General features: G+C 37.7%; 50 protein-coding genes, 1 tRNA gene and 1 other RNA gene. 21 read left to right on the plus strand and 31 right to left on the minus strand.

Annotated elements, in window-relative coordinates; all coding sequences use genetic code 11:
* Nucleotides 1-146: 146 nt before the first annotated feature.
* The gene (locus IQ215_RS08940) at nucleotides 147-1,004 is read right to left on the minus strand and encodes a carbohydrate ABC transporter permease (RefSeq protein WP_193800973.1); all 858 of its coding nucleotides are present in this window, start codon (nucleotides 1,002-1,004) and stop codon (nucleotides 147-149) included.
* Nucleotides 1,005-1,196: 192 nt separating this feature from the next.
* Complete coding sequence (locus IQ215_RS08945) at nucleotides 1,197-2,666, minus strand: TldD/PmbA family protein (RefSeq protein WP_193800974.1); 1,470 nt, start codon at nucleotides 2,664-2,666, stop codon at nucleotides 1,197-1,199.
* A gap of 258 nt (nucleotides 2,667-2,924) precedes the next feature.
* Between IQ215_RS08945 and rpmG the strand changes: the two genes are divergently transcribed.
* Complete coding sequence (gene rpmG / locus IQ215_RS08950) at nucleotides 2,925-3,119, plus strand: 50S ribosomal protein L33 (RefSeq protein ID WP_015222340.1); 195 nt, start codon at nucleotides 2,925-2,927, stop codon at nucleotides 3,117-3,119.
* Nucleotides 3,120-3,175: 56 nt separating this feature from the next.
* Complete coding sequence (rpsR, locus tag IQ215_RS08955) at nucleotides 3,176-3,391, plus strand: 30S ribosomal protein S18 (protein WP_015222339.1); 216 nt, start codon at nucleotides 3,176-3,178, stop codon at nucleotides 3,389-3,391.
* Between the two features lie 18 nt (nucleotides 3,392-3,409).
* On the opposite strand, the gene rimI is transcribed toward rpsR, so the two are convergent.
* The 10 genes from rimI to IQ215_RS09005 form a co-directional block, all read right to left on the minus strand.
* Entirely contained in the window at nucleotides 3,410-3,874 is a 465-nt protein-coding gene (gene rimI / locus IQ215_RS08960; protein ID WP_193800975.1) for a ribosomal protein S18-alanine N-acetyltransferase, read from the minus strand.
* Nucleotides 3,875-3,971: 97 nt separating this feature from the next.
* Entirely contained in the window at nucleotides 3,972-4,868 is an 897-nt protein-coding gene (locus IQ215_RS08965) for an ABC transporter ATP-binding protein (protein ID WP_193800976.1), read from the minus strand.
* Nucleotides 4,869-5,130: 262 nt separating this feature from the next.
* Nucleotides 5,131-5,481 (minus strand): DUF1257 domain-containing protein, encoded by a 351-nt coding sequence (locus IQ215_RS08970; protein WP_015222334.1) that lies wholly within the window; start codon nucleotides 5,479-5,481, stop codon nucleotides 5,131-5,133.
* Between the two features lie 146 nt (nucleotides 5,482-5,627).
* On the minus strand, nucleotides 5,628-7,151 hold the full coding sequence (ycf46, locus tag IQ215_RS08975; RefSeq protein ID WP_193800977.1) for a stress-responsive protein Ycf46: 1,524 nt from the start codon (nucleotides 7,149-7,151) through the stop codon (nucleotides 5,628-5,630).
* A 41-nt stretch (nucleotides 7,152-7,192) separates the two neighbouring features.
* The gene (locus tag IQ215_RS08980) at nucleotides 7,193-7,534 is read right to left on the minus strand and encodes a CopG family transcriptional regulator (protein WP_193800978.1); all 342 of its coding nucleotides are present in this window, start codon (nucleotides 7,532-7,534) and stop codon (nucleotides 7,193-7,195) included.
* A 182-nt stretch (nucleotides 7,535-7,716) separates the two neighbouring features.
* Nucleotides 7,717-8,163, minus strand: a complete 447-nt coding sequence (tsaE, locus tag IQ215_RS08985) for a tRNA (adenosine(37)-N6)-threonylcarbamoyltransferase complex ATPase subunit type 1 TsaE (protein WP_193800979.1) — start codon at nucleotides 8,161-8,163, stop codon at nucleotides 7,717-7,719.
* 46 nt (nucleotides 8,164-8,209) lie between these two features.
* On the minus strand, nucleotides 8,210-9,793 hold the full coding sequence (locus IQ215_RS08990; protein WP_193800980.1) for a cation:proton antiporter: 1,584 nt from the start codon (nucleotides 9,791-9,793) through the stop codon (nucleotides 8,210-8,212).
* A gap of 306 nt (nucleotides 9,794-10,099) precedes the next feature.
* The gene (locus IQ215_RS08995) at nucleotides 10,100-11,320 is read right to left on the minus strand and encodes an NAD(P)/FAD-dependent oxidoreductase (protein ID WP_193800981.1); all 1,221 of its coding nucleotides are present in this window, start codon (nucleotides 11,318-11,320) and stop codon (nucleotides 10,100-10,102) included.
* Between the two features lie 102 nt (nucleotides 11,321-11,422).
* Entirely contained in the window at nucleotides 11,423-12,055 is a 633-nt protein-coding gene (gene hisIE / locus IQ215_RS09000; RefSeq protein WP_431355529.1) for a bifunctional phosphoribosyl-AMP cyclohydrolase/phosphoribosyl-ATP diphosphatase HisIE, read from the minus strand.
* Between the two features lie 138 nt (nucleotides 12,056-12,193).
* A complete protein-coding gene (locus tag IQ215_RS09005; RefSeq protein WP_193800983.1) occupies nucleotides 12,194-13,675 on the minus strand; it encodes a tetratricopeptide repeat protein in 1,482 nt (493 codons plus the stop codon).
* A gap of 241 nt (nucleotides 13,676-13,916) precedes the next feature.
* Here IQ215_RS09005 and IQ215_RS09010 point away from each other — a divergent pair, with 241 nt between their 5' ends.
* The gene (locus tag IQ215_RS09010; RefSeq protein ID WP_193800984.1) at nucleotides 13,917-15,437 is read left to right on the plus strand and encodes a serine/threonine-protein kinase; all 1,521 of its coding nucleotides are present in this window, start codon (nucleotides 13,917-13,919) and stop codon (nucleotides 15,435-15,437) included.
* A gap of 6 nt (nucleotides 15,438-15,443) precedes the next feature.
* Here IQ215_RS09010 and IQ215_RS09015 read toward each other — a convergent pair whose 3' ends face one another.
* From IQ215_RS09015 to tig, 3 genes are all read right to left on the minus strand, one after another.
* On the minus strand, nucleotides 15,444-16,040 hold the full coding sequence (locus IQ215_RS09015; RefSeq protein ID WP_193800985.1) for an alpha-ketoglutarate-dependent dioxygenase AlkB family protein: 597 nt from the start codon (nucleotides 16,038-16,040) through the stop codon (nucleotides 15,444-15,446).
* Between the two features lie 59 nt (nucleotides 16,041-16,099).
* A complete protein-coding gene (gene queF / locus IQ215_RS09020; protein ID WP_193800986.1) occupies nucleotides 16,100-16,495 on the minus strand; it encodes a preQ(1) synthase in 396 nt (131 codons plus the stop codon).
* 106 nt (nucleotides 16,496-16,601) lie between these two features.
* Nucleotides 16,602-17,981, minus strand: a complete 1,380-nt coding sequence (tig, locus tag IQ215_RS09025; RefSeq protein WP_193800987.1) for a trigger factor — start codon at nucleotides 17,979-17,981, stop codon at nucleotides 16,602-16,604.
* A gap of 263 nt (nucleotides 17,982-18,244) precedes the next feature.
* Here tig and IQ215_RS09030 point away from each other — a divergent pair, with 263 nt between their 5' ends.
* Nucleotides 18,245-18,814: a DUF3611 family protein gene (locus tag IQ215_RS09030; RefSeq protein ID WP_193800988.1), complete on the plus strand. Its 570-nt coding sequence runs from the start codon at nucleotides 18,245-18,247 to the stop codon at nucleotides 18,812-18,814.
* Nucleotides 18,815-19,066: 252 nt separating this feature from the next.
* On the opposite strand, the gene IQ215_RS09035 is transcribed toward IQ215_RS09030, so the two are convergent.
* Nucleotides 19,067-19,957: an alpha/beta fold hydrolase gene (locus IQ215_RS09035; protein WP_193800989.1), complete on the minus strand. Its 891-nt coding sequence runs from the start codon at nucleotides 19,955-19,957 to the stop codon at nucleotides 19,067-19,069.
* A gap of 286 nt (nucleotides 19,958-20,243) precedes the next feature.
* Between IQ215_RS09035 and IQ215_RS09040 the strand changes: the two genes are divergently transcribed.
* Nucleotides 20,244-20,924, plus strand: coding sequence for an ATP-dependent Zn protease (locus IQ215_RS09040; protein ID WP_193800990.1), 681 nt, complete (start codon nucleotides 20,244-20,246; stop codon nucleotides 20,922-20,924).
* A gap of 147 nt (nucleotides 20,925-21,071) precedes the next feature.
* On the opposite strand, the gene fni is transcribed toward IQ215_RS09040, so the two are convergent.
* The gene (fni, locus tag IQ215_RS09045; RefSeq protein WP_193800991.1) at nucleotides 21,072-22,103 is read right to left on the minus strand and encodes a type 2 isopentenyl-diphosphate Delta-isomerase; all 1,032 of its coding nucleotides are present in this window, start codon (nucleotides 22,101-22,103) and stop codon (nucleotides 21,072-21,074) included.
* Nucleotides 22,104-22,121: 18 nt separating this feature from the next.
* A complete protein-coding gene (surE, locus tag IQ215_RS09050; protein ID WP_193800992.1) occupies nucleotides 22,122-22,799 on the minus strand; it encodes a 5'/3'-nucleotidase SurE in 678 nt (225 codons plus the stop codon).
* Between the two features lie 314 nt (nucleotides 22,800-23,113).
* On the opposite strand from surE, the gene IQ215_RS09055 reads away from it, so the two are divergent.
* The 3 genes from IQ215_RS09055 (at nucleotide 23,114) to IQ215_RS09065 (ending at nucleotide 26,106) form a co-directional block, all read left to right on the plus strand.
* The gene (locus IQ215_RS09055; RefSeq protein WP_193800993.1) at nucleotides 23,114-24,460 is read left to right on the plus strand and encodes an IctB family putative bicarbonate transporter; all 1,347 of its coding nucleotides are present in this window, start codon (nucleotides 23,114-23,116) and stop codon (nucleotides 24,458-24,460) included.
* Nucleotides 24,461-24,539: 79 nt separating this feature from the next.
* Nucleotides 24,540-25,220, plus strand: a complete 681-nt coding sequence (locus tag IQ215_RS09060; RefSeq protein ID WP_193800994.1) for a diacylglycerol/polyprenol kinase family protein — start codon at nucleotides 24,540-24,542, stop codon at nucleotides 25,218-25,220.
* Between the two features lie 16 nt (nucleotides 25,221-25,236).
* Nucleotides 25,237-26,106: an aldose epimerase gene (locus IQ215_RS09065; protein WP_193800995.1), complete on the plus strand. Its 870-nt coding sequence runs from the start codon at nucleotides 25,237-25,239 to the stop codon at nucleotides 26,104-26,106.
* 20 nt (nucleotides 26,107-26,126) lie between these two features.
* Here IQ215_RS09065 and IQ215_RS09070 read toward each other — a convergent pair.
* Nucleotides 26,127-26,198: transfer RNA gene (locus IQ215_RS09070), tRNA-Lys, on the minus strand.
* A 202-nt stretch (nucleotides 26,199-26,400) separates the two neighbouring features.
* On the opposite strand from IQ215_RS09070, the gene IQ215_RS09075 reads away from it, so the two are divergent.
* Nucleotides 26,401-27,528, plus strand: coding sequence for a glycosyltransferase (locus tag IQ215_RS09075; RefSeq protein WP_193800996.1), 1,128 nt, complete (start codon nucleotides 26,401-26,403; stop codon nucleotides 27,526-27,528).
* Between the two features lie 193 nt (nucleotides 27,529-27,721).
* On the opposite strand, the gene IQ215_RS09080 is transcribed toward IQ215_RS09075, so the two are convergent.
* Entirely contained in the window at nucleotides 27,722-29,188 is a 1,467-nt protein-coding gene (locus IQ215_RS09080; protein WP_193800997.1) for a glycosyl hydrolase family 57, read from the minus strand.
* 204 nt (nucleotides 29,189-29,392) lie between these two features.
* Here IQ215_RS09080 and cobU point away from each other — a divergent pair, with 204 nt between their 5' ends.
* The 3 genes from cobU (at nucleotide 29,393) to IQ215_RS09095 (ending at nucleotide 33,949) form a co-directional block, all read left to right on the plus strand.
* Complete coding sequence (gene cobU, locus IQ215_RS09085) at nucleotides 29,393-29,938, plus strand: bifunctional adenosylcobinamide kinase/adenosylcobinamide-phosphate guanylyltransferase (RefSeq protein ID WP_193800998.1); 546 nt, start codon at nucleotides 29,393-29,395, stop codon at nucleotides 29,936-29,938.
* Nucleotides 29,939-30,076: 138 nt separating this feature from the next.
* Nucleotides 30,077-30,259: non-coding RNA, 6S RNA (ssrS, locus tag IQ215_RS09090), on the plus strand.
* Between the two features lie 51 nt (nucleotides 30,260-30,310).
* A complete protein-coding gene (locus tag IQ215_RS09095; RefSeq protein WP_193800999.1) occupies nucleotides 30,311-33,949 on the plus strand; it encodes a hydantoinase B/oxoprolinase family protein in 3,639 nt (1,212 codons plus the stop codon).
* A 182-nt stretch (nucleotides 33,950-34,131) separates the two neighbouring features.
* Here IQ215_RS09095 and IQ215_RS09100 read toward each other — a convergent pair whose 3' ends face one another.
* Both IQ215_RS09100 and IQ215_RS09105 read right to left on the minus strand, forming a co-directional pair.
* Entirely contained in the window at nucleotides 34,132-34,767 is a 636-nt protein-coding gene (locus IQ215_RS09100; RefSeq protein ID WP_193801000.1) for an L-threonylcarbamoyladenylate synthase, read from the minus strand.
* Between the two features lie 93 nt (nucleotides 34,768-34,860).
* The gene (locus IQ215_RS09105; RefSeq protein ID WP_193801001.1) at nucleotides 34,861-35,535 is read right to left on the minus strand and encodes a DUF4079 domain-containing protein; all 675 of its coding nucleotides are present in this window, start codon (nucleotides 35,533-35,535) and stop codon (nucleotides 34,861-34,863) included.
* Nucleotides 35,536-35,710: 175 nt separating this feature from the next.
* Here IQ215_RS09105 and dusB point away from each other — a divergent pair, with 175 nt between their 5' ends.
* Nucleotides 35,711-36,721, plus strand: a complete 1,011-nt coding sequence (gene dusB, locus IQ215_RS09110) for a tRNA dihydrouridine synthase DusB (protein ID WP_193801023.1) — start codon at nucleotides 35,711-35,713, stop codon at nucleotides 36,719-36,721.
* A gap of 213 nt (nucleotides 36,722-36,934) precedes the next feature.
* Here dusB and IQ215_RS09115 read toward each other — a convergent pair whose 3' ends face one another.
* The 4 genes from IQ215_RS09115 to IQ215_RS09130 form a co-directional block, all read right to left on the minus strand.
* Nucleotides 36,935-37,279, minus strand: coding sequence for a rhodanese-like domain-containing protein (locus tag IQ215_RS09115; RefSeq protein WP_015223741.1), 345 nt, complete (start codon nucleotides 37,277-37,279; stop codon nucleotides 36,935-36,937).
* A 73-nt stretch (nucleotides 37,280-37,352) separates the two neighbouring features.
* Nucleotides 37,353-38,462, minus strand: a complete 1,110-nt coding sequence (gene thrC / locus IQ215_RS09120; RefSeq protein ID WP_193801002.1) for a threonine synthase — start codon at nucleotides 38,460-38,462, stop codon at nucleotides 37,353-37,355.
* Nucleotides 38,463-38,809: 347 nt separating this feature from the next.
* Entirely contained in the window at nucleotides 38,810-41,950 is a 3,141-nt protein-coding gene (locus IQ215_RS09125; protein WP_193801003.1) for an efflux RND transporter permease subunit, read from the minus strand.
* 113 nt (nucleotides 41,951-42,063) lie between these two features.
* Nucleotides 42,064-43,623, minus strand: coding sequence for an efflux RND transporter periplasmic adaptor subunit (locus IQ215_RS09130; RefSeq protein WP_193801004.1), 1,560 nt, complete (start codon nucleotides 43,621-43,623; stop codon nucleotides 42,064-42,066).
* Nucleotides 43,624-43,724: 101 nt separating this feature from the next.
* Between IQ215_RS09130 and IQ215_RS09135 the strand changes: the two genes are divergently transcribed.
* Nucleotides 43,725-44,228, plus strand: a complete 504-nt coding sequence (locus IQ215_RS09135) for a PadR family transcriptional regulator (RefSeq protein WP_193801005.1) — start codon at nucleotides 43,725-43,727, stop codon at nucleotides 44,226-44,228.
* A 173-nt stretch (nucleotides 44,229-44,401) separates the two neighbouring features.
* Nucleotides 44,402-46,066, plus strand: coding sequence for a chaperonin GroEL (gene groL, locus IQ215_RS09140; RefSeq protein ID WP_193801006.1), 1,665 nt, complete (start codon nucleotides 44,402-44,404; stop codon nucleotides 46,064-46,066).
* Between the two features lie 343 nt (nucleotides 46,067-46,409).
* Here the strand turns inward: groL and IQ215_RS09145 are convergent, their stop codons facing one another.
* Complete coding sequence (locus IQ215_RS09145) at nucleotides 46,410-47,735, minus strand: recombinase family protein (protein WP_193801007.1); 1,326 nt, start codon at nucleotides 47,733-47,735, stop codon at nucleotides 46,410-46,412.
* 186 nt (nucleotides 47,736-47,921) lie between these two features.
* On the opposite strand from IQ215_RS09145, the gene IQ215_RS09150 reads away from it, so the two are divergent.
* Complete coding sequence (locus tag IQ215_RS09150) at nucleotides 47,922-48,623, plus strand: DUF4033 domain-containing protein (RefSeq protein ID WP_193801008.1); 702 nt, start codon at nucleotides 47,922-47,924, stop codon at nucleotides 48,621-48,623.
* A gap of 668 nt (nucleotides 48,624-49,291) precedes the next feature.
* Entirely contained in the window at nucleotides 49,292-50,410 is a 1,119-nt protein-coding gene (locus tag IQ215_RS09155) for a glycosyltransferase family 4 protein (RefSeq protein ID WP_193801009.1), read from the plus strand.
* A gap of 71 nt (nucleotides 50,411-50,481) precedes the next feature.
* Here IQ215_RS09155 and IQ215_RS09160 read toward each other — a convergent pair whose 3' ends face one another.
* The 3 genes from IQ215_RS09160 to petC all read right to left on the minus strand — a co-directional run bounded on the left by IQ215_RS09160 (nucleotide 50,482) and on the right by petC (nucleotide 53,082).
* Nucleotides 50,482-51,165, minus strand: coding sequence for a hypothetical protein (locus IQ215_RS09160; protein WP_193801010.1), 684 nt, complete (start codon nucleotides 51,163-51,165; stop codon nucleotides 50,482-50,484).
* A gap of 328 nt (nucleotides 51,166-51,493) precedes the next feature.
* Entirely contained in the window at nucleotides 51,494-52,474 is a 981-nt protein-coding gene (gene petA, locus IQ215_RS09165) for a cytochrome f (protein WP_193801011.1), read from the minus strand.
* 68 nt (nucleotides 52,475-52,542) lie between these two features.
* A complete protein-coding gene (gene petC / locus IQ215_RS09170) occupies nucleotides 52,543-53,082 on the minus strand; it encodes a cytochrome b6-f complex iron-sulfur subunit (RefSeq protein WP_193801012.1) in 540 nt (179 codons plus the stop codon).
* A 438-nt stretch (nucleotides 53,083-53,520) separates the two neighbouring features.
* On the opposite strand from petC, the gene IQ215_RS09175 reads away from it, so the two are divergent.
* Nucleotides 53,521-53,829 carry a DUF3067 family protein gene (locus IQ215_RS09175; protein WP_193801013.1) on the plus strand — a complete coding sequence of 103 codons (309 nt, stop codon included), beginning with the start codon at nucleotides 53,521-53,523 and terminating at the stop codon, nucleotides 53,827-53,829.
* Nucleotides 53,830-54,015: 186 nt separating this feature from the next.
* A complete protein-coding gene (locus tag IQ215_RS09180; protein WP_193801014.1) occupies nucleotides 54,016-54,648 on the plus strand; it encodes a CPP1-like family protein in 633 nt (210 codons plus the stop codon).
* A 73-nt stretch (nucleotides 54,649-54,721) separates the two neighbouring features.
* On the opposite strand, the gene IQ215_RS09185 is transcribed toward IQ215_RS09180, so the two are convergent.
* Nucleotides 54,722-55,051, minus strand: a complete 330-nt coding sequence (locus IQ215_RS09185) for a hypothetical protein (RefSeq protein ID WP_193801015.1) — start codon at nucleotides 55,049-55,051, stop codon at nucleotides 54,722-54,724.
* Nucleotides 55,052-55,352: 301 nt separating this feature from the next.
* On the opposite strand from IQ215_RS09185, the gene psb27 reads away from it, so the two are divergent.
* Entirely contained in the window at nucleotides 55,353-55,757 is a 405-nt protein-coding gene (psb27, locus tag IQ215_RS09190; RefSeq protein ID WP_193801016.1) for a photosystem II protein Psb27, read from the plus strand.
* A gap of 796 nt (nucleotides 55,758-56,553) precedes the next feature.
* The gene (gene fbp / locus IQ215_RS09195; protein ID WP_193801017.1) at nucleotides 56,554-57,594 is read left to right on the plus strand and encodes a class 1 fructose-bisphosphatase; all 1,041 of its coding nucleotides are present in this window, start codon (nucleotides 56,554-56,556) and stop codon (nucleotides 57,592-57,594) included.
* The last annotated feature ends 77 nt before the right edge of the window (nucleotides 57,595-57,671 follow it).

A 57,671-nucleotide genomic window follows, 5' to 3' on the forward strand; every position in this document is an offset into this window, starting at 1 on the left:
TACTAATATAACTAACTCTCCTCAAAATGGCAACTTTTTCTCGAAACTTTTTTTCAACTTCTGTCACAACTGTTACATATTAAGGCTTTTGACCTTTCAATCTTTTTTTCTTTTCGCTGGGCATCGCCCACTTTACGGGTTTAAATTTATTCTTTGGTGATAAGAATTTGGATATAAACGAGGAGAAAGGCTATTAATAATAAGATGCTGGTGGCTGCTGCGGCATAACCGAAGTTAAATTGTCTAAATGCTTGTTGATATATATAGTAAGCGAGGATATTGGTGCTGTTGGCTGGGCCGCCGTTAGTCATAACGTATATTTGTTCAAAAGAGCGGAAGGTAAAGATGGAGGTGGTGATGATACAAAAAATTAGGGTTGGTTTTAATCCTGGGATGGTTATATATAAAAATTTTCCCAATGAATCTGCACCGTCTAGTTCGGCGGCTTCGTATCGTGATTTGGGGATGGCTTGTAATCCTGCTAGGAATACGACGAGGTTGAAGCCGATTTGTCGCCATGTACTGAATAAAATAATAATGGGCATTGCCCAGAGGGGACTATTGAGCCAAGAGATGGGGGTAATGTTTATTTGTTGAAGTAGTTGGTTAACTGGACCGTTGTTTTGGAATAGCCAACGAAATCCTAAGCCCATGGCAACGAGGGAGGTTATGGAGGGAATAAAGTAGCTGGTACGAAAGAAACTTCTAAGGATAATTTTTTGGTTGAGGAGAACGGCGAGAAGTAGGGGGATGATAATACTGGGGATGATGCTGGTGATGGAGAAGTAGATGGTATTGATGATAATTTGGGCGAAGTCGGAGTCAATGATTAGTCGTCGATAGTTATTGATTCCAATCCATTGGGTGGAGGTTAGGTTTCCATTGGTGAAGCTGAGATAGATTAGGTAGAGGATGGGGATAAAGAGAAAGATGGTGAGAAGAGTTAGGGCAGGGCTAAGGAATAACCATGGGGTGATTTTTGCTTTTAGTTTGTTAAGGCTCATGGTGTTGTTAAGGGTTACAATTCTCCCAAAATTTTGCGATTTGGGGGGCTTAATCGTTAGTAAATCCCCCCTAGCACCCCTTAATAAGGGGGGATTTCCTATGGTAGTGATTTATCCGAAATTAATATAGGAGGATAAAAGTTTTTATATTAAAAGGGCTAAAGCCCTTACTACGGAACTTATTATCAGTTTTTATCTTCCGCCTACGGTGATGGAGTCAACTTTGATATGGGGTTGTCCTACGGTTACATAGACGCTACCGCTTACGGAACCACAGAATCCTGCTGCTAGTCCTAAGTCTTGGGATGACATGGAGATTTTTTTCATGATTTCTTTGGCTTCTCCGATGAGGGTTGCTCCTTTTAGGGGTTTAGTTATTTTGCCGTTTTCGACTAGGTAGGCTTCGTCAACTCCGAAGTTAAATTCTCCTGTGGGGCCGACGCTTCCTCCGCCCATTTTTTTGCAATAGATTCCTTTATCAATGGAGGAGAAAAGGTTATCTAGGGTATATTCTCCGGGGGCAATATAGGTGTTGCGCATACGGGAGGCGGCAGCATAACTATAGTTACTTCTTCTGCCGCTACCTGTGCGGGGATGTCCTGTGCGTATGGATCCTGCTCTGTCGGCTATGAAGTTTTTGAGGATGCCGTTTTCGATGAGTAGGGTGCGCTGGGTGGGCATTCCTTCGTCGTCCATGTCGATGGTACCAAAGGCTTTGTCGGATAGTCCTTCATCCCATGCGGTGAGGTTTTCATGGGCTATTTTTTCTCCTTTTTTATCGATGAATGGGGTACTTTTTCTCTCGATTTGGGTGGTTTCGAGGAGGTGTCCACAGGCTTCGTGGAAGATTACTCCGCCGAATTGGTTTGCCATGATAATGGGATATTGTCCTGATTCGACGTAGTCGGCGTAGAGCATTTTTCCTGCGGATTCGGCTACTTCTTCGGCTACGTTTTGATAGTTCCACTGGCGGAGAAAGTCGGGGTTACTGGTGTCTCCGTCTCTTTTGCCTATGGAGGAGCGATTTTGTCCATCGGCGCATAGCAGGTTATAGCCTACGGATTGGGTTAGTCTGATGTCTCGGGCGAAAGTTCCGTCGGTGGAGGCGACTAATATTTCTTGCCAGTCTCTGAAGTAGGCGGCACGGCGCGATCGCACTTTAGAGGCTTTTTTTTCGATAAATTGATTGGCACTTAATAGGATGTCGCCCATTTCTTGCATATTACTGCATTGACTTAACCATGTGTCTTTATTTTTGAGGGTGGCGTAGTCTCTGAAGAGTTCGAGATTAATTTCGGGTATGAAGGCTGAACCTTGGGGAATGTTTAAACCAAGGATGGAGAGGGCTTTTTCTAGGGCTTGTTTTAATCCATTAAAGGTTAAATCGTTGGTACTAACGTAACAGTCTGCTTTTCCTCTAAATACTCTTACCCCTGCCCCTGTGGCTAGTCTGGGAGTAATGCTGGTGATGGTGTCGTCTTCGGCTAAACAGTTAATGTAGTTGGATTTTTCGAGGAAAAATTCTACAAAATCGGCTCCTGCGGCTCTACCCATGCCTAGTAGGGTGGAGAGGGGTTGTTGCCATGAGATGTCGAAGCGATCGCCCTTGGGCTGATATGATAGGTTAGGTATTTCTTTGGAAATCAATAGTGTTGGTGACATAGATTACGTTAACTGACTTTGTTAAATACCATTATATAGTTAGGAGTTATGTAAACTGTGGAGTTATGGAAGCAGGGAACAGGGAATGGGGAACAGGGAATAGTTAAATTTATTACACTGTCCATTTTGAAAATTTTAATTATCAATTGTCCATTGTTAATTGTCAATTATCCTCCCCCCTTGTCAAAAGAGTAAGGTATATAAGATAATAGTAGATTGTGTATAAAATTACTGTTATAGTAACTATAAGCTAAAACCATGGCAAGTAAAAAAGGCGTTCGCATTATCATTACATTAGAGTGTACGGAATGTCGTACCAATCCTGACAAACGCTCTAAGGGTGTATCTCGTTACACCACTATGAAAAATAGACGTAATACCACTGGCAGAATGGAACTTAAAAAATTCTGTACTCACTGCAACAAGCACACTATCCACAAGGAAATTAAATAGTTTAGTTTCCAGTTTTAATTTGAATAAATAAATAGTAAGTATTTAAAGATTAGATTATGGCTTATTTTCGCAAAAGATTATCTCCTATTCCTCCTAGTCAAGAGATTGATTACAAGGATTTAGAACTTTTACACAAGTTTGTAACTGAAAGAGGTAAAATGTTACCTCGTCGTATCACTGGATTGACTGCCCACCAACAAAGAGAGTTAACTAGAGCGGTTAAAAAGGCTCGTTTGTTGGCTTTATTGCCTTTTATCAACGTGGAAGGTTAATCTTTTGGGTGTTGGGTGTTAGGTTAATTTTTTCCAAAAGATTAGGGCATCTGCCCCAGTGGCTTGATAGTATTTTTTTCTTCTTCCTGCTAGGGCAAAACCAAATTTTTCGTAAAGTGCGATCGCACTTTGATTATGTTCACTAACTTCGAGAGTTGCTCTTTCTAACCCTTTTTCTTTTGCTTGTTTTAGTAATTTTTCTAATAACATTTTGCCTAATCCTTGTCTTTGAAAATCAGGATGAATGGCTAAAATGGTCACATGGGCTTCTTCTACAATTGCCCAAAAACAGCCTAAACCGATTATTTTTTCTTCATTTTTTATATCGGTAGTAATAATTAATAGGGTACTATTAGGGCTCTCTATTTCTCTTTTATAACCTTCTAAACTCCACAATCCACCGAAACAAATTTGATCTAATTCGATAACTTCTGATAAGTGTTTTTCGGTTAAGGGTTGCAGTTTTATAGTTGTTAATGACATAAATAACCTCGTTTAGGGATAATAATTTCGATATGGTAGGGGACGTAGCATGCTACGTCCGTACAGGCTTATGGTTGCAGGTTTAATTTTTTTATCCCTATTCCACATTTTGAGTAACTTCAAGATAAATATGATCAAGATTGACAGGTTGACGGGTAATAGAAGTTAAATTGATGTGATCAAAATACTTGATTAACTCCTCTAAGGGTAAAGTTTCAGGTAATAAAAAAGCTAAGTCTCCCCCATAGTAACGATGTTGAAAACCCTTTTCTTGAGCTTTGAGAATTGCCTTTTCCTCCTCATCAGTTTTAATGATAATAATTTCTTGGGCAGGAACTTTTTTCCTTAACTCTTCTAATGTCCCCTCCGCAATGATTTCACCGTTTTTGATAATCCCGATGCGATCGCACAGTTTTTGAGCTTCATCCAATAGGTGAGTAGTTAAAAGAATAGTCATTCCCTCTTCTCTCAAACTGGTGATTAACTGCCAAATTTCATACCTCGCCTCAATATCTAATCCCGTGGTGGGTTCGTCTAAAATCAATAACTTAGGATTATGAATCAACGCCACCGCAATATTAACCCTCCGTTGCATACCACCACTAAGGGTATCCACCGCATTATCTTTGCGATCTAATAAATTAACCCCTTGCAAACAGTGATTAATAGCCGATTTTAACTTAGTCCTTTTTAAACCGTAAATCTTGCCAAAAAAAGATAAATTTTCCGCACAACTGAGGCTCGGGTATAACAAATTTTCTTGAGGAGCTACACCCAATGAATACTTACTTTTAGCCGACAAATTTTCCCCATTAATATTTACAAGACCATCATCATAATTCAACAAACCGCAGATAATATTAATAGTAGTTGTTTTCCCCGCACCATTTGCCCCCAGTAAACCGTATATTTCCCCTTGTTTAATGTTGAGGTTTAAATCTTGTAAAACTGCTCGTTTTCCATAAAACTTAGTTAAATTTTTGATTTGCAACATTATCGATCCGAGAAAATAAACAATTCCATCATAATATCAGTTATGGCTACAGGGAATGGGGAATAGGCAATGGGCAATAAAATAATTGTCAATTGTCCATTGTCAATTGTTAATTCTTCACACCCTTATCCCGAATTGAGGTTAATTTATAATTATAAACTGTTCCCCGTTCCCTATTCCCTCAAAAAAAAAGAGCTAGTGGATCAAAGTCCAACTAGCCCAAATGATTGAGAATACACTTTATTAGGTAAATGACTGGGGATTACTGAAGAACCAACTTCACGTTAGCATTCTGTAAACCACGTTGTTTAACCTCTTCAAGGGTTTTATTAACGGCATATTTTTGATTAATGGAGTTAATTAACTCAGTTTGGTTATGTTTCTTAGCAACGCCCCAAAGATCTGCAATTAAATCAAAACTACCATCAGCATTACGAGACCAACCCAAATCGTACTCGCCTTCTAACACAGCGACGATGTCGGCACGAAGACGCTGACCATTGTAGCCACGTACATCTGCATCAGTTTTTACGTTGATACCGAGATCCCGTAAAGAATTGGTGAGGATTTCCGCAGAAGAGATTTTGGTGCGTAGGGTGCTAAAATGAGACATGGATGTTTCCTCCTAAGAGATTAAAGACAACTGTTTAAAAATTTGATAAGATATGCACTTTGAGTGCTTTTGTTAAAACTGCTAGTGAATCACTAGCCTTTCTCGGAAGTTCGGGGGACTACTCCTCCCCCACCCGATGAAAGCCTTTAAAATTCCAGTCGCTGATATTCAGCAACGGAAGCTGAAGCAGGTCTGGCTCTTTTTCTAGCCCAGTCTCGTAGTGCTGTTACCTGTTCAGTCATGGTGCGAGATAGGGGCAAAGTACATTTCATGGCGGCGATAATGTCTAGTTGGGTAAACTCTCGCTCTTGGGCGAAAGCCTCATACATAGCGGCAATGATTGCTTGTTCTATCTCGGCTCCAGAAAAACCTTCTGATACATTTGCTAGTTGTGCGAGATCAAATCTTTCAATCTCATTTCTACGGTTGGTTAAATGTATCTTAAATATTGCTTCACGTTCTTGAGCATTGGGTAAGTCAACGAAAAAGATCTCATCAAATCTACCTTTACGCAAAAACTCACTGGGTAATCTTTCGATACGGTTGGCGGTTGCCATTACAAAGACGGGGGAGTTTTTTTCTTGCATCCAAGTGAGGAATGAACCAAAGATACGGCTAGATGTGCCACCATCGGAGTCGGCAGACCCACCACTACCGGCAAAGGCTTTATCTAGTTCGTCGATAAAGAGGATTGCAGGGGAAATGGATTCAGCGGTTTTAAGGGCATTACGAAGATTGGCTTCAGATTTGCCTACGGTGGAACCATCATAAACTCTGCCCATGTCCAACCTGAGTAGGGGTAAGCCCCACAATCTTGAGGTTGTTTTGGCGATTAAGGATTTACCGCAACCGGGTACACCTAATATAAGCATTCCTTTTGGTTGGGGAAGTCCATACTCTCTAGCTCTTTCGCTGAAGGCATCAGAACGCTGAGTTAACCAGTGTTTCAGCTCTTCTAGCCCTCCCACTGCGTCAATGGTTTTGTCTTCCTCTACATAGTCAAGGATACCGTTACGGCGAATTAGCTGTTTTTTCTCGGAGAGGACGATTTCGACTTCTTCCTCGGTGAGTTGTCCTGCTTTTACTTGGGCTTTTCGATAAACTTTTTGGGCTTCATCGATGGTTAGTCCAAGGGCGGCACGAACTAATTTTTCTTTGACTTGGGGGAGAAGTTTCTTCTGGCGAGATTGCTGTAGAGCTTTATCTAATACGGTTTCTAGCTCGGAGGATTGGGGTAAGGGGAAATCCAACACCACAATGTCTTTTTCGAGTTCGATGGGTATTTTATGATAAGGCGACATCAAAATTATGGCTTTGTTTGTGCCTTTAAAGCTATAGATAGCATCTCTTAACCATCGGGTAACGGGGGGAGAGTCTAGGTAAGGGTGTAAATCTTTGAATATATAGATCCCGTCATCCTTTTGTCTGACTACCCATTCGATGGCCGCTTCTGGTGAAACTGTGTTATGTTGTACTCCCTGACGACCTTGGCTATTGTATTCTACAATGCCATGAGTTACTGTCCACACGAATACTCGGCTTTTTTGCTCTTTCGTTTCTTGATCTCTGGCGATACGGGCGATCGCACTTTCGGCTCTTTCTTCTTCAGAAGTCACTAGATAGATCAAAGGATATTGAGCTTTGATGAGAATATTTAACTCTTCTTTCATTATGCCGACCTCGATTTAGTTTCTCAGTGTACTCAAATCTTCTAGCAGGGAATTAACTCTTCTTGGTCTGATGAATCTTCTAACTGAACACTATCACCGATTAAGGGAAATTCCTCATCCACAACAGTAGGTTGATTTTTCAAGGAGACCATTTCACCATCACGCATCAACATGGGAGTGTCACATTCTGGACATACATGAATTTGGTGAGTCTTGCCATAACCTGCTTCAACTTCTTCCACGGTTTCCGGGTGTTTTAGATAAAAGTTAACGGCTTTTTCGACTAAGGCTGACATGGAGTCAGTGTCGATAGCTGCTTTTACTTTTAACTGTCGGTGCAGGTTTGGTGGTAAATATAGAGTAACTTTTTGCTTTTCTTGCATATTGGCTTATTTGATATGCCCAAGTGCTATGTGAACTACTTTAACTATTTTTTTTTATACTGTCAAGGCGTCATCCCATTTTGACAGCATAATTGTTACATTTCGTAACAATGTGAGGTAATTGGGGTAGAGTTGTTCTAAATTTTTGAACCTGATACCTAACACCTCAAACCAAGAACTAATTATCTTTTTTGCGTAACATCAGTTATTATTTTTGCTTGTCTAGTATCATCATCATTAATACTTAGTTCTATTTGTAAATAATGGGAAGGTAAATGGGGTAATAATTCTGACCATTCGATGGCGGTGATGCCTGGTTCAACTTCTATGCCTTCCCAATAGGTTTGTAGGTGTAGTTGTTTAATTTCTTCTGGTTGAAGGCGATATAAATCGATGTGATAGAGGGGTAAACGTCCTTCTAAATATTCATTGATTAAAGTAAAAGTGGGAGAGGCGATCGCACCTTGGATGCCCAAACCAACCGCTAAGCCTTGAATAAAAGTAGTTTTACCAGCTCCCAAATTCCCTCGTAATAAGATAACCGTATTAGGACTTAAATCATCAGCTAGTGTTTGCCCTAACTTTCGGGTTTCTTGTTCATTTGCTAATAGAATTGTTTTTTCACCCATTTAGATTATCTAGAAATACTAAGATATTATTGTCAAATTTTCTTAGTTAATTGTCAATAATCATCACAGGAATAAGACTATTTTCCAAAACATAACGAGAAATAGAACCAACGAATATATTATCAACATTCCTTTTACCCATGACAATTTCTGATACTCCATAATCTTGGGCAATGGTTAAAATTTGTTGTGCGGTTGAACCTTCCCTAACTAAAAATTGATGGTCAATGTCAGCTAAAACTTTACGGGTGACTAACTTTAAGGCATTTACATCGGAAGATTTATCATCGGGGATGACGTGTAAAACAATGACCTGTGCATCACTTCTTCTCGCCATGGCGGCGGTTTTAGTTAATACTGCCTGAGTTTGGGTAGAATCATCAATGGCACTTAAAATAGTGATATTACCCTCAATGATTACCTTGGTGGCATCAACTTCCCCCCTTTGTAACAAACGAGGAGCAAAAGTGGGAATAGCCCATGCTCCTAAAGGGGCGGTAACTAAAATAGATAAAGAGGCGATCGCCAATATTTCTTCCCCACCATCAATGCCCAAACTCAAAGGAATAGCCCCCACTGCCGCTTGTACCGTAGCTTTAGCGCTATTGGCAGGAAGTAAAAATAGTTTTTCTTTACCACTCCAATTACTTCCCCATGTCGATAAATACCAGCCTAACATCCTTCCTACCAAAGTACCAACCAAAATTATTAGTAAGCCAATTCCTAGGGTATTTCCTAAGACATTTAATTGAATATTTGCGCCTAATAATACAAATAAAAAAATCTGAGCTACCCGCCAAAGAACATCAAAACCCTGTCTTAATCTTCTTGCCAAAGGAGAAGCAAATTCAATTAAGAAAAAACCGCAACTCATTACCGCTAAATAACCTGAAAAGAAAGGATATTCATGGGAAAACAGCACTAATAAAAGAGACAAACTAGCAGTAATTAAAGTATCATAAACACCTCCTTGAGAAACCTTTTGTTTTACTAATATCCATATTAATATTTTAGCCAATAACCAGCCAAAAAATATTCCCACAATAATTTGTGATATTAATTGTAAAAATAACCATGGTAATGCTTCAAAATTTAAAGCATTTTCCCCTGATAAAAAAGTAATTAATAAACTAAAAATTAACAATAATAATACATCAGATAATGCACTACCCGTCAAAATAGCATCAGGAATTCCTTTTTTAACCCCCCAGCCCAAACTTTTAAGACGTAACATCCCTGGAACAATAACCGCAGGAGATTCCGCCGCCAAAATACATCCTAAGAGTAACCCTGTTAATATATCAAAGTTCAATAAATATATGCTTAAAAAAGTGATAATTACCATCTCACAAATAGCAGGTAAAAATCCTAATTTCAGAGCAACTTGACCCTGTTTTTGTAATTTTTGACGATCTAGCCCTAAACCTGCTTTCATTAAGATAATCATTACGGCAAGAGTTCTAAAATTATCCGCTGATTTTAAGGTAGATGGGCTTAATATATCCATCCCTTGAGAACCTAACATAATTCCGATTAAAATCATACCCACAAGGGCAGGAATTTTAAACTTATCAATAATTATTCCTCCAAAAAATCCACACACCAAAATTAAGACAAAATCTACAAGCATTTCTTTTTTTACTATATTATTCCCTTCAAATCTATTGAAGATTATCCCAATTCTGTATTTAAATTTAGGTTTTAATTATTTTTTTATCAATATTTTTTTGAGATAAAATTCCATTATCATGTTAGGATATAAAAGAGGTTTTAAACCGATAGATAGAGGAAAAATAGGCAAAAGCAAAATTAGTTTTAAGTAAAAACTTCTGTGGTGTTTGACGCTACAACATATTGCTACTGATTAGGTGAAGAGAGAGTAAGATCAAGTTAATCTAAAAGGATTTTTGGTGGGCAATGCCCACCTTACAAACAACTATTTTAAGAGAAAACGCCAACTATCAGCCTCAAAAGGTTCTCCTTTAAGCATTCTATTCCAATAAATCCATGGTAAGGCATATCTTTTTACTAGCCACATACTAGCCCTTTCCTTCGTAGGATCAAGGGGAAAACTAGGGGTAGGCTCTTTGGTATAATCGAATTCTGCCATGATGGTTTTACCATAACCTGTGACGAGGGGGCAACAGGCATAACCTGCGTATTTATCGATGGGTTTTTGTTGTGCCATCAATGCCAGAATATTATTTACTACCACAGGGGCTTCTTTACGAATAGCGGCGGCGGTTTTGGAGGTAGGAATGGAGGAAGCGTCTCCGAGGGCAAATATGTTGGGGTATTGGTTATGTTGACAGGTGAATTTATCTACATCTACCCATCCTCCTTCATTGCCGATCGCACTGGAGCTAATAAAATCAGGAGCTTTCATGGCAGGAGATACGTGGATCATATCATATTTAATGGTGACATTTTCACCATCATTAACCGCAAAAACGGCTTCTTGGGTGTCGGGTTTTAACTCAATTAAATTATGACCATATTTAACCTCAATACCTTTACGTTGAACGATTTCTTCTAGGGGTTTACAATAAGCTGGTACACCAAACATTTTTCCTGTGGCATTGGCATAAATAATTTTGGTTTTATCCCTAACGCCATTTTTGGCAAAGGTTTCCTCGGCCATATACATAATCTTTTGGGGTGCGCCAGGACATTTTATCGCCCCAGCGGGGAAAGTAAAAATAGCTGTACCCCCTTTGAAGTTATTAATGGTTTCCCAAGTATAGTCAACTACCTCTTTAACATAGTTTGAGGTAACATTATTTTTACCGACGGTATCTCGAAAACCAGTGATACTATCCCATTTTATTTGTACCCCTGGGCATACCACTAAATAATCATAGTTAATAATTTGACCTGTTTTTGTGGTAACTTGGTTTTGATTGGGGTCAACATTTTCAGCAAAATCTTTGATCCAGGTTACGCCACGGGGTATTAGTTTATCTTCATGTTTAACGGTATCTTCAAATTGATATACTCCACCACCTACTAATGTCCAAGCTGGTTGATAATAATGGTTTTCTGATGGTTCAAGGATAGCAATACGAAGGTTATTATTTTTTTTCATCAACTGAGAAGCGACGGTAACTCCTGCCGCACCTCCGCCGATGATTAATATTTGAAATGATTTATTACTCATAAAAAATAAAAAGGTTATTAGGGCAACTTTGCTAAGTCATATATAGTTTAAAAGGTTCTTTTGTGAAGATGTTTATTTCTTTATATTTCTTTGGGAATTTAATTATTTTTTTCTTTCGTCTAGTTTTTTATATACTTCCCTGATGTCAACGTTATGATGGGCTAGGGCTACGAGGGTATGATATAACAAGTCACTCACTTCCCCTGCGATTTCGGTGGGGTTGTCGTCTTTAAATGCCATAACGACTTCGGCGGTTTCTTCCCCGATTTTTTTGAGAATTTTATTATCTCCCCCTTGGAATAGGCTACAGGTGTATGATTTCTCGGTTGGATTATTTTTGCGATCGCAAATTACTTTATATAATTCCGTTAGGGTATCGGCAGGGGGAGCAGATTTGCTATGATCTATTTGGTGGAAACAACTTCTTTCCCCTGTATGACAGGCAATGTCCCCTATTTGTTCGATGGTGAGTAGTAAAGCGTCACTGTCACAATCATAACGAATGGCTTTTACTTTTTGAATATGTCCTGAGGTGGCCCCTTTGTGCCATAATTCTTGACGGGAGCGACTCCAATACCATGCTTCTCCTGTATCGAGGGTTTTTTGGAGGGATTCTTTGTTCATCCATGCCATCATTAATACTGTACCATCTAAGTGATCCTGTGCGATCGCAGCTACTAATCCTTTTTCGTTGTAGGCAATGTCATCAAGGGGGATTGATTGTTTTAAGGGCATAGATAGGTTTGTGGTCATGGGATTTCAAATAATAGCAATTAATTTATTATAACAGAAAATAGGCTCCTATTTTGTTTGACAAAAAACATTGAATTATTGTTCAGCTTTTACGAAAGAGAAAATATATTTTATGATTAATTAATCTGAAGATTCTTTTTTCTTAATTAGAGAATTATAAGTTTTTATATCTACTAAATAAGGAATTTTTTGATTTTTTTGATTATTATACTCTGTGTATTCTCCTAAAAGTTTACCTTCATTTTCTCTAATAAAAAATAGAGCATCTCGATTATATTTTGCTTGAATAAAATTAGGATTCATACTTAATATTTTGTCGTAAAGGGCGATCGCCTTTTGTATATAACCTAAATCAGCCTGTAAAATAGCCAAATTAAAATAAGACTTTTCATAATCAGGTTTTAACCTTAAAGAATTTTTATAAGAAGCAATACATTCAGAATGATTACCTAACATTTGATGAATATAACCAAGATTATAATGAGCTTGATATAAATTAGGATTAAATTTTAAAGCCTCGACATAATCATCCATCGCATCCTCATAATCCTTTAACTTAAGATAAACAAAAGCTCGATTATAATAAGCTAAAAAAAAGCTAGGATTAATAGTTATACAAATACGATAATCATCTAATGCTCCCAAAAAATTACCTAATTTTGTTTTAATTAAAGCTCGTTTATAATAACCCAAAAAGCTAACAGGATTAATCCTAACTTCCTGCTCATAATCTTCTAACGCCGACTCATACTCTTGAAAATAAGTGTAAGCAAATCCACGCCAATGATAAGCTAACAGATGGTTAGAATCAAGTTTTATCACCGCCGAAAAATCATCAATAGCCCGACGATAATGCCCTTGTTTCCAGAGTGCTACCCCCCGCAAAAAATATAAATGGGCATTAGCTTCTCCAATATTTAAAGCCTGATTATAAGCATGAATAGCTAAATCGAATTCACCTTTTTTATCATGAAAAGTTCCTAAGCGAGTAAATTTATTAATTTGATGATTTCTAGCCCATCGTAAATATCCTTTTAAACCACCACCATAGAATAAATCAGAGATGGTAATGTAATCTTTTGTGATATATTTTTTTATATATTCTTGAGGTAAAAAACCAGCTAAAATAAGAGGGTAATCTTGTATATCATCTTGTAAACTATAAATAGAAATAAAAAAAATAATTAGTTCATATTTATCTATATCTTCTTGATTTAAAAACCAATAAATCTCATCAGATTTTAAAGTAGTCTGCACTAAAATATTAAAGTTATTATTTCCCTTGATGATAAAGTTATGATTAAGGTTTTGTAGATGATTCGTAGCTTTTTCTAAACTTACTAAGTCTTGATACCGTTGTTGTAAAAATTGTTCTCCTAGTCTATGGAGAAAATATTTAGATAATAACTGTTGATAATTCGGATTATTTTTTTTATCCCTCAATAAAGGCTTTAAATGATTAATAATTGCCTGAACATGAGAACTTTTAATGGTATCTATTTCCGAATAACAATTTTCCGATTGACAAGAGCAAAGGGCATCTATTTTTAAGCGATGACAGAAATCTTTTTGTTGTTCTTGTAGAATAAAATTTTTATCCATTTTCTATCACCATAAATCCATTGATTAAGTGTTAATGATTAGCCAATATTTTAAAAAATGATTATACATAATATGATAATTATCAAAATATAATCCTTAAAATTACAACCACAATTACCCAGACAAATATTATGTAACTACAGTTTAAAGATTGATGTCTTTTTTGTCCATGGATCATTACATTGCTAAAATCTAACTATAATAAAAAGTGGAATTACTCCTATAAAATCTATTTTATTCCATGAATATCACCTGTACCCGCCCCTATTGTCAACATCCAATAAATAGTTTTAAAGAGTTAAAAGACACCTCCATACTAAAGACGGTACAACAAAAATACTGCATAAGTTGCGGTATGCCTTTAATTTTGGCAGGAAGATATTTACCGAAAAAACTATTGGGAAAAGGAGGATTTGGGGCGGCATATTTAGCGGTGGATAGATATAGCCCTACCATGAGAAAATGTGTGGTTAAGCAGTTTCAGCCCGAAGGAAATATGGGGGAAGCAGAATTGGCGGTGGCGTTGGAGTTGTTTGAGAGAGAAGCGTTAGTATTAGATGATTTAGGTAATCGTCATCCTCAAATTCCTGATTTATTTGCCTATTTTCCGTTACTGGTACCTGGCACAATAAATGGTAGAAAGCAGGGGGAAGAGCAATATTTTTATTTGGTGCAAGAATATATTGACGGACAAGATTTAGAGCAGGAATTGTTACAAAAAGGGGCTTTTTCTGAACAAGAGGTAACGGATATTTTAAGGGAAGTTCTTAATATTTTAACTTTTGTCCATGAAAATGGTTCAATTCATCGGGATATAAAGCCTTCTAATATTATGCGTAATCGTGAGGGGGTGTTTTATTTGCTCGACTTTGGGGCGGTAAAAATGGCGACGAATCACACTCCTAATCCTCAGTTAAAGTCCACGGGTATTTATTCTATGGGTTTTGCACCTCCTGAGCAAATGGCGGGGGCGCAAGTTTTTCCTTCTACTGATTTATATGCCTTGGCTGTTACTTGTGTAAATCTTTTGACGGCTCAGCCGACTACGGATTTATATGATGCTTATAGTAATACATGGCAATGGCGCAAGTATGTTACAGTGGGCGATCGCCTCGGGTTAACCTTAGAAAAAATGTTGCAACATAATCCAGCGAAAAGGTTTCAGAGTGCTAGGGATGCTCTAAAAATTATTGACCCTCCCCAACTCAGGGGGGCAAATGCTCCTTCTGTTACCCCTCAACCTGCCATTAAAGCCCCTATATCCAGAAATACAACTCCCCCCCTGTCTGATCCTGAACCTATGAAAATCGAGCCGATAAACCCGACACAGGAAGGAATTAAACCTGTGGAAAAACCATCAAAACCTGTAAAGGAGAAAAAAAATAGAGCCCCTTTACCTGTAGCCTCCATACTCACTGGAGTAAGTTTTTGGGCTTTTGAAGGGGTATTAGGGGCGATCGCCATTACTAGCGCCCTAAGCACTTTTTCCATGGGCATACAAATGGGAGTGTTAGGAGGAATCATGGGTTTACTAATTTTAATTCTTTGGAAAAAAGTAATAGAGAAATGGGATTTATTACTGGTTGGAGGTGCTACCATGGCCCTTGTTTATTTTCTTCCCCTACTTCATAACTCTTTATTTACCATTTTCGATTTACCCTTATTAGCCGTCTTGATTGCCCCCCCTGTGGTGGCCTTAGTTACCTTATTTATCGCCAGTATTTTTCTACTAATATTATCTTTTTTAAGAAATCTTTTCTAACCGAAATTACCCATTAATTGATGATTTAATGAATCGGAAAGTAAGGTTAATTCGAGGCTCAACAACTTTACTCGTCTTAGGAATTTGATGTAACCAATAATGTTGAGTTTCTCCCCCCATTACTAACAAACTACCATGGGAAAGGGAAATCTCTGACTTAAGAGAATTTTTCTTATCCCTAGCCTTCAACATAAAACGCCTTTGCCCTCCTAAACTCACTGAAGCAATGAGCGGGTTTTTCCCTAATTCTGGCTCATTATCGCTATGCCATCCCATGCTATCTTTACCGTGGCGATAATAGTTCAGTAAAACACTATTAAATTTAACTTGCACAAAAGATTCTACCTTATTTTTAATCTCCTCTAAACAATTAATCCAACCATGGGGATACATGGTGATATTAGAATAAGTGTAAGTTAAACCTTCATCCGCATACCAAGCCGTTAGGCGAGGCTGTAAATGGGTTTTGCCAAACAAAGTAATATAATCTTGTCTCCACTCAATTTCTCCATGCAACAGGATAAATAACTTATCACTGGTGACGGAATCAAAAAAATCTGGATAGTAATATATCTGGCTGTGGGGTAGCTCTATTTTTCCCATCCTATGTAATTAAGATTAAGATTTGACATAACACCTAACACCCAATACCTAAAACCTAATTATTGCTCATTCTTGCGGTGTTCGACTTCAATAACCGTATGTACATTACCCCGAGGATAAAAATCACCCTTCACCGAAATATAAAGAGGATCACAGGCTTCCACAAAGTCATCTAAAATCTGATTAATAGATTCTTCATGGGATATGTAGCGATCGCGATAATTATTAATATAAAGTTTGATCGCTTTTAACTCTACTACCTTTTGATCAGGAGAATAATTAATATAAATAGTCGCAAAATCAGGATAACCCGAAAAAGGACATTTGCAAGTAAACTCAGGTAACGTCACACTAACATTATAAACCCTGCCAGGGCGAGGATTGGGGAAGGTGATTAAAGAACCCTCTGCGATCGCCCTTTCCCCGTACATCATTTCTTTCTTTTCTTCAGCCATAACCTTAACCCAATAAAACAACAATAATAATCATAATCAAAAAGATGCCCCTCCCCCTAAAATAAAAAGGGTTTGGGGTCAAAAAAAGAGTAACAGATTAAATAAATTACTCTGCGGCTACCTCAGCAGTTTCCGCCTCAGCTTCTTCCTTCTCCTCAGTTTTCAAAGTACCCTCAGGCACTAATTCAACTTCATTTTTTTCCTGTAAGAAACTCAAAACCTTATCAGACAAAAGATCATTCTTAACAAACTTTTGTAACTTGTTTTGGTCAATCTCGCTAGAATTTAAATCCTTAGTTACCTCAGCGATTTTTTCATTAACTTCCTCATCCGTTAAAGTGATAGATTCTTGCTCAGCAATTTTTTCAACGATGAGATTAGTATGTAAATTTTTACTAGCTTCAGGACGGGCAGTTTCACGCATTCTACCCACCATTTCCCTAGTAAAGAATTGATTAAGATCAACCCCCATACGCTGAATTTCATTAGCAGTTTGCATTAAGAGGTTTTGAACTTCTTCTTCCATCATGGTTTCAGGTATTTCGATGGTAGTATGTTTTAAAAGCTCATCTACTAAAGCCTGTTGAATATTGACCTTAGTATCATTTTCCGCCTTCTCCTGATACTGCTTTTCTAAGGATTCCCTTAACTCGGTAACGGTTTCAAACTCGCTAACCTCCTTCACAAACTCATCATCAACCTCCGGTAATTCCTTCTCTTTCAAATCCTTGAGGGTAATAGAGAAAATCACAGGTTGACTAGCCAAATCCTTCTGAGGATAATCTTCAGGGAAAGTTAAATCAAGGGTTTTACTCTCATCAATATTCATTCCCACAATACCTTCTACAAATCCGGGAATAAATTTACCTTCTGCTAATTCTACTTGAAATTCTTCAGCCTTAGTACCCTCAATTAATTCTCCTTCTTCCCCTTCATTTTCAGCGGGTTTACGACCTTGAAAATCAACAATGGCAGTATCTCCCATTTGAGCCGTTCTACCTTCTACAGGTACAAGGGTAGCTAAACGCTGTCTTTGTTCTTCAATAAGTTTATCTACCGCTTCAGGATCATATTTAATTTCTTCTGCCTGAACTTTTAAGCCTTGATATTGCCCTAAAGTAACCTCGGGGGGAACATCAACCGCCGCCTTAAATACTACGGCATTACCTGGCTGATAGTCTTTGACTAAATCTTCAAACTCAGAGCGCAAGGAATAATTACCCAAAGAATTGATCGATTCTTGTTCGATAGCCAATTTTAGACTATCCTGAATTAACTCCTCCAATACCGCCGCTTTAATTCTGTCATGTCCTAAACGTTGTAATAAAATAGGACGGGGAACTTTACCTTGACGAAAACCGGGGATATTGGTGGTTCTGGCAATTTGTGTAATTACTTTTTCATAGGTTTTTTTAGAAGTTTCTGCTGGAATTTCGATTTCTAAACCGATTTGACTAGCAGGAAGTTTTTCCTGAGTAATTTTCATAAAAATTAATGTTGTTGTTCTTTATAGATTCGCTCTAACAATAATAAGTATATTCGGTTACTATGTGCAACTTGTACTCAACCTTACAACTCTATCACATTTAATTGATTTCTTTAGCTATCAAAAAAGTAATAACAATTCTTGGGCGCAGGGATAAATCTCAGGTGTGAGCTATACTAGAAGTTGACATCTAAATTTTGCCTAAGGACAAATAATAGTTTTCTTATCCTGCAATCATTTAAGACTCATCTAGCTAGTAAAGTATGACGAGAAATTCGCAACTAAGTCAACCCCTGCCCCCTGTAGTTCAAAAAGTATCCAGCAACCTCAAGAGATGGGGTTTTTGGGGTTTTTGGTCTCAGTTAGTATTGGGTATTATTTCTACGGTAACTCTTTTATTTGCTACCCCTGCACTTTTCGAGACTAATGAGAGATTACAGGGGGTACAATTTGGCATTTTTTGTGCTTTTGTGGGCATTATTCTATTAGTGGCGGCTTTGGTGATTGCCTATCGTTACGGCAAAATTGGTAGAAGGGTTGAAAATAGAGATCCTGCTATGCGTCCTAAAAAGTCGGATACTCTCAATTTAATTCGCATCGGCTTGGTGTTAAATTTGGTGGGGATGTTATTTGCTATTCTTGGGGCTGAGGCTTTGGTGGGGCTAACTTTAGCTAAGTTGTTAACCCTCTCTCCTCAGTTGATTGGACCAAATACGGATCAATATGTTAATTCCCTTGATATGCTAATTATTCAGGCAAATACTAATACTATTGCGGCTCATTTTTCTGGTATTGCTACTTCTTTATTTTTGCTCAATCGCATCAGTAGTTAAGGCTTTGCTTATTTTAGGCATGATTGCTCATGGAGATGGACAATGGTAATAATATTTTGAATACTAAGTTATGTCAAGTTTGAATAATTCATAATCCATAGATTGTATTTTCGTATTCCCACCGTGTAATGAATTACACGGCTAACGGTAGTTCGTTGAATAAATTGAAGTAAGATATTGATATTACTAATTTATAAACTATCAAGGGGACTTGATATTATTTAAATAATTCAATTATATTTCATCCCGCAATTAGCTTTGTGACAAAAATTCTAAAATATGCTGGGCAGTAATGTCGGCTTTTTCTAGGTGAGGAACGTGACCACAATTTTCTATCCAGATTAGTTTACTTTGGGGTATCATTTTCTCAAATTGGTGAGCTGGTTTTATGCCCAAAATTTTGTCGTTTTTCCCCCAAATTATAAGGGTTTTGGCTTTTATATCGGCAAGATTAGAGGCAAATGAGCCATAGCCGCCGCTTTTGGTGAATGATATTAAGGCTTTGTTCCAGTTTTCACATTCTAGGTGCAAGGCAGCACATCTGAGGGCATCTTCATGGGCGTAGGTGCGATCGCAATAAGCTGTTTCACTGATACTCTGTCTTACTTTCAAGTTACGCAAAAATTCCGTGGCTAAAAAATCCAGAGGAGGAAACAAAAACCTACTCATGATGGGTTTTTTCGTTAATCCACCACTATCAAGAAGTATTAATTTATCCACTGCATCGGGATAAGTTAAAGCAAAATCAATGGCCGTTGCCCCTCCCATGGATGCACCCACTAACACCATGGGCTTAGCAATCATTTTTGACCAGAAATTATATAAATGTGTTTTAATACCCTCAGGGGAAAAGGATAAAAATTCTTTACGTTCAGTAAAACCAAAGCCCAATAAGTCTAACGCCCATACCTGATGTTTTTCGGTTAAAAGAGGAAATAAACGACGATATTCAAGTAAAGAACTATCAAAACCATGGAGTAATACCATGGGAGTATCACTTTCTCCCTCTACGGCATAACTACTCATAATTTCTTGTTTGGATGTGTCACAGGGCAAATGGGTAAATTGAATTTTATTAAAAAGCTCGATGGATGATGATTCTGTCAATTTTTTTGCAGATTCAGTAATGGCGTTAGGAAACATTTATGTTTTAATTCTTCAGGAAATATAATTTATTTTACATTTCTATTTTAATTTTAAAAGGTACAATATATCATTATATTTTAGCTAAATTGAGTTATTTTTATTTTTCATATTCATAACAAATTGTAGATATTTTTATCAAGTAAAAATCATTTACAATGATTGTAAAATTGAACAAAAATAATTGTTATCCGAACATGGAAAAACTAAATAAAGAAGAAAAATAATACAACATTTTAAAATATAATTGTTAAACTAAGAATAAATATAGAAACCAATCTTAAATATGCAACAAACAGGACTAAATATATTAGCAATAACTATTTTTACTGTCACATTATCAGTATTATTAGGCCCTCTTTTAAATATATCTCCTTACATTCCCGCAGGAGGAACATTTATAATTTTAAGTCTCATCACTGTAGATACTTTAAGTTGGGAAAATAAAGGAGTTAATCTATTAATTAATATTTTTGCTTCTGCTGAACAAAAAGAAAGGATAATTTACCATGAAGCAGGACATTTTCTAACTGCTCATTTATTTAATATTCCTATTAAAGATTATACTTTAACAGCATGGGAAACATTAAAAAAAAGAAATGGAGGAACGGGAGGAGTAATTTTCGATATAGACTTTTTAGAAAAAAAAGGTCAAGATATGAGAGAATTTAATTTACTTATAGAGCGTTTCGGGGTAGTTTTAATGGGAGGAATTGCCGCTGAAAAACTTCAATATCACAACAGTGAGGGAGGGCAAGAAGATTTATTAAAATTTGCGGAAATTTATGCCCCTATTACCCTTACTAATTCTAATTTAGAAATGCGTAAAAGATTGGCTCTTTTACAGGCTACAACAATGATTGAAACTCATAATGAGGCTTATTTAAAGTTAATTGAATTTATGCGTCAACGTAAGTCTGTGGAAGAATGTCAAGGGTTATTAAATGAGAGTATATCTTTATCTTAATTAGGGTGCGATTAAGGTGCGCTGGTATTAAATTGATAATTACAGTAAATGTATAGTATCAAAACTCTTATTACTATTGCCCATTCCCTATTGCCAAACTAAACTAAAAATCATACCTTACTTCTCCCATAACTTTTTTATAAAAGTCTATTTAATAATCAAATTTTGATGTAAGCTGGATAAATCTTTACTTCCCGTACAAAAAAGAGTAGTTTTTATCTCCACATTCAATAGATTTACCAAAAAATCAAGGGCTTGGGTGGATTCCATAGCGGCTTTGAGAAAGGGATAAGCCAAACCCACCAAGTCTGCCCCAAGGGCAATTAATTTAGCAACTTCTAAGCCATTACGAATACCCCCTGAAGCGATAAGGGGAATGTCAGGATATTTACTGCTAATATCAGCTACACAGTCGGCGGTAGGAATACCCCAATTAGCGAAGGTTTTGCCCAATTCTCTTTGTAGAGGGTTATTTGCCCTTTCACTTTCTACCATAGCCCAAGATGTGCCTCCTGCCCCTGCTACATCGATGGATTTTACACCTACATTAATAAGTTTTTCTGCCATATCAGCGGAAATACCGTTACCGACTTCTTTGGCAATGACTGGCACTGGTAAATTCTCGCATAATTGGGCAATTTTGGTTAGTAAGTCTTTAAAGTTTGTATCTCCTTGGGGTTGGATACATTCTTGGAGGGGGTTAAGGTGCAAGATGAGGGCATCGGCTTCAAGGATTTTAACTAATTCGAGGCATTCTTTATAACCATAGCCGTAGTTGAGTTGTACTGCACCAATATTAGCGAATAGGAGTACATCGGGAGCGTACGATCGCACTTTAAATGTAGAGGCTACTTCAGGTTTTTCAATGATAACACGACCGGAACCAATACCCATGGCAAGATGATATTTTTGAGCGATTTTAGCTAATCTTTGATTAATTAATTGAGCATTGGTTGTGCCTCCTGTCATGGAAGAAATCAGTAGGGGTGAATCAATTTTTTTACCTAAGAATTGACTGCTAATATTAATCTTTTCATAATCTAATTCTGGTAAGCAAACATGATTAAAATGATATTTTTCTAAGCCATTGGATATGTTACCACATTGTACTTTTTCATCTAAACAAATCCGAATATGATCATCTTTTCTGGTTTGAGTTGCGGTTTGATTTTCTCCCATTTTAAATTATTATTTCACCTATATTTTTACTAAACTAACAGCGATGTTATCTGAAAAACAAACATCTATATCACTATCTTTTGCCTTTTGTCTTTGGCTATAATTTCCTTGATAAAAATAAAGATTATCTTTAATTTTAAAAGTCAAAGGTAAAGGATCTTTACTAGGGGTACAAAACACTATTTTAGCATCAGTTTGATAGGGTTGTAAATGGGGAAGATTTACATTCCAAAAATGTCCCTTAGGCAGTTCTTTTGTTAATAATAAGTTTAATACTTTTTTTGTTAATTTACTAGCTAAAATCCAATCAATTTTCTGAGGATTTTTGATATAATGGGAAAGTGCGATCGCCTTTACACCAGAAATTGCCGCTTCTCGCACTGCCGCCACCGTGCCAGATAAATACATATCAACCCCTAAATTTCCTCCAGCATTAATACCCGACAATAACCAATCGACATCAGGGGCAAGGGCTTGAATAGCCAAACGAGAACAATCGGCAGGAGTACCATCCACACTATAGCAATTATCGCCGAGATTTTCTACCCCTATACCCCGACGGGTAGTAATTTGATGACCACATCCAGAATACTCCTGATTGGGTGCAATAACCCATTTATCTCCTTCCACAAGATTACTAAGAGTTTGGATACCCTCAGCTTTAATCCCATCATCGTTAGTTATAACAAATTTCATTCAAACTACTACAACATAAACTGGTTAATTATATCAACTTCAGAGGATAAACCCAAACAGTAAGAAAAAACCAATTAAATATAAAATAATGGGTGTTGCTTAATTATGGTACAAAAAATAGTTTAATGAAGGTAATAAATAATTAATTAAATATTTGGCATTGCCTATTTTGAGTAGGAAACATTATTGAATTACAGTAAATGTATAGTATTAAAACCATACTATTATTACTATTGCCCATTCCCTGTTGCCAAACTAAACTAAAAATCATATCTTAATTCACCAATGCTAAAACTTTCACTACCCGTATAAAAATGAATACTAGCGTATCAAATCCCCTTAGCCAATGGCGAAAAACAAGCCTGATTGGTAAAAGTGTCGGCTTACTCAGTAACTGGTATCACACCAGTTATTTATTACAATACTCAGATGCGATCGCCTCTATTCTTATATGTATATTAATAATATTAGCTCCCTTTTCCAGCACCACCTTAATAGGGATAATTCTAGTAGCCATAGGAGGCTTTTGGCTTCTTCTCACCCTTGCCGAAACGAATCCTAACCAAATCACCGCCATCCACCTGTGGATATTTTTTTACTGGTTAGCCTCCATCATTTCCACCGCCTTTTCCCCCCTCAAAAGTGCCTCCCTATCAGGATTAATCAAATTTACCCTTTATCTCTTATTTTTTGCCTTATGTGCGAGGGTATTCCAAAAGAAAAAATTTTTAGAATTAATTACCACCACCTATCTTCTCATCTCCCTTATCGTCAGTGGTTACGGTATTAGACAAAAATTTATCGGTGTAACACCCCTTGCCACATGGACAGATACATCACTACAAACAGCCGACTTAACAAGGGTTTATAGTTATTTAGGAAATCCTAACCTTTTAGGTGGCTATTTACTCCCTGCCGTTGCCTTTGGTTTAGGAGGATTAATTTTATGGAAAACCTTACCTCAAAAAGCCCTCGCCATAGTAATAGTAGTCACCAATAGCACTTGTATTTATTTTACGGGCAGTAGAGGAGCATGGTTAGCTTTAGTCGCCTTATTATTCACCTTCCTTTTAGGATTAAACTATTGGTGGGCAGAATATCTTTCCCCTTTCTGGCGTAAATGGTTAGTGCCAATAATTGTTGGTATATTCTCCCTGTTTATTATTACTGCAATTATTTTAGTTGAACCCTTAAGATTAAGAATTTTAAGCATATTTTCATGGCGGGGAGATAGTAGCAATAATTTCCGCATCAATGTTTGGTATGCCGTATTTCAGATGATGCGCGACTATCCCATAACAGGTATTGGTTTAGGAAATCAAGTTTTTAACCAGATTTACCCTCTCTACATGAAAACTAATTTTACCGCCCTAAGTTCCTATTCCATCTTTTTAGAAATTCCCATCGAAACAGGTATTATCGGTATTAGTTTATTTATGGGAATTCTCGTTTCTACCTTCAAAAAAGCCATAACCAAAATTCAAATCTTTAAAACAGAAAATCAAGCCATGGGTATCTGGATAATTGCCAGTCTTGCCGCCTTGGTGGGTTTGGCTACCCAAGGGGTATTTGATACCGTTTGGTTTCGCCCACAAATTAATACTTTATGGTGGTTATTAATTGGAGTAATTGCCAGTAACGTCAGGGTAATGGATAATTGAGAATGGATGGTTGATAATTAAACTAATTTTTAGTTTGTTTATCTTTTGTGCTGTCTTATCACTTCATCACCCCATTTTCATGACTTTAGTTTTTCAGCAAATTCTACCTATTTCATTGGTTGGTTTTTATTTAGGGATTCTAATTCTCATTTCTGAAATTCTACGGCGTTATTATCGGGCAAATTCAGAAATTACTAGAAAAATTGTTCATATCGGTGCCGGTCAAGTTATCCTGTTAGCATGGTGGTTAAATATCCCTAGCTATCTAATTTTATTAGCATCTCTTGGGGCAAGTATGGTAGCAATTATTTCTTACTTTTTACCAATTTTACCTAGCGTCAATGGCGTGGGTAGAAAAAGTTTAGGCACTTTATTTTATGCTTTAAGTATTGGTATTTTAACTGTTTTATTTTGGGATAAATCTTTACCACAGTTTACCGCAATCGGTATTTTAGTTATGACTTGGGGAGATGCTTCGGCGGCGTTGATAGGGCAAAAATGGGGAAAGCATAAATATCAATTTTTGGGTAGTAAAAAAAGCTGGGAAGGCTCATTAACTATGATGCTAGTAAGTGCGATCGTTATTTTATCTATCCTATGTTTTGTTTATCCTTGGCATAATTATTTTATTCTTATCACCCTATCAACAGCAATTTTAGCCACTTTTTTAGAGACTTTTTCGATTATAGGTATTGATAATTTAACAGTGCCAGTTTTTAGTGCGCTTTTCTGTTATTACCTATTGCAATTATTCAGTTAAAAAGAGGATTAATTTTATGTTTCATATATCTATTAAACAAGATGATTATTTAAATTACATCTTGGAAGATAGGGAAAATAACTCCCGTATGGAAGTTGTACCAGAAAAAGGAGGTATTATCACGGCATGGAAATTAAATGGGCAAGATATATTTTATTTAGATAAAGAAAGATTTAAAAATCCTCAATTAAGCGTCAGGGGGGGTAATCCTATTTTATTTCCCATTTGTGGTAATTTACCCGATAATCTTTTTCTCTACGAAGGGAAAGAATATCAACTAAAACAACATGGTTTTGCCCGGGATTTACCTTGGGAGGTTATTTCCCAATCTACAGATGAGGCGGCACAAATTGTTTTAAGATTAAGTAGTAATGAAGAAACTTTATTGATATATCCTTTTGAGTTTGAATTGACTTTTACTTATCAATTAGTGGCTAACCGATTGATAATTACACAGGAGTATTACAATAAGTCTAATCAAATAATGCCTTTTTCTGTGGGTTTTCATCCCTATTTTTGGTGTCAGGATAAAAGTAGTTTGAGTTTAGATATTCCAGCTTCTGAATATAGCAACAAGACAGGAGAGAAAACTTTTCCTTTTGCGGGAAATCTGGATTATGATCAAGATGAAATCGATATTGCTTTTAGAACCATTACTAAAGATACTGCTTCTTTCGTGAACTATAAAAGAAATATGAAGGTATCATTAAAGTATTCTAATCTTTTTTCTACCTTAGTTTTTTGGACTCTTAAGGGCAAGGATTACATTTGTCTTGAACCTTGGAGCGCCCCCAGGAATGCTTTAAATACGGGTGAGAAAACAACTTATCTCAAACCTAGTCAGGGATGTAGGGGGTATTTTGAGATTATTGTTAGTAACACTTAGATTATTTGTTCCCTTATTTATGGGTCGCCTGAGATTCGAACTCAGGACCAATCGGTTAAAAGCCGAGTGCTCTACCGCTGAGCTAGCGACCCTCATCGCTTCAACTTAATTTAGCGACATTAACTATACTAACGAACTTTTTTTCAGGATGCAAGTTTTTTAGGTATTTTTTTTTAGACTATAGAAGGCATGGAGTTGGTAAGGAAAATAATGCCTATCCATGGCAGGGCAAAAGCGCCTTAATTAGTTCTTGATAAGATAAAATACTGCGAAAATCTAGTTCAATAAATCATAGTGGAAAACAAAAAACCTGATCATCTATTTATTTTTTTAGAAGTTTTTGCCCAAGAAGGGGGTATCCAATCCTATGTTAAGGATATGTTGAGGGCATACAAAAAGTTAAATTATCAAGGGCAAGTATTTGTCTTGCGTGATAAATACCCTGTGGATGATAATTTAGTGGGCGGTAATTTGAATTTTAAGGGTTTTGCCCATGCTTCAACGATGATAGGCAGAATTAGGTTTATGGTTAGTTTTTTAACATTTTTGATCATAAATCGTCCTCAATGGGTTTTTTGTGGACATATTAAGTTAGGGGTAATTACTCGCTTATTTTGTGGTTTATTGAATATTCCCTATACAGTTTTAACCTATGGTAAAGAGGTATGGGATACTCTACCCCCTAAGCAAAGACAAGTTTTAGTGGATGCTAACCAAATTTTAACCATTAGTCGTTATAGTTGCGATCGCATTTACCAATCCCATAAAATTGATCAAAATAAAATAGACATTCTCCCCTGCGTAGTCGATGCCGATAAATTTACCATTGCCCCGAAACCCATAGACTTGATCAAAAAATATAACCTAGAAAATAGTAAAGTATTATTAACCGTAGCCAGATTATGGTCAGGAGACATTTATAAAGGAGTAGATGTCACCATTAGGGCATTACCAACCATCTTAAAAACCCATCCTAATGTAAAATACTTAGTGGTAGGTAGAGGAGATGATCAACCCAGACTGAAAAAATTAACCCAACAATTGGGTATTGAAGATAAAGTCATCTTTGCTGGATTTATACCAACTCCCGAATTAGTAAACCATTACCAAGTCTGTGACGCTTATATTATGCCTTCCCAAGAAGGTTTTGGCATAGTTTACCTTGAGGGGATGAGTTGCGGGAAACCCGTATTAAGTGGCGATAGTGACGGTTCAGCAGATCCCTTACAGGATGGGCTTTTGGGGTGGTGCGTACCCCATCGAGATGTGGATGCGGTAGCCAGTGCCTGTATAGAGATTTTACAAGGAAATGACCACCGTTGTAATGGAGAATGGTTACGGGAAGAAACAGTTAAAAAATTTAGTTTACAAGTGTTAGATAACAGATTAAAAGAATTAATAATTGACAAGGAATTATCATAACCTCACTCTAATTTATTTATAAGGACATTGCTGATTTTGAGTATGAAACATTATTGAATTACAGTAAATGTATAGTATTAAAACTATACTATTATTACTATTGCCCATTGCCCATTCCCTATTGCCAAACTCAACTAAAAATCATACCTTAATTCACCAACGCCAAACAATAAATCAAAGAATCCAGCGCACCTTATTGGATAATTTCTACTCCCCGTTGATATAACTGCTGAGCGTAATCCGTCCATGTGCCTTGCCCCCAATAACGAAAACAGCTAGTTTGCAAGAGTAAATTATATAAAAGGGCTTCTTGATAATCTTGTCTTTTGGTAATGTCAGGATTTTCTTTTACCAAGCCATCATATTTTTGATGAAATAAAGCACTTAATTGATTCATGGGTTGTAATACATTTTCATAACCCTTTACCCAGCTTAAATCATTAGTCCATGATGCACCCTCGGTATGGAATTGATGATCATTTTTAGTTAAAAGTGCGATCGCACCTTCAACCCTTTCAGGAGTAACATTATCTTCCACCTCTTGCCATATCTTATGTTGCCCCACTGCCTGACACACAGGAAAATCATCCTCAGACACCCCAGAAGCCTCCAACAACTCCAGATATTCAGTGCCATTTACCCCCACCACATCAGCATTTTTTATACCATACCAAAGGGGCGGAAAATCCCGAGGAAACTCATTCATCATTACCCCCCCATTTTCCCCATCCGCAATCTGCGTCACACAGGGAGGAATCATCATCCCATTAACAGACACCTTGTCTTTCGTCCTCGCCTCATGGTAAGGTTGCATCTGCGCCACCAACTTAGTATCCGAACCCTGAGTTTTAATTAACGCCGTAATACTGATAACCTCCCCCCGAGAATTTTTCGCCACCAAACGATTAGGGATATACTTATCATCATGGTGTAACCCTTGTCCGTCAATTCTTTCCACCGAGTCTTCTTGCACCAACAACCAACGATAACCACATTCCTTAAGCGCCCTTACATACTCATATAAAGTATCAGGATGATTAGGTAAGTGCATCTCAGGAGGGGAAAAGCCTTTCACCCGTTTTAAAGCATCCGCCCCAAAAATAGCCATAAAATGATGTTGCCATGCCTGAATATGTAACTTAATATCAGGGATAGGAGTAGAAGGAATTACTCCATGGGACCACATTGTACCCAACCATTCTACATAGGGCTGATAATTGGAATCTACAGTAATTTTACGCAAATTATCTAAAACATCCTCCCGCCCCATCTGTTGCAACCCCCACAACAAATTGCCAGAATAATCCAACATAATACGTGGGCTACAACCATTGGACACCAATTCAGGAATAAAATCCCCCATGCGACTATAACACCAAGCAAACACCGAGGCGTTATGATTATCTCCTTCCCCCTGATGCTCAAACATATATTGTAAATTACAAATTAACTCCCCATGAAGCCCTGCGGGAATAGTAGGTTGGTGCATATGTAATGCACAGGCAAACAAGGCTTTTTTTTCGTCTAAATTAATATCGGTTTTGTCCAAAAAAACTGTATCTTGATGATTAACTATTTTTTCTACTTCTACTTCTTTGCCCGACAGTGGGGGAATATCAATGGTAAGTTGTCTAAACTGTTGTGGGTTTGTAGCGGTCATAATAATAGGAATGGTTCTCCATGTGAACTATAGCCATCCTATCTTTTATTATCTACATCCTTTCCTTTTCCATGGAAATCTTAATTAAATTTTTATTTTACCCCCAAAAACTTTTCCTTAATTTATTATCTTAATGATGACAAAAATAAAATAATATGAGGAACAATAACACATAAAACAACAATTATTTTTAAACTAATATCCATGGCCAAAATTATTTTAGTAACAGGGGGGGCTAGTAGTGGAAAAAGTGAATGGGCAGAATCCCTAGCTAAAAATCAAGATCAAAAAGTTATTTATATTGCCACTGCTCAACAAATACCATCGGATCAAGAATGGACACAAAAAATTAAAATTCATCAACAAAGAAGACCAAAATCATGGCAATGTTTAGAAGTTCCTTTTCAGTTGTCTAATGCTATTGATAAATGTGACAATCATAACTTAATATTAATTGACTCTTTGGGAACGTGGGTAGCTAATTTTATTGAAAAAGATGAGACTTTCTGGCAACAACAAGTAGAACAATTACTAGATATTTTAGCTAATAGTAATAACCAAATTATTTTTGTGGCAGAAGAAACAGGATGGGGCATAATTCCCGCCTATGAATTAGGGCGCTTATTTCGTAATCGTCTGGGTAGCCTAACCCGTGAAATAGGGCAACTTGCTGATGAGGTATTTTTGGTAATAGGAGGTTATGCGGTGGATATTAGTAAAATTGGAGTAAGTCTTGATAGTAAACCCTAAAAGTTGAGACTTCAAAGTATTATTACCATTGCCCATCTCAAATGAGAAATAATATTTCAAATCACCAGCCTCAGATATTGTTGCGTCGAAATGAAGTGAGGTTGAGATTCTGAGAATAATTGATTATCATGGTAAATGAATTAGCTATCGTGTTGGTGACTGCTTATCAAGTTTTTTGATCTATAACTTGAAAAATTTGGATACTGATTGAGTTCTAGTTGCAGTAAACCGAGCATGTACTCGGAAACGAATACAGAAACATTGGTTTCCCCCTGGTAATCCAGGTCATAAACTGAAGTAAAACGGCACGATGGTTAATTTTTTTTAACTATACTGTACTTAAATATATTTACGTACGGAGAAAAGGGAGTAGTGAAAAATAATCAGTGGCAATTTTGGATTGATAGAGGTGGTACTTTTACTGATGTAGTTGCTTTAAATCCAGAAAAAAAGCTCATCACCCATAAGTTATTGTCAGAAAATCCTAGTCAATATACTGATGCTGCCGTGGAAGGTATCAGAGTTTTGATGAATATTCCCCAAGGGCAACCCATACCCCTCGAAGATATAGAGGTAGTAAAAATGGGGACAACGGTAGCCACTAATGCCCTATTGGAAAGAAAAGGGGAAAGAGTGGTTTTGGTTACTAATGAGGGTTTTCGAGATGCTTTGCGCATTGGTTATCAACATCGTCCTAATATTTTCGCGCGTGAAATTGTTTTGCCTTCCATGGTATATGAGCAGATAATCGAAGTTTCTGCCCGTTATAGCGCCCATGGTGAGGAGTTAAGCCCCATTGATGAGAAAAAAGTTATTCAAGATCTACAACGGGTATATGACTTAGGAATCAAGTGTTGTGCCGTTGTTTTGCTCCATGGTTATCGCTATACAGACCATGAAAAAAGCCTGGGGGCGATCGCCCATAACCTAGGATTTACACAGATTTCCCTTTCCCATGAAGTTAGCCCCCTGATGAAATTAGTTAGTAGAGGGGATACTACCGTCGTCGATGCCTACTTATCCCCCATCTTACGCCGTTACGTAGAGCAAGTACAACAGGAGATGGTAACCCGAGGACAAAAAGACACCTTACCCAAACTGATGTTCATGCAGTCCAATGGGGGGTTAGTCACCGCATCCCAATTTCAAGGCAAAGATAGCATCTTATCCGGCCCTGCGGGGGGCATTGTGGGCGCAGTGAAAACCTGTCAACAAGCAGGAATTAACAAAATTGTCACCTTCGACATGGGAGGTACTTCCACCGATGTAGCCCACTTTAACGGCGAATACGAGCGCACCTTAAACACCGAAATTGCAGGGATAAGGCTACGCACTCCCATGATGTCCATCGACACTGTCGCCGCAGGGGGAGGCTCTATTTGCACCTTTGACGGTTTAAATTATCGAGTCGGGCCAGAATCGGCGGGAGCAAATCCAGGGCCTGCTTGTTATGGCAAGGGAGGAGATTTAACTATAACCGATTGTAATTTATTTTTAGGTAAAATACAAGCCCAATTTTTTCCACAAATTTTTGGCAATGATGGTAAATCCCCCTTAGATATAGAAGTAGTTAAACAAAAGTTTATTGACCTTCAAAATCAATTAGATAATCCTATTCCCTCCGAAGAAATTGCCTCGGGATTCCTACAAATAGCAGTAGAAAAAATGGCGATCGCCCTTAAGAAAGTTTCCTTACAAAAAGGTTACAATATCAGCGAATATACCCTCTGTTGTTTTGGTGGTGCAGGAGGACAACACGCTTGTTTAATCGCCGAATCATTAGGTATCAAAACCATTATTATTCATCCCCTCGCTGGAGTCTTATCCGCCTATGGTATTGGCTTAGCAGATATTCGCATCATCAAAGAAAAAAGCCAAGAAAAAATCTTCACCCCCACCCTCATCACAACATTAAACCAAGACTTTGAGCAACTAAAACAAGAAACCCTCGTCGAATTATCCCAGCAAGTAAACAAAATTGAACAAAAAAAAATTACCTATAAACAAAAAATATATCTCAAATATCAAGGCACAGATTCACCCCTCGAAATAGATTATAAAAACTACTCAGAAATCATCCAACAATTTAACCAAGCCCACAAAAAACTTTATGGCTTTATTCTCGAAAATAAACCCCTTATTGTCGAACAAATTTCCCTCGAATTAATAAACCCTACCTATGAAGATACATTCCCCGAAATAGAACAAAAAACAGTAAAACAATTAACCCCCATTACCCATGTACAACTTTATAGCAAAAATCAATGGCATAATACCCCCGTTTTCCAACGGCAAGAAATACCCAAAAATCAACCCATAACAGGCCCAGCATTAATCATCGAATCCACAGGCACAAACGTTATCGAATTAGGTTGGCAAGGGGAAATTAGCACCGATAATAATTTAATGATTACAGCCGTTGATAACCAATTAGAAAATTATGACATACCTTCCCAGAAAAAAATAGTTGAAAAAGACTTAATATTACTAGAAATTTTTAACAATCTATTTCGTTTTATTGCCGAAGAAATGGGCATTACCTTACAAAAAACTAGCTATTCTGTTAACATCAAAGAAAGGCTCGATTTTTCCTGTGCAATTTTTGACCAAAAAGGGCAATTAGTAGCCAACGCTCCCCATATTCCCGTGCATCTTGGCTCTATGGGAGAAACAGTAAAAGCCTTGATTAATAGTAAAGGAAATCAACTAAGAAAAGGCGATGTTTATATTACTAATAATCCCTATAATGGAGGAACTCATTTACCCGATATTACCGCCATCACTCCCATATTTATTAACTCAGAAAAACCGGACTTTTTTGTAGCTTCTAGGGGACACCATAGCGACATCGGGGGAATAACTCCAGGTTCCATGCCTCCCATGAGTAAAACCATCGAAGAAGAAGGCATTTTAATCGATAATTTCTGTTTAGTAGAAGCAGGAAAATTAAGAGAAAAAGAACTACGGGAATTACTAACAAACCATCCCTATCCTGTACGTAATTATCAGCAAAATGTAGCCGATTTACAAGCACAAATTGCCGCCAATGAAAAGGGCTTACAAGAGTTAACAAAACTAGCTGACTATTACGGCTTAGAAACCGTCAAACAATATATGGACTTTGCCCAAGAGAATGCCGAGGAATGCGTGAAAGATGCCATTAAATTACTAAAAGATGGTCGATTTACCAGCCACTTGGATAATGGTGCTAAAATTAGCGTGACAGTAACCATTAATGACAAAAAAGATCAGGCTACTATCGATTTTACAGGCACATCAGCGCCCCAGGACAACAATTTTAACGCTCCCATGTCTGTATGCAAGGCAGTAGTTTTATACGTATTTCGTACCCTCGTAGATAAAGATATTCCCCTCAATGCAGGATGTCTCAAACCCCTCGAAATTATTATTCCCCCCGACTGCTTCCTAAACCCTCAATATCCTTGCGCCGTGGTAGCAGGAAACGTGGAAACCTCCCAACAAATAACCAATTGTCTGTACGCTGCTTTGGGTATCATGGCAAACTCCCAAGGTACGATGAATAATTTTACTTTTGGTAATGAAAAATATCAATACTATGAAACCATCTGCGGAGGTTCGGGGGCGGGGTATAATTACCATGGTACAGATGCTATTCAAACCCACATGACTAACTCCAGATTAACAGATCCCGAGGTGTTAGAGTGGCGTTTTCCCGTGCGCCTAGATTCCTTTTCCATTCGCAAGGGTAGCGGTGGTAAAGGAGACTTTCGAGGAGGTGATGGGGTAATCCGTCAAATTCGCTTCTTAGAATCTATGACGGCGGGTATTTTATCGAGCCATCGTTTAATACCTCCATCGGGTTTAAATGGCGGTGGTAAGGGTATGGTGGGTAAAAATTATCTCATCAGGGAAAGTGGTAAAGTTGAAACCCTAGGTGCAACAGCAGAAGTGCAAATGAATGTTAATGATATATTTGTCATTGAAACGCCAGGAGGGGGAGGAATCAATAAGTTACATACCACCTCATAATGAATTTCAAATTATACTCAGTTGCCCCACCGTGTAATACATTACACGGCCAACGGTAGTTCGTTCAATAAATTGAACTTATTGTACCTTTACTGCCTATCCCCCTTACTCCTTATCTCCAAGCCATTGCCCATTCCCTATTGCCAAACTAAACTAAAAATCATATCTTAATTCACCAACGCCTATTTGCGTAAATGGGATGGCAACTCAATATGGGGCAGAATTAGGCGTAATTCATCATAAGCAATCAAGCCAAAATTCATGATGGTGGGCAGAGGTAAATGACAATCAATTAAAGTAGTTCGGATGCGCTCCTTTGAGTCACCGCCATCAATAATTAATGATACATCATCACCAAATAACTGTTGAGCAACTTTCGCATTATTTGCCCTAAAGTCTTCCCCAAAACTAGCTGTACCTGCAACCACGGGAAAAGAGCATTTTTCCACTAACTGATAAATGAAATCATCGGGGCAAGACACAAAAATAGTATTATGCCCTGCGGTAACAATATCAGAAAGATTATTGCGATGGGGAACAATAATACTAATGGGATAAGGAAATTGATTTACTAAAACTTGAGCATCTTTTTCCAATGAAGCATATTCAGGTAATTTCTGCTGATTAGATAGTAATGTCAGGGGTTTACGGGGATTCCATCTTTTCAGCTCATGAATTTTGTTACAGGCATCGGAGTTTAAACCGTTAGCTAGAAGCAGATACACCATGTCAGTGTGTAAGGCTACTATTTTTCCCCTGTCGAGGTAGTCAATAATTTTGGGAATAATATTGATCGATTTTGGCTGAATTTGACTCATATTATAAATGCAAGATATTTCTGTTACATATTTTACATTATGTATATTTTGCATTATGTGATTTATGCATCAAGGAGATTTTTTAATTGCATCCTAGAATAACAAGAATGCTGGAGGAGGTGTCCAAAGGGCGATTTCAAATAAATCTCTTGCCCCTGTCATTCCTTGCCCAATGAATAAGAGTAGGGCAATACAGTTAACGATGATGTGAATATTACGCCATCGGTTGGTTTTATCTCGATAAATATCATTGATAATGGCGACGGAGAAAATCATTAAAAGGGCAACGGTGATTCCGTAATAATAATGGGAAATATACCATTCATTTGTCCTGCGAAAAATGCCTTCTTGGCAACCTAAAATAACTATTGCCATACCGCTAAGGGTGGCGAAAATACCCCGCCATAGTTTTGTTTGGGCAAAGTAGAGGAGGATATAAGTGGCGATCGCCCCTAGAAACATCAATAAAATAAAAATAAACTGAAAAGTATCCGTTTCCCAAAGACGATTTTCGATAATATTTTTCGCCATCAAAGGACGAAACAAACCCACAAGGGTAACCACCACCACGGCAGTAGCTAAGATTTTACCTATCTGCACATGGTTTTTACCCACAGAGGGAGAAATGGCACTTTTATTCCCTGATTTGACTGCCAATCTTCTTTGACGGGTTTCCCATGCAAAATAAGATACAATACCGATGAGAGGAAACACCCCAAGCACCGCCAAAATTGGATGTATGATGATCAAGAATTGCTCAGTATTCATAGTAAAAATTAATAATAGAACAAAAAACCTATTGGGAAGAATATTGCTAGGCACTAAATAAAATGCTCCTCACAAAAAATTGTGGACATCCATACAAAGCCATGATAACCCATACTACTTTAGTCGCCCTTAATTGCTCATTCGTTCAAATTTACCCCATGCACCCTTGCCAGATATGATAATTCCTTCCACCCTTGCCCAAAAATTAGCAACCCCCCTAAAAATTGCCTCTGTCACCATTAATAGCCGTGTTTTACAGTCTCCCTTGTCGGGAGTGACAGATTTGGTATTTCGCCGTTTAGTCAGGCGTTATGCCCCCGAATCCATGACCTATACAGAAATGGTTAACGCCACGGAATTAAGTCAGATGAAAAAATTACCTCGTTTGATGGATATTGCCCCCGATGAGCAACCGATTAGTATTCAATTATTCGATTGTCGTCCCGATTTTATGGCTCAGGCTGCCATTAAGGCAGTGAAGGAAGGCGCGCAAACGGTGGATATAAATATGGGTTGCCCTGTAAATAAAATTACCAAACGGGGGGGAGGTTCTAAATTATTAAGAGAACCTGAAGTGGCGATCGCCCTTGTGCAAGAAGTAAAAAGGGCGGTGGATGTACCTGTAACGGTTAAAACCCGCTTAGGCTGGAATGATCAGGAAATCAATATTATCGAATTTGCCCAACGAATGGAGGAAGCAGGGGCAGATATGATTACCATTCACGGACGCACCCGAGAGCAAGGTTACACGGGTAAGGCGCGCTGGGAATTTATTGCGGAGGTGAAAAAACGGTTAACCATTCCCGTCATTGCCAATGGAGATATATTTTCCCTCGAAGATGCCTTGCGTTGTTTGCAAGTCACCCAAGCCGATGGGGTGATGTGTTCCCGTGGTACTTTAGGTTATCCTTTTTTGGTGGGAGAAATTGATTATTTTTTGAAAACAGGAGAAATGCCCACCTATCCCACTATCAATCAACGCCTAGAATGTGCCAAGGAGCATTTACAGGGGTTATGGGAATATAAAGGTTATCGGGGTATTTTGCAATCCCGTAAACATCTAGCTTGGTATTGTAAGGGTTTTGAAGGGGCATCGGAATTGAGGGATAAATGTTCCCGCATTGAATCTGTGGAGGAGGGTTTTGATTTGTTAGATAGTGCGAAACAATTGACAATTGATAATTAACCTGAGTTCGGGATAACATTTTCTAGTTAAGGCAGGCAATAGGGAATAGGCAATGGGCAATAGTGAAGTAAATATTTTTCACTATTTCTAGGTATTATTTAGCAAACTGAGATAGTAAAACCTTGTAATTGTCAATTGTCCATTGTCAATTGTCCATTTAACCTCATAACCCCACTTTTTCATCAGCCCCTAATTAATTATTTTGCCCATTACCTAATATCTTGCCAAAGTATCGTCCACATACACCGCATAGGCATCGATACCTCCCGATACATTTTTTACATTTTCAAAACCTTGATGGTGAAGCCACTGGCACATTTGAGCGGATCTGATACCATGGTGACACATGACAATGGTTTCCTTTTGGGGATCTAATTCTGTCATGATTTTCGGTGACCATTGCTCATATTCGCTCAACGGTAAAATGATAAAATGGGGCAAAGAGGCGATCGCAACTTCCCCCAACTCCCGCACATCCAACAACTGCACCGAACTAGGATCATCAGCTAAAATTAAAGCTAAATCCTGCACCGTTAAACTCGATAAAATTTTTTCCATAATTTAAAGATCTCCAAAAAAACAAAAACCCCCAAAATGGGGGATATAGGGAGTAAAATAAATTAAAAATCAACTAAGGTTCAAAACCCATCACCCTAGCCACTTCCTGTAAATCAGCCTTGATACCACCTTTAATACCACCCTCACTATTACTCATGGCATTATCAGGATCTTTTAAACCATTACCAGTCAAGACACATACCACCGTACCATTATCAGGGACTTGATCCTTTAACTTCAATACCCCTGCCACAGAAGCAGCGCTTGCAGGTTCACAGAAAATACCTTCTTCCCTGCCCAAAATCTTGTATGCTTCCAAAATTTCCGCATCAGTCACCGCATTAAACTCCCCATTAGAAGCCTCCCGCACCGATAAAGCCTTATCCCAATTAGCAGGATTACCAATACGAATAGCAGTGGCTACGGTATCAGGTTTCATAATTCTATGACCATAAATCAAAGGTGCTGAACCCGAAGCCTGAAAACCCATCATACGAGGAAGACTATCACATCTCCCCTCCCCTTGATATTGACAAAAACCCATCCAATAGGCGGTAATATTTCCCGCATTACCCACGGGAATACAGACCCAATCAGGGGCATAGCCAAGGGTGTCCACCACTTCAAAAGCAGCGGTTTTTTGCCCTTCTAAACGGTAAGGATTAAGGGAGTTAACCAAAGTAACAGGATAATTTTCTGCAATTTCCCTAACGATGGTTAAAGCATCATCAAAATTACCATCAATGGCAAGAACTTCTGCACCATAGATTAACGCCTGAGCTAATTTACCAAGGGCCACATAACCATCAGGTACAATAACAAAAGCCCTTAAACCAGCCCTCGTGGCGTAGGCAGCGGCAGCCGCCGAGGTGTTTCCCGTACTGGCACAGATAACAGCTTTTGCCCCTGCTTCTTTGGCTTTGGTAATAGCCATGGTCATTCCCCTGTCTTTAAATGATCCTGTGGGGTTTAAACCATCATATTTGACAAATACTTTAACGTTGCGTCCAATGAGATTGGAAATGTAGGGAACAGGAATTAAAGGGGTGTTTCCTTCTCTCAGGGTGACAACTGGGGTGGTTTCTGTGACGGGCAGATAGGCTCGATATTCTTCAATTAAGCCTCTCCATCCGCTTCTAGGAATATTGTTAAGTGTGTTTGGGGGAATTTTCGTCGCTACCACAGGTGTTAATTTTGAATAGATGACTGTCGTGATTATAACATATACTGTTACTCACTGCATAGTGAGGTTTCAGGTTACGGGTTGCAGGTATTAAGGTGATGGGGAGCATGGGAGATGAGGAGTAAGGGGGATAATAGCTTATACTAAATCCGTCAACCAAAATATACTTTAGTTCAATTTATTGAACGATAAGTTGTTAGCCTTGTAATTCATTGCAAGACGAGGGATGAGATATTTTCTAACTCGGATTTGGTATTAGGTGCTAGGTCATAATTTATTAACTGTCAATTGTCCATTGTCAATTGTTTACAAGACCATAAATTTTATCCCGAACTCAGGTTAGATAACTATTCGGTGATCAATTTATTTTGTCTTCTGGGCAAGACTTTTTCGACGGCCATTTTGATGACGATGTACAGAATGGGGACGACAAATAAACTCAAGAAAGTGGCTACTAACATTCCTCCAAATACTGCCGTACCTAAGGATTGACGACTTCCCGCCCCTGCTCCTGTGGCAATGACGAGGGGAAAAATCCCTGTGAGGGTAGAAATGGCAGTCATGAGAATGGGACGTAATCTTTGTTTAGAGGCTTCGATGGCTGCTTTAACCGTGGACATTCCCTCATCTCGTAGTTGATTAGCAAATTCCACAATCAAAATGGAGTTTTTACTAGCTAAACCGATCAACATCACTAAACCAATTTGACAATAAATATCATTACTAAAACCCCGCAAACTTTGAGCTAGTAAAGCGCCTAGAATAGCTAAAGGCACGGCCAAAATGATGATTAAAGGATCGATATAGTTTTCATACTGAGCAGATAAAACGAGGAAGACAAAGAGAATACCTAAGCCAAAAATAATAACCGCCACATTTCCAGCACTAATTTCCTCCAAAGAAATTCCCGTCCATTCATAGCCAAAACCTGCAGGTAATACTTGAGAGGCGATCGCCTCTACGGCTTCAATGGCATTCCCTGAACTATATCCAGGAGCAGGAGAACCATTGATTTCAATGGAGCGGAATAAATTATAGTGGTTAATGGTTTGCGCCCCCACCGTTGGGGTGATGGTAACAAGGTTAGATAAGGGAATCATCTCCCCTGCCCCAGAGCGGACAAAAAAGTTATCCATGCTCTCAGGGTTTGCCCTAAATTCCTTATCCCCTTGCACATAGACTCGATAAGACCTTTGTTGCATGGTAAAATCATTGACATAAGAACCACCCATCATGGTTGACATAGTGCTAAAAACGTCGTCTAAATCCACATCTAGCACCTTCGCCCTTTCCCGATTCACCTCCACAATCAATTGAGGACTATTGGCCGCAAACTGAGTAAACACCGCCGTCAATGCTTCATCCTGATTGGCTGCCCCCAAAAACTGCCCCATCACCTGCACCATGGATTGTAAATCGGGGTTAATGCGTCGATCCTGTAAATTGAAGGTGAAACCACCAAACGCCCCTAAACCTTGAATGGCAGGGGGGTTAATGGGAATAATCCTCGCCTCAGGAATCATGGCAAACTTAGGAAATAATTGACCGATAATCGCTTGGACAGATTGATTGGGGTTAGGGCGATCGCCCCAGGATTCTAAGGGAGTAAAAATAATGCCCTGATTAGGAGTATTACCCCCAAAAGAAAAACCCCCAATGGCGAAAGTTCCCACCACATCAGGAAGTTCCAAAATAATATCTTCCACCTGAGCCATCACATCGCTAGTATATTGCAAAGAAACCCCCTCAGGTGCTTGAACAATGGTAATAAAATAGCCCTGATCCTCATCAGGCACAAAAGCCGTCGGCACAGACGTATATAACCATCCCGTCACCGCAATCAATACCGCAAAAATTCCCACCACAAAAAATTTAAACCTAGCCAAAAATTTTAACGTCCCCTCATACCTCAAAGTTAACCAATCGAGAATAGAATTAAATCCATTAAAAAAAGGCTCAATCCAAGCGGGGGGATGTTGTCCTTTCTTCAATAACAAAGCACACAGAGAAGGAGTGAGAGTCAGAGCCAAAAAAGTAGAAATAACAATAGAAAAAGCAATGGTTAAAGCAAACTCCCGATATAAAGCCCCCGTTGTACCGGGGAAAAACGTCACAGGAATAAACACCGCCATCAACACCAAAGAAGTCGCAATAACAGCTCCCGTCAACTGCTTCATTGAGTCACTAGCCGCCTGATGGGATTCCATATCTCGATCTTGAATATAACGATAAATTTGTTCTACTACCACGATCGCATCGTCCACCACTAACCCCGTTGCCAGAGTTAAACCAAACAAAGTTAAAGTATTGATGGAAAAATCAAAAGCCCTCACAAAAGCAAAAGTTCCCACCAAAGACAAAGGAATAGTCAAAGAAGGAATCAAAGTGGTGCGCCAATCTTGTAAAAAGACCAAAATGATCAAAATTACTAACCCCACCGACATCAATAGGGTAATAATCACCTCATCCAAAGACTCCTGAATAAAACCCGTAGTATCAAAAGCCAACTGAATATTAATACCATCGGGAAACTGCTCGGCTAACTCCGCCATTCTCATTTTCACATTATCCGCCACCTCAAGGGCATTAGAACCAGGTAACTGATATACCCCAATGCCTACCGCTTCCACCCCTCGGAAACGCACAAAAGAGCCATAATTCTGGGCCCCTAACTCAACCCTACCCACGTCCTTAAAACGAATTAAAGATCCCGTTTCCTCATCGGTACTTAAAATAATATCTTCAAACTCCTCCGGCTCAGTTAACTGACTTACCGCCCGTAAAGAAATTTGAAATTCTTGCCCTTCCACCGCAGGTTCAGCACCCACAGCACCAACCCCCACCTGAACATTTTGTTCCCGTAAGGCATTTTCCACATCTATGGTGGTCAAACCACGACTACTGAGACGATTAGGATCAACCCATAAACGCATGGCATATCGTCTTTCTCCAAATACCGTCACATCGGCTACCCCCTCAATCCGTTTGAGGGCATCCACTAAAAACCTTTCGGCATAATTACTTAAAAAATCATTATCATATTGTCCATTGTCACTAAACATCCCAAAACCCATCAAAATATTGTTAGATTGTTGGCTTACCGTAACCCCTGTTCTTTGAACCACATCGGGTAACTGGGATTCGACCACAGAAATTTGATTTTGAATATCCACGGCCGCTAAATCTTTATTCCGAGAAGAATCGAAGGTGGCAGTAATACTACTTGTACCTGAATTGGTACTACTTGAGGAAATATATCTTAACCCCTCCACTCCGTTAATTTGTCTTTCGAGAATATTGGTAACGGTGTTTTCCACTACCTCCGCATCTGCCCCTGTGTAGTTGGCGGTAACCTGAATTTGGGTGGGGGCAATGTCAGGAAAACGGGCAATGGGCAAAGTGACAATACTGATAGTACCTACTAACAAAATTATCAGGGCGCAAACGGTGGAAAATACTGGTCTTCTGATAAAAAAATCAACGAACATTGGTTATTAATAGATAGTGGATAATTGATAATAAATAATTTGAGTTCCAGATAACATGGGGTAATGGACAATAATTATGCTCCCTTGCCTTTTGCTTACCTACAACCATTGGGTTATTGGGGCATCTCTCCATTTTGTTCAGGAGGCAGGGGCATGATGGGAGAGCCATCTTGAAGGTTTAAAATTCCTGCACTAACAATTTGTTCCCCTTCTTCTAATCCTTCTATTACTTCATAGTTATTCCCTTGTAAATCGCCTAATTGCACGGGGCGCTGTTGGGCAATCAATGATGGTTCTTCCCCTTGAGGGTTTTCGGCACTTTCTGCCACAAAAACAAAGTTATTACCACCCATCCTAGAAACGGCAGCGGAGGGAACAACTATACCAAGGCTTTCTTGCCAGATAATTCTTGCTCTGATGGAGGTTTGGTTAAACAGATTATTTTGAGATGGGTTTAAGGTTGCTTTGGTTAACACTAATTGACTATTGGTATTGACTTGGGGAGCAATAAAACTTATTTCCCCTGTGGTGAGAATTTCTCCTTGGTTGTTGATAATTTCCACAGGTAGCCCTAGTTGTAATCGATTTGCTTCTTCTAGGGGAATGGATAAGTTTGCTTCTAGTAAGTCGTTTTCGGTGATGGTGGTTAATGAATCTCCTGCGGTGACGAAATCTCCTACTTTGACGGGAATATCGCCGACGATGCCTGTGAAGGGGGCTATTATTTGAGCTTTTTCGATCTGTACTTCTACGGTGTTTACCCTGGCACTGGCTTGGGAAACTTCGGCTTCTGCTTGTGCGATTTCTTCTTGTCTTGTGCCGTTTCTGAGCAGTTGTAGGTTTTGTCTAGCTTGTTCTACATCTGCTTGTAGGGCGTTTAGGTCGGAGTCTCTGCCTTTGCGTTGAGCATCTAATCTTCTCTGGGCTTGGTTTACGGATGCTTGGGCTTGACGTTCTTCTGTGACAAATTCATCGAATTCGTCTTGGGATATGGCCCCTTCTTCAAATAAAACCCTATATCTTCTGGTTCTTTCTTGGGCTAGTTCTAACTCGGCCCGGGCGGAGTCTAGTTGGGCTTGAATTTCGGCGATTTCCTCTGGCCTTGCCCCCTGTCTGGCGTTGTTTAACCGTGCGATCGCCCCGTTCAACTGGGCTTGGGCTTGGGCTATTTCTTCGGGACGATTTCCCGCTCTAAGGAGGGCTAAACGGGAACGGACGCTTTCTAGTTGGGCTTGGGCTTGATTTAATTCGGCTTCTAGTTGATCACTTTCTACCCTGGCAATTATCTCCCCCGCACTCACCCTTTCTCCTTCGGCCACCAAGATACTCCTAATTCTGCCGTTAATTTCTGATCTGACGGTTACGGCCCTAGGGGCATCTAATCTACCCACAATGGTGCTGCTATCTTGCACTATTTCTGGTTCTAGGGTTTGCAACTTCACTGGGGAGGCTTGGGGTTGCCCTGCCATGGCCCCTGTGCGATCGCCCCCGTTTTCATTACCGTTGAATAGGAGAGTACCACCACCCCCCAATATGGCTAAAAAGGCTAATGCACCCACTACCCACCAAGGGGAAAATGATTTTTTCTTGGCTTCAGATTCAGGGTTTATAGTACCTTCTTCTTTTTCTTCAACATTTGACACTTCACTAGGGGCAGAATTAGGATTCGTCATATCAGATCTTGGTTTACTAATGTTGATGGTAAATTTTTATTAAGTTTAATTATATCAACAAAATATATCAATCTGATATAAAAAAATAGAATCAAAAAAATATGTTAGAGTTAGCAACCTTAGGTTTGTTACAAAAAGAGCCACTACATGGCTATTTATTAAAGAAACAGATGGAATTGTTTATGAGCGGGTGTATTAGTGTTAATTATGGAGCAATTTACCCGTTACTGAGACGTTTATTAGAAAAAGAATTAATTGTTGAGCAAGAAGATGGAAATAATAATCGCAAAATTTATAGTATTACCCCCGCAGGAAAGACAAAATGGCTAGAAAAAATGTTAGAACATCCCCACGAGAGTTGGGTTAATGCTCGTTCTCGGTTTATGATTAAGTTTTTCTTTTTTAGTTACCTTGAACCCCATGATCGTTTACATTTATTGGAGCATCGCTTAAAGGTATGTCAACTAAAGTTAGATGATCAAGATTTACAGATAGTTTATGATGATTGTTTTCAAGCGATAGCCCTGGAGCGCTATAAATCCGATATTAGTCGAGAAATCGACTGGTTAATGGAGCAATTAGCCATGGTGAATGACAAATTATAAGAATTTAAGAAAACCATTTTTCTCCTCCATGGAAAATCATATCCCAAATGAGCAACCTAAAATTTTGATTTGCCAATTTTGAAAAGGTGCAGATAACCGTATTAGCACTCACGCTCTAAGAGTGCTAAATTTATTTATGGAGAAAAAATATATCCTCATGAGAATTATTATTTATGTCTAAAATTGTATCTTTTAGAGAAGAATCCAGAAGAGCCTTAGAGGAAGGAGTTAACGCTTTAGCCAATGCTGTTAAAGTCACCTTAGGGCCTAAAGGTAGAAATGTATTATTAGAAAGAAAATTTGGAGCCCCCGAAATTGTAAAAGATGGTATTTCCGTCGCCAAAGAAGTAGAGTTGGAAAATCCTTCTCAAAATGCTGGAGCAAGATTAGTTAGGGAAGTTGCTTCAAAAACTAATGATGTGGCTGGGGATGGTACTACCACCGCTACGGTTATCGCCCAAGCTATGATTCACGAGGGGCTTAAAAACGTTACCGCAGGGGCTAATCCTGTGGCTTTACGTCGTGGTATGGACAAAGCTATCGCCTTGGCTGTAAAAGAAATTTCTGCCATGGCACAACCTGTGCAGGGAGATGTCATTGCTCAAGTGGCTTCTGTTTCTGCGGGAAATGACCAAGAAATTGGCGATATGATTGCCCATGCCATGGATAAGGTAACAAAAGATGGGGTTATCACCGTAGAAGAATCTAAGTCTTTAGCTACTGAATTAGAAGTTGTAGAAGGGATGCAACTTGACAGGGGTTATATGTCTCCCTATTTTATCACTGACCAAGAAAAGCAAATCGTTGAGTTAGAAAATGCTTTAATCTTAGTTACTGATAAAAAAATAAATGCGATCGCAGATCTCGTCCCTGTCTTAGAAGAAGTTGCCCGTGCAGGCGCTCCTTTACTCATTATCGCCGAAGACATTGAAGGGGAAGCCCTCGCCACCCTCGTAGTTAACAAAGCCAGAGGCGTATTAAATGTCGCAGCGATTAAAGCACCAAGTTTTGGCGATCGCCGTAAGGCCATGTTAGAAGATATTGCCATTCTCACAGGGGGTAGAGTAATCTCCGAAGACATCGGCTTAACTTTAGATACCGTCAAATTAGATGAACTAGGAAAAGCACGTAAAGTCACCATCGTAAAAGACAATACCACCATCGTGGCGGATGCCGGTAACACCGCCGATGTACAAAAAAGAGTCGCCCAAATCCGTAAACAACTCGAAGAAACAGACTCCGAATATGATGCCGAAAAACTACAAGAGCGCATCGCTAAATTAGCTGGTGGTGTAGCTGTAATTAAAGTAGGGGCAGCCACGGAAACTGATTTAAAAGAGCGTAAATTACGCATCGAAGATGCACTTAATGCCACTAAAGCGGCGGTAGAAGAAGGAATCGTACCTGGGGGCGGTACAACCCTCATTCACATGGCAAGTAAAATCTCTGCTTTCAAAGATACCTTAAGCAATGAAGAAGAAAAGGTAGGGGCAGAAATTGTCATTAAAGCCCTAGAAGCACCTTTACGCCAAATTGCTACCAATGCAGGGGTTGAAGGCTCTGTAGTTGTAGAAAAAGTAAGAGAATCTGCCAACAATATCGGTTATAATGCTCTTACTGGAGTTTATGAAGACTTAATATCTGCTGGAATTGTTGATCCTGCGAAGGTAGTTCGTTCCTCCTTACAAAACGCTGGTTCTATTGCTGGAATGGTACTCACTACCGAAGCCCTTGTGGTGGAAAAACCTGCCCCTGAAGCCCCCGCACCTGATATGGGCGGTATGGGTGGCATGGGTATGCCCGGTATGGGTGGCATGGGTATGCCTGGTATGATGTAATTTTGGGTGTTGGGTATTAGGTGTTAGGTATTAGGAGTAAGGGAGTATAGTAGTTTATACTAAATCCGTAAACCAAAATATATCTTAGTTCAATTTATTGAACTATAAATTGTTAGCCTTGTAATTCATTGCAAGGCGAGGGATTATATATTTTCTGGCATTGGATTTGGTATTAGGTGACAGGTCATAGTTTATTAATTGTCTCCATTATTTACACGGTGAGGCAACGATGAAGATACAATTTATTTATAACTAATTTTCTGAACTTGATATAGTTAGTTGTGGTTTGAAATAATTAAATCACTTGATAATTTTTATGTCAGCTATGAGCAATAAGTTATTATTAAGTAAAAATGAAATCTAATTCAAGCTGATATTGTTTAGAGTATTGGAGATTAGGAATAATATAAATTTTTTTAATAAATTCTCTCAAATAAAATCTTTTTTCTTGTTCTGAAAGATCGTACCAAAATTGTTGTAAGGATAAGTTTTCAATCATATCTGTTAAGTTATTGGGTGGTAAACTATTTAGTTTATTGTTTAACTGAGAAATCTCATTTTCTATTTTTATTGTTCTAATTTGTGCTGTTTCTTTATCTAAAATATTGTTTAAGACAAGAGATTTTAAATTATTTTTTATCTGTTTTTTTTCTTTTATTAGCTGTGCTATCTGCTGATTAATAATATTTACATCAGGACTATTAATATGATTAACAATTATTGGTAAATCTTGGCATATTATATTAATGGTTTCCACTAATATTTTTTGATAATTCCAAGAAGAACAGGATTTTTCTTGTGGGCAATTAATAGGGGTAATATATACATATTTTATTTGTTTTCTTCTTTGGGTAACCGTAGTAATTTTCGTAGGAGAATTACATATTTTACACCTGACTAAACCCGAAAGACAATGGGGAGAACTGGCACTACGAGAGGGAATACGACGATGACTTTTTAATAAACGATCAATTTGTGAGGCTTCTTCTCGGGAAATAATGGGGGTGTGAGTATTAGAAATAATACAGTTATTTTTATAGGCTAAATCTCCTCGGTAAACGGGATTTTTTAACCATTGTAGGGCAGTGGAATGGGAAATTTTTTTATTATATTTTTCTTTTAAATATCTAACACTATCTCGCAGGGAAGCGTATTTTAAGTAATACTCAAAGAAGTCTTTGATGATGGGGGCGGTACTACGATTAATTATATATCCTTCTTTTCCTTTTTGATAACCATAAGGGCTTCGACCCGGTGGAGGAAGATTTTTTAAGCGATTTTTTCCATGTCCTTTTTGTAGTTTTCTTTGATAAATTATTTTTTCTATTTCTTGCCAAATGTTATGTAATTTATCTGCTTGGTTAGGATTACTAATTTTTTTAAATTGACTAGAGTTATAAGGTTGGTCTATGGCAATTATTTCTATATTTAATGATTCGATAAAGGCGATCGCCCTAAGAATATCAGCAAAACTATCACCTAATTCATGTAAACTACGAATTAAAAGATAATTAGGAGAATTATTAAGACAATCAGAAAATAATTGATTCAGAGCATCTCTACTGTCAATATCTTGATAATTTTTATCTACTTCTAAACCCCAAAAAAAAGATTCCACAAGATGATCTATAATAGAGTTAGTGTAAGTATAGGTAATAATAAAAGCCATAAGACAATCAATAATATACAACTAAAATATAACAAAAAATATATAAAATTTTACCTATTAAAAATCAATAATATTTAGTATTTATTTCCTTATTTAAAAAAGATAATGATACAAAACTTGTCTTACTCAAGGTTAAAATGAAAAATAGGAGAATATCAAAAATATTCACAACATAGAATAAAAAATATGCAGTTAGGCAACTCAAATATAACCGAAAAAACTACTTACCAAGATAATTTGATTGATCGTTTATTCATCGCTTTATTTTGTCGCAAAATGGCAAAAGCAGTAGGAGAAAAAACTACCCTCAAAGGTTATGATGGCTTTGTGGAGTTATCCCAAAAAATCATGAAAGGGCGTAATCCTCAACAACAACAAGAATTAGTAGCCATAGTCTTAAAATCCCTTGTGCCTTCTCCCGTATTATATTTTACTCGCACCTTTATTCCTGCTAACAAATGGGTATGTGAGGCAAATGCGTGGTTTGCTAAAGTCTTATTTCAGTGGTTAGTGGGTGTTTGTGAATTAAGGGAAGTGGAAATTGAAGACAAAAATCATCAAAAAATTATACAAAATAGCGGGGTACACATCAAAAAGTGTCGTTATTTAGAAAATAGTGGTTGCGTTGCCATGTGTATTAATATGTGCAAGTTACCGACTCAAAAGTTTTTTACTGATTCTTTTGGTATTCCCGTTACCCTTACTCCTAATTTTGAAGATTTTAGCTGTGAGATGGTATTTGGGCAGAATCCTCCCCCTCTCCATGAGGAAGATGCTTCCCGTCAACCTTGTTTAAAAGAAGTGTGCGATAGTAGCAAAACTTCATCATTCAATAATTCTTCTCCTTGCCCGAAGATTGCACAACAAATTTCTATTACCAAGGAATAATTGGGGGGTTATGCTAACTTTTCCATAATTTATTATTAAAATAATTTTAGTTCGGATAATTCTTTACAAATAGATTGTATCTTCACCCACCGTATAATGAATTACACGGCTAATATTAGTTTGTTCAATAAATTGAACTAAGATAACCTAAGTTCGGAATAAAATTTCTAGTCTTGTAAACAATGGAAAATTGACAATTAATAAATTATGACCTAGCATCTAATGCCAAATCCGATTTAGAAAATATATCATCCCTCGCTTTGCAATGAATTATATCAAGTTCGGATAATTCGTTGTAAATAGATTTTACCTTCGCAGCATCACCGTGTAATGAATTACACGGCTAATGGTAGTTCGTTCAATAAATTGAACTTGGTTTACGGATTTAGTATAAACTATCATCTCCCATACTCCCCATCACCTGTAATCTGCAACCCAACCATACTGACAAATCCCGAAATGAGGTTAAGATACACTATTTTCCTAATTATGCCATAGTATTTACAATTTTCTATGTTCTAACTTTTGTCGTAAACTATTGGTTAAAATTATGGTTTTATGGGCTACTTTTTTTCAAGAATGAAGAATTACTGTCTTAATTTGACCAATACGAGGGATAATTGTTAGTTAACGTTTATAAAGTATAGTAAAAGTTAGTATTTAATTGAATGCACATTGCTTGGCTAGGAAAAAAAACACCTTTTTGTGGAAACGTGACATACAGCAGAGAGATTACCAATGCTTTGATGTCTCGAGGCTACAAAGTTAGTTTTCTCCATTTTAGTCAGGAAAATGAGGATGCAATGGTAGATCCTTATAATGCGGAGGTTAATTTACCATTTATTTATAAATCTCAAATATATACTATTCCTACACCTAAATCTAGTCAGATTTTACTACGATCGCTCCAGGAATTGCAACCAGATTTAGTCCATGCGTCTTTAACTCTTTCTCCCTTAGATTTTAAGTTACCAGAAATTTGTCAACAACTTAATATCCCTTTGGTTTCTACGTTTCATCCTCCTTTTGATAGTCATTGGCGTAATCTTAAATCTAGCACCCAATATCTAACATATCAATTATATGCCCCTAGTTTAGCTCGTTATGATCAAACCATTGTTTTTTCTCAATTACAGCGAGATTTATTAATCAAGTTAGGGGTTGCCCCCCATAAGTTAGCTATTATTCCCAATGGGGTAGATACCGATAAATATAAACCGGGTAATTCTTATTTTAAACAACAGTTTCCCCACCATCATCTTTTTGTTTATCAGGGTAGGGTAGCGGTGGAAAAAAATATAGAATCCTTACTTAAGGCTTGGAAATTTTCTTCATTGAAAAATGACAGTCGTCTATTAATTCTGGGTGATGGACACCTTACCCCCAATCTTAAACCTAATTATAACGAAGATGATGGCATTATTTGGTTAGGGGCGATCGCCGATGAAACCAAACGAATCGATATACTAAGAGGCTCAGATGTATTCATTTTACCATCCCTAGTGGAAGGATTATCCCTTTCTTTACTAGAAGCCATGGCCTGTGGTTTAGCCTGTGTTGCCACCGACGCAGGGGCAGATGGAGAGGTGTTAGCCAATGCGGGAATCATCCTTAGCACCCAAGGAGTAACCACCCAATTAAAAACCATATTACCAATGTTTTCTCACCATCCTGAATTGTCATCTCTCTTAGGTATAAAAGCAAGGGAAAAAATTCTACAAAAATACACACTCCATGATAATGTCACCAAACTAGAAAAGTTATATGGCAATATACACAAAAAATAATATCAACTAGATAAACTTAAAAGAATCAGAGTTAGTTTTTCCAGCGCACCTTATCAAAAATAATATAGTTATTATTCATCAATAGAAATAGGACTATAGGCAATATCTCCATAATAGAAACATTTCGCCTCATCAGTAGAAATAAGAATTATCTCTTGGGGAGTAATAATCATATCTTCTTCTGGAAGTTGTGCTATCTGAGTTTCGGCGGAGTAAAAATCCTCAGGCAGACTTTCATTATGAGTTATTCTGGTTATTTTTACACTTCTACCATCTATAATTTCTTCGGTTTGAGATAACACAATGGTGTTATCTTCTTCATCCACACCACCATGGTTATCTTGTAATAAAAAGTCTAAGAAAAATTCGGCAGTTTCTTCCTTAAGATACCCTTTGAGGATAGCAGTTTCACAAAACTTGATACCTAGTTGTTTTTGTTCCTGTAAGATATTCTCAATTTGTTGAGTAGATAATAATCCAGCTTTTTTTAAATAATATCCGATGGGATATTCTTTTTTATAAATTTTAGCGGCTTTCTTGTTTTCGATTTCTACTAAAAAATCAGCAGTTTGAGATTTTAACCAACCCCTCAGGGCCAGTATTTCTCCTATTTTGAGCTTAAAAAACTGCTGTTGGTCTTCTAATGCTACATCCAATTGTGATTTAGTAATTAACCCCGCTTCTAATAACATTTGTCCGATTAATCGTTTATTAGAAATCTTAATACCTTCTTTTGTTGCTATATCTCCGTTCATTATTTGCCCCACTTTAATAATGAATTTATTTAAGGATTACATTTGGGCAATCAATTGATTAAATTGTGAAGTAAATATTAAAAAAACAGTTTCACTAAATCTAGTTTAAGATAGATTTTCTTTATATTTTGTGATACTTTTGTTTTCTCTAAAATAGCAAATTGCCCAGATCACCTTAGACGTTTATTATAGCTTAGAAATTACAAATATAAATAAAAAATAAAAGTAATAGCTTAAAACACTTTGCTTAGGATAATCAAATAAATTTAGGTGACAAAAAAAGGGGCTAATGCCCCTTTTAATAGCTTAAGTAAAGATAATATTCTGATTAGAAATACATCCCTGCTTCTTGTACTTTTTCGATTTGTTTTTTCTTCAATACAAGTAGAATTTGAGCTAACATAATTCCTGCAATGAATACTAATAACCAAATAATACGAGCGGGGCTTTGTAAAACTACTTCGGTATCTTTTTGACCAAAACCACCCACGTTAGGATCGTTGGTTAATAATTCACCGTTAGCGACTTCTTGCCCGTTGCTGACGATTAATTCAGGTCCTGCGGGAATATCAACGGTGTTGGTGTTACCTTCAGCGGTGGTGATGGTGACTAAATATCCGCCACCTTCTTCTTGGGTAATGTCGCTAATGACTCCGGCAACGGGTGCTTTGAAAGCGTTGTTATTGCTTTGTTGACCGGTAGGATATAATTGTCCTCTGCCTCGGTTAGCTCCTAGGTGAACGGAATATTTACCATAGTGAATGTTAGGATTGGTGGCAGGATCGGGGGATAATACAGGGAAGACAATTTCTTCGTATTGATCGCCAGGCATAGGCCCTACTAATACCCAGTTATCTTTTCCTTCACGGTAGGATTGATAGTAAACACCGCCGATTTTTTCCTTCATTTCTTCGGGAATACGGTCTTCGGGGGCAATTTGGAAGCCATCGGGTAACATTAAAACTGCACCGACGTTTAAACCACCTTTAGAGCCGTCTCCTAATACTTGTTGTTGGGAGTGGTCGTAGGGAATTTTAACTACGGCTTCAAATACGGTGTCGGGTAATACTGCTTGAGGGATTTCTACTTCTGCAGGTTTGGAGGCGAGGTGACAGTTAGCACAAACGATGCGTCCTGTGGCTTCTCGGGGGGTCATGGGAGCGGTTTCTTGCGCCCAGAAGGGGTAAGCGTTAGCTGCTTGGGGTAGAAGGAGGTCGTTAGCGAGAAAGAAACAGGTAGAGGAGATCGCCACTAACAACAATCTACTGATATTTTTGACTATATTGTCTAAAGGAAAATGATTTCTCATCGATATTTTACAACTACTTAATTTTGTTAAATTGTTTACCGTTAAAGGTTGACAGGAGGATTAATTCATTAAGCCCACCAAGGATTTGAGCCATCACGGAAGTCGGTTTCTTCCCAATCACTTAAAATAACTTTATCGTCATTTACGTCGGCATGAACTAGGGCAAGGGAAAGGGGAGCAGGTCCACGAACCATTTTTCCTTCGTTATTGTACTGAGAGCCATGGCAAGGACAGATAAATTTATTTTCTGAAGCATTCCAAGGCACTACACATCCTAAGTGAGTACAAACGGCGTTTAATCCGTAGGATGCGATTTGCTTATCTTCATCAATGATAATATAAGTAGGATCTCCTTTTAATCCTTGGGCTAAGCTGCGATCGCCCGGTTGACGATTGGCGGTAAATTCACTGGCAGATATATCGCTACCTAGTTTATCCTTAGCAGTAATACCACCACCAGCACCACCAGCGGATTTAGGAATAAAATAGCTCACAACGGGATATAAAGCTCCCGCTGCAATACCAGTAATAGTTCCAAAGGTCAGTAAATTCATGAACTGACGGCGCCCCATATCGGGTACATCAGAGTTAACAGGAATCTGTGTCATATCAAAATTTCTCTAAATTATTATGTTTAACTTTGGTTTGACCAATAATAATGCAAATAGGCTTTTTTTGGGAGGTAAATCCAAGTTATTATTTAATTATTACAAAAAATGAACCTTTTTGAGTATTGTTATTCCTTGTTTTTAAAGGAATATTGTTCGTTTACCCCCCTTCGATCAAACCAATATATTAAATATTATAAACTATCTATCATTTTTAGTTATTTATGGTATAAGAAAAACCAATCTGTTGTAGGGTAATAGGTCGGGGGGAAAGGAATTACATTTTAGGTTAAAATGCTTGTATCCTAAAGGTTTGATCATCTACTATCGGTGTCCAATCATGTACCATTAATAGTATTCCTGAAGGCTTGATATGAACAAAAAATAGACCTTCTAGCGCACCCTAATCAAAAAACTTGAGAAAAAATATTTGTAACCATGACAGGAAAAGAATTACAGGCACTAATTTTTAATAAGTGGGGTTGCTCCTATGATGTACAAATTTTACGGATCAAAGATCGTATTTATTTTCAAGTAATGTGGAAATATTTAGAGCAAAGTTCTTTCCCCCTATCGAGGGAGGAATATGATGCCCATTTAGAGCAAATAGCCTCTTATATCACCGGCTGGGGTGTTATTAATCAAATACAGGTGGGTATCTTAGAAGCGAAAAATAGACCCCGTTTAGGTAAGGCAGTCAGTATTTTCTTGGATTTGGGCGATCGCACTTCGGAATGGATTTTATAGCTAAGGTGCGCTGTATCACCGATAACGGCAAGATTGAAGATTAACTTAAATTCTTCATGGTTAATTGTTAATTTTTCGTTATTTAAAATGAAAGTATTAAGACTATAATAAAAGATAATTAAAATAAAAAATATAACAAAAACCCCATTAATAACACATATATTAGGTTAGGAGGACAAACCGAAAATGAGTGATTTGAGTCCCTATGAAACCCTTGGAGTAGAAAAGTCAGCATCTTTTGAACAAATCCAGAGGGCAAAAGAAACTTTATTGAAAGAAAATGAGGGTAATTCTCAAATCAAAGAAAATATCGAAATAGCCTATGATGCCATCATAATGGATCGGCTCAAACTAAGACAAGAAGGAAAAATCAAAGTACCCGAACAAATTCGATTTCCTGAAAAGGTAGTCGAGACCAAAAAATCGCCCATTTCTTTTAATTATTCTAACAATAAAAATCAATCTCCTAACTGGTTAACCGACTTTATAGATCAACCCTCCATACAAGAGTTAAGTATTAGTGGTTTAATTTTTTTAGGCCTAATTTTATTGAGCGTATTTAGTCAAGACTCTCAAATATTACCTCTACTATTAACCTTTGGATTAGGTACAAGTTTCTTTTTTGTATTCCGAAAAACAAAGTCTTTTTGGCGCTCGGTGGGAGTTAGTTTTTTTGGTTTTGTAATTGGTATTTCTGTTAGTAGCTTATTGGCCACGGTTATTGCCAACTCTGGTTTAAGTCTTGGTTTCTCCGATGAGCAGTTTGTTAGTTTACTAACTTTTTCTTTCCTCTGGTTATCGGCTAATTTTACCCGTTAATGATTGCTTAAAAACCATTTCAATTGTATTGAATTTCAAAAAAAAAGGTGGGTTTTGCCCACCCAAATAAAACCTACATTCTAGCCAAAGAAGATATTTGTGCTAGTTTAGCTTTATCTATTCCTGTTAATTCTTCGATGTTGATCCAACCTTCCTTTAATAGTTGGGCAAAGGTGAAAACCAACATAGGTTCTCTATTATCGTACTTTCCATCGAGATCATAACGCTTTGAGCTAAGAAGATCATGGATTTCCCACAATTGTGCCACATCTTCTAAATTATCAACCTGCTCTTGTACTTGTTTGACTAGAGTTTTAGTTTCTCGCTCGTAGGCTTTTTTTAAAACTTTTTCACTGATTTCTATTTCTGCCGTTGTCCATCCTGTAGTAATAGTGGTTGACATGAGTATTTATAACTAGAATATATAATGTTGATTAAATCTTGTAATATCATACCAATATCTTGTGGGGAATGGGTAATTAAGGCAGAGAAAGGGGGATAGTTTTCTTATCCTAATTAATGGGTGTAGTATATGTAATTTTGTGCTTTTTTTGGAAAACAGCATAATTTTTTGGGGATAGCTGTAATAGCTTCAAAACCTTGTCGATGAGTGCTTATGACTTATTCAGATTACCTTAATTGGAAAATGGGTTTAATACTGGTAAGATCAAAAATTGTAGATAATAAAAATATTAGATTAATTGATGATAAAATCTTATTTTTCAAAGCTATTGGCTTTAGTCCTCGTGGTAGTTGTTGGTTTGGTGGGTTGTGGTAGTACCACTGGTTTAACTGGTAATTATACCCAAGATACTATGACTGTACTAGAAAAAGTGCAAGGGGCGATCGCCCTTCCCGCTGAAATAAGCATTGAAGAAAAAAAAGAAATCCAAGACGAAACCAGAAAACAAATTAACGATTACATTTCCCGTTATCGTAAAAACAGTAACTACGGTGGCTTAAAATCTTTTACCACCATGCAAACAGCCCTCAACTCCTTAGCAGGTTATTACACCTCCTACGGAAATCGCCCTATTCCTGAAAAACTCAAAAAACGTTTAAATCAAGAATTTAAGCAAGTTGAATTTGCCTTAAACAAAGGATACTAGAGTAATTAATTAATAAATAACTAATTTTTTTACCAAGCATTTGGGATTTAGAGTTTCGCCCTTCTGGGGCGACTTTTTTTTATTTCACAAAAATAAAGTGTCTCATACTTAACTAGAGTTTGGGATAAAATTTATAGTCTTATCCAAAGTGTCAGGTATTGGGGTTCAGGTGTTGAGTTAAAGAATTTATAGAAACTGTATTTATATTGACTTAGTAAATCAAAATATACTTTAGTTCAATTTATTGAACGATAAACTGTTAGCCTTGTAATTCATTGCAAGGCGAGGAATAATGTATTTTGTAAATTGTATTTGGTATTAATTATTTTTTGGTATGTAGTTATTTGATAAACTAACAAAGGCTAGTTATATTTTAAAGTTGCAACCTGCAACCTGTCACGAGCAAACTTAACCATACTGACAAAAATATAGATTCCGAACTAAGGTTAATACTAAGTCAAAATATACTTTAGTTCAATTGATTGAACGATAAACCATTAGCCTTGTAGTGAATTACACGGTGGAGCTACGAAGATACAATCTATTTATAACGAATCATCCGAACTTGACATAATTTATTGCAGGGCGAGGGATGATATATTTTCTAAAGCACAAAGGAGGGCATCTCCACTTTTCTCGATAACTATGGGCAATAATGATAATATTTTGGTGTCTCAATTTTAGGAAATATCGGCAGTAATTTCGAGCTTTTCGACTTAAACCCTTAGGGATATTTTACCAACAGCACCAGAATAAGAAGTTAAGATGAAATCGTAATCCCAACACAAAATAGATTATGACCTTTACACAACCCAAAATAAGCATACCCGAACATAGCCTAGATCGAGATTGTACCACCCTATCTCGCCATGTACTACAACAACTACAAAGTTTTTCCGCCGATGCCCAAGACTTAAGCTCTATAATGAATCGCATCGCCTTAGCAGGAAAATTAGTTGCCCGTCGTCTGAGCCGAGCAGGATTAGTAACAGGGGCATTGGGCTTAACTGGAGATACGAATGTACAAGGTGAATCCGTTAAAAAAATGGACATCTACGCCAATGAAGTATTTATCTCCGTATTTAAACAAAGTGGTTTAGTGTGTCGTCTAGCCTCCGAAGAAATGGATAAACCATACTACATTCCTGAAAACTGCCCCGTAGGTCGTTATACTCTTTTATACGATCCCATTGATGGTTCTTCCAATGTTGATATAAATCTTAATGTAGGATCTATTTTTGCCATCCGTCAACAAGAAGGGGAAGACTTGGACGGAGAAGCCAAAGACTTGCTTACCGACGGTTCAAAACAAATTGCCGCAGGTTATATTCTCTATGGGCCTGCCACTGTTTTAGTATATACCATGGGAAAAGGAGTTCATTCCTTCTTTCTCGATCCTAGCTTGGGGGAATTTATTCTTGCCCAAGAAAATATCCAAATGCCCGATCATGGTTCAGTATATAGCGCCAATGAAGGTAATTTTTGGCAGTGGGAGGAGCAAATTAGGGACTATATCCGCTATGTCCATCGCCATGAAGGTTATACAGGCCGCTACAGTGGTGCTTTAGTGGGGGATATTCATCGCATTTTGATGCAGGGGGGCGTTTTTCTTTATCCCGGCAGTGTGGATAATCCCGAAGGTAAACTAAGATTATTATATGAAACAGCGCCCTTAGCCATGATCATGGAACAAGCAGGGGGTAAAGCATCCACTGGAAAAAAAAGAATTATGGATTATATTCCCTCTAAATTACACCAGCGCACCCCAGCCATTTTAGGTAGTAAAAAAGATGTGGAATTAGTTTTATCTTTCATCAATGATAAGGATAAACAATAATTAATTGTCATATATTCCATGGGGGACGTGCCATATCATGTCCCTAAACAAAAATTTTAAAAACAAAAAATCGAGAT

Source organism: Cyanobacterium stanieri LEGE 03274, assembly GCF_015207825.1.
Taxonomy (GTDB): domain Bacteria; phylum Cyanobacteriota; class Cyanobacteriia; order Cyanobacteriales; family Cyanobacteriaceae; genus Cyanobacterium; species Cyanobacterium stanieri_B.

What these genes read in the sequence shown, in the direction of transcription:
- IQ215_RS08940 (WP_193800973.1), bottom strand. Translation starts at nt 1,004, where the DNA reads ATGAGCCTTAACAAACTAAAAGCAAAAATCACCCCATGGTTATTCCTT.
- IQ215_RS08945 (WP_193800974.1), bottom strand. Translation starts at nt 2,666, where the DNA reads ATGTCACCAACACTATTGATTTCCAAAGAAATACCTAACCTATCATAT.
- rpmG (WP_015222340.1), top strand. Translation starts at nt 2,925, where the DNA reads ATGGCAAGTAAAAAAGGCGTTCGCATTATCATTACATTAGAGTGTACG.
- rpsR (WP_015222339.1), top strand. Translation starts at nt 3,176, where the DNA reads ATGGCTTATTTTCGCAAAAGATTATCTCCTATTCCTCCTAGTCAAGAG.
- rimI (WP_193800975.1), bottom strand. Translation starts at nt 3,874, where the DNA reads ATGTCATTAACAACTATAAAACTGCAACCCTTAACCGAAAAACACTTA.
- IQ215_RS08965 (WP_193800976.1), bottom strand. Translation starts at nt 4,868, where the DNA reads ATGTTGCAAATCAAAAATTTAACTAAGTTTTATGGAAAACGAGCAGTT.
- IQ215_RS08970 (WP_015222334.1), bottom strand. Translation starts at nt 5,481, where the DNA reads ATGTCTCATTTTAGCACCCTACGCACCAAAATCTCTTCTGCGGAAATC.
- ycf46 (WP_193800977.1), bottom strand. Translation starts at nt 7,151, where the DNA reads ATGAAAGAAGAGTTAAATATTCTCATCAAAGCTCAATATCCTTTGATC.
- IQ215_RS08980 (WP_193800978.1), bottom strand. Translation starts at nt 7,534, where the DNA reads ATGCAAGAAAAGCAAAAAGTTACTCTATATTTACCACCAAACCTGCAC.
- tsaE (WP_193800979.1), bottom strand. Translation starts at nt 8,163, where the DNA reads ATGGGTGAAAAAACAATTCTATTAGCAAATGAACAAGAAACCCGAAAG.
- IQ215_RS08990 (WP_193800980.1), bottom strand. Translation starts at nt 9,793, where the DNA reads ATGCTTGTAGATTTTGTCTTAATTTTGGTGTGTGGATTTTTTGGAGGA.
- IQ215_RS08995 (WP_193800981.1), bottom strand. Translation starts at nt 11,320, where the DNA reads ATGAGTAATAAATCATTTCAAATATTAATCATCGGCGGAGGTGCGGCA.
- hisIE (WP_431355529.1), bottom strand. Translation starts at nt 12,055, where the DNA reads ATGCCCTTAAAACAATCAATCCCCCTTGATGACATTGCCTACAACGAA.
- IQ215_RS09005 (WP_193800983.1), bottom strand. Translation starts at nt 13,675, where the DNA reads ATGGATAAAAATTTTATTCTACAAGAACAACAAAAAGATTTCTGTCAT.
- IQ215_RS09010 (WP_193800984.1), top strand. Translation starts at nt 13,917, where the DNA reads ATGAATATCACCTGTACCCGCCCCTATTGTCAACATCCAATAAATAGT.
- IQ215_RS09015 (WP_193800985.1), bottom strand. Translation starts at nt 16,040, where the DNA reads ATGGGAAAAATAGAGCTACCCCACAGCCAGATATATTACTATCCAGAT.
- queF (WP_193800986.1), bottom strand. Translation starts at nt 16,495, where the DNA reads ATGGCTGAAGAAAAGAAAGAAATGATGTACGGGGAAAGGGCGATCGCA.
- tig (WP_193800987.1), bottom strand. Translation starts at nt 17,981, where the DNA reads ATGAAAATTACTCAGGAAAAACTTCCTGCTAGTCAAATCGGTTTAGAA.
- IQ215_RS09030 (WP_193800988.1), top strand. Translation starts at nt 18,245, where the DNA reads ATGACGAGAAATTCGCAACTAAGTCAACCCCTGCCCCCTGTAGTTCAA.
- IQ215_RS09035 (WP_193800989.1), bottom strand. Translation starts at nt 19,957, where the DNA reads ATGTTTCCTAACGCCATTACTGAATCTGCAAAAAAATTGACAGAATCA.
- IQ215_RS09040 (WP_193800990.1), top strand. Translation starts at nt 20,244, where the DNA reads ATGCAACAAACAGGACTAAATATATTAGCAATAACTATTTTTACTGTC.
- fni (WP_193800991.1), bottom strand. Translation starts at nt 22,103, where the DNA reads ATGGGAGAAAATCAAACCGCAACTCAAACCAGAAAAGATGATCATATT.
- surE (WP_193800992.1), bottom strand. Translation starts at nt 22,799, where the DNA reads ATGAAATTTGTTATAACTAACGATGATGGGATTAAAGCTGAGGGTATC.
- IQ215_RS09055 (WP_193800993.1), top strand. Translation starts at nt 23,114, where the DNA reads ATGAATACTAGCGTATCAAATCCCCTTAGCCAATGGCGAAAAACAAGC.
- IQ215_RS09060 (WP_193800994.1), top strand. Translation starts at nt 24,540, where the DNA reads ATGACTTTAGTTTTTCAGCAAATTCTACCTATTTCATTGGTTGGTTTT.
- IQ215_RS09065 (WP_193800995.1), top strand. Translation starts at nt 25,237, where the DNA reads ATGTTTCATATATCTATTAAACAAGATGATTATTTAAATTACATCTTG.
- IQ215_RS09080 (WP_193800997.1), bottom strand. Translation starts at nt 29,188, where the DNA reads ATGACCGCTACAAACCCACAACAGTTTAGACAACTTACCATTGATATT.
- cobU (WP_193800998.1), top strand. Translation starts at nt 29,393, where the DNA reads ATGGCCAAAATTATTTTAGTAACAGGGGGGGCTAGTAGTGGAAAAAGT.
- IQ215_RS09100 (WP_193801000.1), bottom strand. Translation starts at nt 34,767, where the DNA reads ATGAGTCAAATTCAGCCAAAATCGATCAATATTATTCCCAAAATTATT.
- IQ215_RS09105 (WP_193801001.1), bottom strand. Translation starts at nt 35,535, where the DNA reads ATGAATACTGAGCAATTCTTGATCATCATACATCCAATTTTGGCGGTG.
- dusB (WP_193801023.1), top strand. Translation starts at nt 35,711, where the DNA reads ATGATAATTCCTTCCACCCTTGCCCAAAAATTAGCAACCCCCCTAAAA.
- IQ215_RS09115 (WP_015223741.1), bottom strand. Translation starts at nt 37,279, where the DNA reads ATGGAAAAAATTTTATCGAGTTTAACGGTGCAGGATTTAGCTTTAATT.
- IQ215_RS09125 (WP_193801003.1), bottom strand. Translation starts at nt 41,950, where the DNA reads ATGTTCGTTGATTTTTTTATCAGAAGACCAGTATTTTCCACCGTTTGC.
- IQ215_RS09130 (WP_193801004.1), bottom strand. Translation starts at nt 43,623, where the DNA reads ATGACGAATCCTAATTCTGCCCCTAGTGAAGTGTCAAATGTTGAAGAA.
- IQ215_RS09135 (WP_193801005.1), top strand. Translation starts at nt 43,725, where the DNA reads ATGTTAGAGTTAGCAACCTTAGGTTTGTTACAAAAAGAGCCACTACAT.
- groL (WP_193801006.1), top strand. Translation starts at nt 44,402, where the DNA reads ATGTCTAAAATTGTATCTTTTAGAGAAGAATCCAGAAGAGCCTTAGAG.
- IQ215_RS09145 (WP_193801007.1), bottom strand. Translation starts at nt 47,735, where the DNA reads ATGGCTTTTATTATTACCTATACTTACACTAACTCTATTATAGATCAT.
- IQ215_RS09150 (WP_193801008.1), top strand. Translation starts at nt 47,922, where the DNA reads ATGCAGTTAGGCAACTCAAATATAACCGAAAAAACTACTTACCAAGAT.
- IQ215_RS09155 (WP_193801009.1), top strand. Translation starts at nt 49,292, where the DNA reads ATGCACATTGCTTGGCTAGGAAAAAAAACACCTTTTTGTGGAAACGTG.
- IQ215_RS09160 (WP_193801010.1), bottom strand. Translation starts at nt 51,165, where the DNA reads ATGAACGGAGATATAGCAACAAAAGAAGGTATTAAGATTTCTAATAAA.
- petA (WP_193801011.1), bottom strand. Translation starts at nt 52,474, where the DNA reads ATGAGAAATCATTTTCCTTTAGACAATATAGTCAAAAATATCAGTAGA.
- petC (WP_193801012.1), bottom strand. Translation starts at nt 53,082, where the DNA reads ATGACACAGATTCCTGTTAACTCTGATGTACCCGATATGGGGCGCCGT.
- IQ215_RS09175 (WP_193801013.1), top strand. Translation starts at nt 53,521, where the DNA reads ATGACAGGAAAAGAATTACAGGCACTAATTTTTAATAAGTGGGGTTGC.
- IQ215_RS09180 (WP_193801014.1), top strand. Translation starts at nt 54,016, where the DNA reads ATGAGTGATTTGAGTCCCTATGAAACCCTTGGAGTAGAAAAGTCAGCA.
- IQ215_RS09185 (WP_193801015.1), bottom strand. Translation starts at nt 55,051, where the DNA reads ATGTCAACCACTATTACTACAGGATGGACAACGGCAGAAATAGAAATC.
- psb27 (WP_193801016.1), top strand. Translation starts at nt 55,353, where the DNA reads ATGATAAAATCTTATTTTTCAAAGCTATTGGCTTTAGTCCTCGTGGTA.
- fbp (WP_193801017.1), top strand. Translation starts at nt 56,554, where the DNA reads ATGACCTTTACACAACCCAAAATAAGCATACCCGAACATAGCCTAGAT.